We start from the raw sequence: 57,365 nt of genomic DNA, 5'->3' as shown, positions 1-57,365 counted from the left end.
CACGGGGACGGCGTGCGCGACGGCGAGGCGGACGAGGTCGCCCCCGTGGCGGCGGTGCGCGTCGGCGAGGACCGCCTCCGACTCCAGCGTCACGGTGTTGGCGACCAGCCGCCCGCCGGCCGCGAGTGCCTCCCAGCAGCCGTCCAGCAGACCGGGCGCGGTGAGCCCGCCGCCGACGAACACGGCGTCGGGAGCGGGAAGTCGCCCGAGTACCTCGGGCGCTTCACCGGTGACGACCTGGAGCCCCGGCACCCCCAGCCGCTCGGCGTTGCGGGCGATCCGCTCGGCCCGCGCGGGGTCCCGTTCGACGGTGACGGCACGGCAGGAGGGGTGGACCCGCATCCACTCGACGGCGACGGACCCGGAGCCGCCGCCGATGTCCCACAGCAGTTCGCCGGGGGCGGGGGCGAGGACGCCGAGGGTGGCGGCGCGGACGTGCCGCTTGGTGAGCTGCCCGTCGTGCTCGTAGGCGTCGTCCGGCAGGCCCGGTACGGCGCCGAGGTGCGGAGCGTCAGCGGCCCGGCGGCACTCGACGGCGACGAGGTTGAGGGGGTCGCCGGGCGGTCGCGTCCAGTCGTCGGCGGTGGCCGCGTCACCGGTGTGCTCCTCGGCGGCGCCGAGGCGCTCCAGGACCCGCATCCGGCTCGGCCCGAAGCCACGGTCGCGCAGCAGGGCGGCGACGGTGGCCGGGGTGGCGGCGTCGGCACTGAGCACCAGGAGCCGCCGGCCGTGATGCAGCGCGGCGGCCAGTCGGGGGGCGGGACGGCCGACGAGGGTGACCACCTCGACGTCCTCCAGCGGCCAGCCGAGCCGGGCGGCGGCGTAGGAGACGGAGGACGGGTGCGGCAGGACGTGCACGGCACCGGCGTCCAGTACTTCGGTCAGCGCCCGGCCGATGCCGTAGAACATGGGGTCGCCGCTGGCCAGGACGGCGATCCGGCGCCCTTCGTGCGCGGCGAGCAGGCCGGGGACGGCGGGGCGCAGCGGGGACGGCCAGGCGACCCGCTCTCCCGCGCACTCGGGCGGCAGCAGGTCGAGCTGGCGCGGGCCGCCGAGGACGACGTGGGCGGCGCGCAGGACGGTCCGGGAGGCGTCCGGGATGCCGGTCCAGCCGTCGGCCCCGATGCCGACGACGGTCACGGGCGGGGAGGGGACGCGGTTCACGGCTCGGTTCCTTGGGTCTGGCGGTGCGGGGCGAGGACCTCGCACTTTACGGGGCGGCGAACGGCCACGGCGCACTCGGGCGGGGTGGAGGTCGGTCACCTCGGCCCGGCCGCCGCCCGAGCATCGCCCGCGTTCTCGGCTGTCACCGGGTGCGGCCGGGGTCAGATCCAGTCGTCGGGGCCGGCGTAGCCGAGGCGGTCGGCCACCTGGAGGGTGGGGGCGTCCAGGATCCGTTCGATCATGGCCGCCCGGTCCTGCCAGCGGCCGGCCCGGGGCCGCGCCGTGGCGACCACGGGGGCGATGCCGTGGTGGACGGCGTGCCGGAACGCGCCCTCCACCGGGATGCCGAGCCAGTCGCTCAGCCGCTCGAAAGCGGCGATACGACGGTCCGCTCCGCCGATGAGGTCCTCGAACCGCAGGGTGATGCTGTCGGTCCTGGTGCGGTCGAGGTCGTCCAGCACCGCTTGGTGGCTGCTGCGCCACTGGTAGGCACACACTTCGGGCAGCGGCGCGGCCGTGTACCGCTGCCAGCCAGGGGGCAGGTCGAACTTCCACCACCACCGGTTGTCCGGACATCGCTCGACGTAGTCGCTGATGGTCAGGGGCGTGGCCATCCGGTGGGCGTGGAAACCGTTGTGCAGCCAGCCGTCGTACAGGCCGTTCACCGCGGCGGCCGGATTGCGGGTCAGATGCAGGACGCGCAGGCGGGCGTGCGGGAACAGCGCGCGCAGGAAGTCCAGCCGGTAGGCGTTGCTCGGGGTCTTGATGACCAGGGTCCGGTCGCGCAGGTCGGCCGGGCCCGCCCGGCGCCAGGGCCTGGCCACCACGAAGGGGGGTTCCTCGACGAGGAACCCCCCGGGCGCCCGCGCTGAGGGGGCGCCGAACACCTTGGGGTGCAGGAGCCCCTTCGGCAGGTCGTAGTACCACGGACTGATCCGCACACCCTGCCGGCGCAGTTCGCGCAGCACGGTCACGGTGACCGCCGCGGGGTCCCACGCCCGCGCGCCGCCCAGGGCGTGGCGCACCTGGCCGGCCACGGCGAGCGGGTCGAGCGACAGTTCCGGCCACTGCACGGCGAGCCGCCATGCCACATCGAGCGAGAACTGCTCCGGGTCGGGGATGTCGGCGACCGTGCCGGCGTCCCGGGCCAGTTCCTCGTCGAGCAGTTCCCTAGCGGCCGGGTCCAGCGTCACCGCGTGGGACGCGTCGAGCCGGTCCGAGTCGGTGCCGCTGTCGGGGAAGCCCAGCCCGGCCAGCCGCAGGAACGGGTTGATCTCCGCCTGGAGGTGCAGCAGCGCCCGCGAGGTGCGCAGCATCTCGGTGACCATGCTGGAGCCGCCCCGCGAGCTGGAGGCGACCACCAGGACGGAGCGGACCCGCGTGGAGAAGTGCCTGACGTCGCTGTGGCGCAGGGGACGCAGTTCCGCGAGCCGGTTGTGCAGTCGGTGGAACGCGTCGGAGACACCGGACGCGTGCACAGGCAGGGTCATACGGTCCTCACCGCGGCTTCCTGAGCGAGTACACGCACCATCGCCACTGGTCCCGGATGGAGCCGTCGGACTGGATCTCGAACGGGTGCACCTCTCTGACCTCGCGTGGCGCCTCGTAGTACAGCCGCTGGATCTCCCGGCGGTGCGCGGGGGTCGTCTCGTGCGTGTCGATCCACTGGTCGATGGACTCCCACAGCAGGTACTCCGTCATCCGCACGTCGACGAAACCGGCGTCGACCAGCAGGGAACGGAACTCCGGCTCGCGGAACATCTGGTACAGCAGCGGCTGCTTCTTCTTGAAGACGCGGTACATCCAGAAGGCGTCCTCGTCGGCGAACGGCACTATCTGACCGACGATGAACTGACCGCCCGGCCGCAGCACGCGGAAGATCTCCGACACCGGCCGCTCGGGCTGGGGCAGCAGGTGCAGCACCTCGCGGGTGACCACCAGGTCGAAGGAGGCGTCGGGATAGGGCAGGTCGTACACGGTGCCCTGGTCGACGCGGTCCAGCCGGGTCGAGGCCAGCGCCACCATCTCCGGCGTGAGGTCCAGGCCGATCATCTCGCCGACCCGGCCCTTGAACGAACCGCCGACCACGCCGCTGCCGCAGCAGACGTCGAGCATCCGGGCGTCGGGCGGCACGTCGCACAGCTCCGCGTGCCTGGCGAGCAGTTCCTCGTCGGTCAGCCATGCGCACGAGTCGTGCCAGTCCTTCGAGCGGATGCCGAACTGGCGCTGGTAGACGCCGTAGTCGATGTCCAGCTCACGGCGCTGGTGGCGGGCGGTCCGGCTGGCCAGCCGGGCGGCGAGCCGGGCCCGCGTGGCGTCCAGGGCGCGCGCCACCACGCGGTGGCCCAGGCGCTCGTCGGCGTCCATGCACCGGGTGAACCCGGTGTCCACGACGCTCTGCAGGAGGTGGCCGACCTCGGGGTTCCGCAGCCGTTTCTTGGTCTGTCCGTCGAACTTGGGCCCCACCATCCGCAGCGAGACCACCGCGGTGAGCCCTTCGAGGATGTCGACCGTGGTGATCCGCTCGCCGGTGCGGGCGTCCAGCAGGCCGTGGGCGGCGGCGTACCGGTTGATCACCGCGGCGAGGGCGGCCCGGATGCCGTCCACGTGGGCGCCGCCCTGGTCGGTGCGGACACCGTTGACGAAGCTGCGCAGGCTCTCGGTGTAGCCCTCGGTCCACTGGAAGGCGAGGTCGAAGGAGAGCGTGTCGTCGGCGTGCGAGACCACCACCGGCTCGGGGTGGACGAGGGCCGCGTCGGCGTTGAGGTGGTCGAGGAAGGCCCGCACCCCGCCGTCGAAGCGGTACTCGGTCACCGTCCCGCTGCGCTCGTCCACGAGCCTGATGGTGAGTCCGCTGTGCAGGAAGGCGATCTCCTGGAGCCGCTCGCCGATGATCCGCGCGGAGAACTCGCAGGTGTCGAAGATCTCCGGATCCGGCCGGAAGGTGACGGTGGTGCCCCGCCGGTCCGTGGCGCCCGCGTCGGCCAGATCCGCGCTCGGTTCGCCCCGGACGTACTCCTGCACGTGGTGGACGCCGTCGCGCCGGATGTCCACCCGCAGTGACTGCGCCAGCGCGTTGACGCAGGACAGCCCCACGCCGTGCAGACCGGCGGACCGGACGTAGGAGCCGCCGCCGAACTTGCCGCCGGCGTGCAGCGTGGTGAGCACCACCTCGCAGGCGGGCCGGCCGGTGCCGGGATGGGGATCGACCGGGATGCCCCGGCCGTCGTCCTCGACCGCGCACGAGCCGTCGGCACCCAGCGTCACCGACAGGGTGCGGCAGTAGCCGGCTTCGTACTCGTCCACGGCGTTGTCGAGCAGTTCGTGGACGAGGTGGTGCAGGCCGTCCGAGTCGGTGGACCCGATGTACATCGAGGGGTTGCGGCGTACGGCCTGGAGCCCGGAGAACACCACGATCGCGGACGCGTCGTACCGTGTGTGCGCGGCCTGTGCGACGGGGGTGAGCAGGTCGTCAGTCATCGGTCGCTCCGTGGGACGTGGGGAGGGCGTCCGCGTCCGGGGCGCCCGTCAGGCTCACGAGCGCCGCGTCGAACCGGACGGTGTGCCGTTTCTTCAGCGCGGCCAGGGTGGTGAGCCAGCTCGCGATGTCGGCGTGGCCCTCCTCGTGGGCGGTCGCGGTCAGCCGGGGATAGAGCTCGCTCGCGTCCTGGAGCGCGCCCGCCACGGACGAGGCCACGTTCAGCCGTGTCTCGCCGATGTCGTTCCGCTGCTCGGGACCGGTGGCGTCGCGGAGCACGTCCAGGTGGCCGTGGACGGCGCAGCCGGTGCTCTCGGCCAGTTCCGTGAAGAGCCGGGCGATCTCGGTGTGGCCCTCGATCTCGGCGATCTGGGCGAAGTAGGTGTAGCGCAGCATGGCCGTCGCCTCCGACGCGAGGGCCGAGCGCAGGCCGGCGGCGAGGACGTCACTCAGAAGCGCCATGGGTCTCCGTACCTTGTCGGGCGGCCCGTGGGGCCGAATGCGGTTCGCTGTGTTGTCTCTTCGCCGTCCCCGCGCGGACGGCGGCCGGGCCCCCCGGTTCGCCCTACTGGGGGCCGGAGGCCGGGGTGGACGGTTTGGTCCCGGACGCCAGGACGAACAGCATGTGGTCGACGAAGCGCCCGTCGGACTCGAGTACGGAGTGCAGGGCGAGGAACTCGGCGGAGGCGTCGCGGTAGACCGCGCGGATGGCCTCCCGGCGCTCCTCCTCGATGGCGCCGTTGTCCGACCAGACGTCGACGTCCTCCACGGACACGTACCGCCGGGGCTCTTCCGGGTCGCAGCCCGCCGTGCGGAGGAGTTCCGTCAGGTCCGCGGGGAGGAAGAAGTGCCGGCGCACCGGGTTGCGCAGCCGCAGGATCTCGAAGTACTCGTCGCGGTCCTGCTCGCCGTAGGCGCACAGGTTGATGATCACGACGCGGCCGCCGGGCCGCACGACCCGGACCATCTCCGCGACCGCCGCGGGCAGGTCCATGAACTGCACGCCCTGGCGGCACACCACCAGGTCGAACTCGTCGTCCTCGAAGGGCAGGTTCTCGGCCGGCGCCACCACCAGCCGGCTGAGGTGCGGCCGGGCCTGCTCGGCCATCTCCTCGGTGACGTCGACCCCCACCACCTCGGCGACCCGCCCGGTGAACAGGCGGGACACCAGTCCGGTGCCGCAGGCCACGTCGAGTACCCGGTCACTCGGCCCGGGTGCGGTCATGTCCAGCAGGACGCTGCCGAGTTCGCTGTCGGTGCACCAGGAACTCGACCGGTCGTAGGTGGCGGCCCGCAGGGCGAAGTGCCGGCTGACATCGTGGCGGCTGATCGTCAAAGCGACTCCTGGCGGTCGGCTGGTCGGCCCCCGGTGCGGTGCCCGGGCGAGGCGGGAGGTACGGGGCTGGGGGAAGGGCGGGCGCGGTCGGGGCTCAGGACGGTCCGTGCCGCGCCGCGGGCCCCTGCCTTCAGCCGCAGCCACCGGACGTAGGCGTCCCGGCGGAGCCGGGCGCGGTGGTTGCCGTCCTCGCGCATCGAGCGGTACTCGATCCGGGTGCGCAGCCACACCGACCGCAGCGCCACCGCCGGCGGCCACGGGTCGGGGACGGCCGCGGCCCGGGGATCGACCGGATAGCCGAGCGACTGCTTCACCGGCCCGGTCACCTTGTCCACCCACAGGCGCTCGCGGGTACTGAGCCCCCGGCGGCCGGTGCCGATCCGGTCGGTGCTGACCGGCTGTCCCGCCCGGCGCCAGGCGTCGGCGAGCGCGGCCGTCTGCCGGGCGGCGGCGGACGTGTGGTGGTGCAGCATGGCCGGCTCGGGCTTCTCCCCGAGGAAGTCGCAGAGCCTGCCGATCTCCTCCTCCGGACGGGACACCAGGTCCTCGTACCGCAGCAGGTGCACCACGTCGGGGCCCCAGGTGTCGAGTGCGGCCCGGGCGCTGTCCTGCTGGGCCCGCCACAGCCTGGCCATCCGGTGGGGATGGCTGGGGCCGAAGACCGCGCGCTTCGACGAGGCCGCGACGTCGCACGGGTCCCGGACCAGCCAGACGAACCGGGCGGCGGGGAAGACCTGGAGGACCTCCGCGACATGGTCGACCATGAAGGTGCTCTTGCACCCCCAGCGTGCCTTGCCCGTGGCCACCCGGTGCTGCTCGTAGACCGCCGCGACGATCCCGAACAGTCCCGGGCCGGACGGCTCGGCGACGAGCGCGCCGGGCCGGACCGGATGGGGCCACGGATGGATGTGCCGGCGCAGCAGGCCGACGGCGTCGCCGACGGCCCGTGCGCGGTTCCGCCGGTCCGCCAGGTCCCCGTAGGACCCGGCGAGCGGAGCGAGGTACCGCAAGAAGTGCGGCGGGTGCGGAATGGTGATCCGCGAGTGCGACTCCAGGATGAGCCGCAGCAGGTTCGAACCGGACCGTTCGGTGCCGATGATCAGGACAGGGCTCTCGGCTCCTGGTGCCGTCATGCCTGGGTGGTGGTGGTCAGCGATCCCATCTTCTTGGCGCCGCACTCCATCAGGCTGCTGCCCGCCGCCGCGACCTCCGGGGAGGCGCACGCGTCGAGCGTGAACCGGTCCGAACCGGGTGCCAGCGGGCCGGCCGCCGAGCTGAACTCGGCGCGCCACTTGGTGCCCGCGTAGGAGGTGGAGCGCTCCTGGCCGTCGTCGGGCTGCGGGTGGAAGTACTGGAAGTTCTCCGGGTAGTGGCGGAACTCCATGACCGGGCCGGGCTGGTAGGAGTCGTAGATGCGCTTGTAGGCGTCCCGGCAGACCGCCTCCGGCAGGCCGCTGACGTTGAGGAACTCGTCCTCGTGCAGGGCCTGTTCGACGGACAGCCAGTTGAGGTGGTCGATCTCGGAGCGGATCAGGCCCGAGCCGATCGCCTGCTTGTAGACCGTGGTGCCGGGCATCGCCGACAGGTACTTCACACGTGTCACATGGTTGTAGGTCTCGGCGAACTCGACCATGTGGTTGAGCGACTCCTCGCTCTCGTTGGGCAGCCCCACGATGAGCAGGGAGCCGAACCGCACCCCGGCGTCGAAGGTGGTGCGCATCGCCCGCACGGTGAGGTTCTCGCTGCTGCCCTTGCGGGCCTCGCGCAGCACGTCACTGCCGAGCGACTCCACGCCGTAGAGGATGATGTCGCAGCCGGAGTCCCGCATCGCGTTGATCCTGGGGACGTCCATGTCGGCACAGCGGGTCAGACAGGTCCAGCCGATGTCGTAGTCCTTGATGACATCGCACATCTCGATGGTCTGTTTGCGGTGGGAGCTGAACGTCAGGTCGACGAAGAAGCAGAAGTCGATCCCGTACTGGCTCTTGAGCCAGTCCATGTCCTTGTCCATCTTCTCCTGCGACTTCGCCCTGACCTGGGGAGTCGTGCGGTAGCAGAAGGAGCAGTCCATCTTGCAGCCGCGGCTGTAGGAGGAGATGATCTGGGGCTGCATGCCCATCGGGCTGTGGTACTGCGGCCACAGGTCGAGCCGCGGCCTCGGCAGCGCGTCGAGGTCCATCATCTGGCCCCGCGGACGGGTGCGCTTCGGCCCGCCCTCGGCGCGGTAACAGATGCCGCGGATGTTGGGCAGGTCGCGGGACCACTTGCCGGCGGTGTAGCTCTCCATCAGCTCCAGGATGGTGAGTTCGCCCTCGCTGATGACAGCGATGTCCGCGGCCGTCTTCTGCATGAAGATGTGCGGGACGGAGGTGGCCAGCGAGCCGCCGACGATGATGGGCATGTCCGGAGCGGACTCCCGTACCTTCGCCATCAGTTCGCGGCAGAAGGGGAAGTTGTCCTCGAAGGTGCACACGCCCAGTACGTCGGTGTCGCCGATGATCTGGTCGTACGCCGTCCGCAGCGGGTCGAGGTCGTACCGGACGTCGATGATCTTCACCGGGTAGCCGGCGTTGTGCAGCACGGTGGAGATGTAGCTCGCGCCCTCGTAGGGCGAGGTGAGGAAGAACTCCCAGCCACGCGGCATGGTGAACGGGGAGGGGCCGACGACCAGCGTGAAACGGGGCTTCGACGGATCGGTCGGAACCGGCGACGCGTCCTGTTCCCGCATCTGGTTGATGAAGTGATGGTCGACCAGTTCATCGGCATTGGCGTACAGCTCAATGGCGAGCGATTTCGGTGCCATGGGACACTCCTTCTTCGGCCGGCTTTCCGTGCGTAGTCAGCTGCTTTTCTGCCGGTCGCCGTCCTGCGCGACGGTGTGCGACTGGGTGGCGAACTCGTGCCAGAACTTGACATATTCACCCGCGAGATCAGCGATGATCTCGGAACAGTGCTGAGGGATGCCGTCGACGAGTCGATCCCACTTTTGCACGACTTGGGTCTGCGCGTCGAACAACCTCAACAAGGTACGACCTGTCTCCGTCGAACGAAGAGAGGGATCCTTGAGCAAGCGCTGCACGAGGACCGCCGGGGTCCGGGCCCGGTCCCGCAGCGCGCCGGGACCGGCGGGCCGTGACGGCAGGTGCCGCACGCCCTCGTCGGGGCGCCCCTGGGACGGGGCACCGGAGTTGCGCCGCTCACGCTCGGGGACCGGGTCGCGTCCCGAGGACACTCTCTCCCGCACGTCGTGAGCGGTTGCGACGGAGATCCTGGCCTCCTTGGCGACGGCCCGCAGCGGCATCTCGGGATGGGCGGCGATCAGCCGGCCGGCCCGTTCCCGGCCGGCCGCGGCGCTGATCGGGCGGACCCGGCCGTCCCGGCCGACGCGGGTGTTCGAGGGGGGAGTGTCCGCAGTCGAACGCCGGCGGATGGCGGCGATGGTCTTCGGGGACAGTCCGCTGACCCGTGCGATGGCGCGGTTGGACCACTGGGGGTGGGACGTGATGATGCGGGTGGCCGCCACGGTCCGGTCCGCCAGGGTCAGCGGCAGTCCGTGGCCGGTGTTGTTGCGCACCGCGAGGACGAAGGCGTCGGCCTGCGACCCGTCGAAGAAGCGGACGGCTATCTCGGTCCGGCCGCGCAGCCGGGCGACCCGCAGCCGGTGAATACCGTCGATCACCCGCATGGTGGGCCGGTGGACCAGGATGGGGGGCATTTCACTTTCGGACGCCAGGAGGAGCTGGGTATGTTCTAGGTCCTCCCCTTCGAGGCGGGGGTAATCCGCAACGGACAGCCAGTCGACCGGAATCAAGTGGGTCGGCTCATCGGGCGCGGCCAGTCCAATTTCTGCCTCAGGTGACAACGGACCTCCACTCGCTGGGCACAGTGGAACATTCAGCTGGCGGGCGTAGCGGAACGCCCTCTTCAACAGGCAGGGTACGAGCCGCCGATCAATATCCGATCAATGGCCGATCAGCGACTGACGGAAGGGAAATAGTGCAGAACATCCTCGTTGTATCCCTGGATACCGTTCGGGCCGATGTCGCCTATTCGGGCAAGATGACGGGGATCGAGGCCCTGCGACGCGGCGGCGTGACGTTCCGTCAGGCCGTGTCGTCGGCCCCGTTCACGCCCGTCAGCCACGCGACCGTCTTCACCGGTCTGCAGCCCGCCCGGCACGGCATCCGCCACCTGCTGCGCGAGCGGCTCGACCCGGACGTCACCACGCTGGCCGAGCGGCTCAAGGACGCCGGCTACGCCACCGGGGCGGTGGTCTCCTGCCCGGGTCTGAACAGGTGGTACGGCATGGACCGGGGGTTCGACCACTACGACGACGAGATACCGCGGCTGCCCGATGGCAGTGACCCGCTGACGACCCCGGACGTCAAACAGCGCGGACTGGCCCTGAAGCGCGCCCCCTTGGTGGTGGAACGCGCCCTGGAATGGCTGAAGCACCAGGACGGGCCGTTCTTCCTCTTCGCCCACTTCTTCGACGCCCACTGGCCGTACGAGCCGCCCGAGGACTTCTGCCCCGAGGCCGCCAACCCCTACGAGGGGGAGGTGGCCTACAGCGACCACTACCTGCAGCAACTGCTCCGGGGCATGGCGGAGCTCGGGCACGCGCCGGAGGACACCCTGATCGTGTGTTTCTCCGACCACGGCGAGGACTTGGCGGGGTGGTACCCCAACGACCACGCGGGCTCCCGCGGGCACCCCTACGAGGACGGCCACGGCTGCCTGCTGTTCGACGCCACCCAGCACGTGCCGCTCGTCATCGGCGGGCCGGGACTGCCGTCCGGCGTCGAGGTCGACGCGCAGGTGCGCCTGGTGGACATCGCGCCGACCGTGCTGGACCTGCTGAGCATGGACAAGGAGGACCTCGACGGCGTCTCACTCGCCGAGTTCTTCGGCCCGGACGGGGCGGGGACCTCGCGGCCCGCGTACAGCGAGACGTATTACCCGGAGGAGCGCCGGGCCGACGGGCAGTACCCCGATCTGGTCCCGCTGGCCGCGGTACGGCTCCAGGACGACGAGCACGGTGGCCGCCGGAAGGTGATCTGGGAGATCGGCACGGACACGGTGGAGCTGTACGACCTGCGGTCCGACCCGGACGAGCAGCGGGGACACACGATGTCGTCCGCCCCGGCGGTCCCGCGGAACTGACCCGGCACCCGGCAGGCCGTCCAGCTGCCCCCGCCGAGGCCGGCGACCTGGCGCGCCGTGCCGTGTTCAAGTGGGGAATCTACCAGTCCGAACACGGCGCACAGAGTACCAGTGCACCCTCCTGACCAGGCATTTTACCCGTCCGACGGAGCCGCGCGCCCGCCGGTCGGCCGGGTTGCCATAACGCGCCGGCACAGACGATGGTGGCACCGGCATCCCGTTCCGCGATCTCCCAGGCGCCCTTCAGCAGACCAGTGTGGAGGTGGTTGTCCTCATGACCGGCACCGACTCGGTGGCTCCGGCCCTCCCTTTCCATCGGGACGCGTCCCCGCTCGACCCGCCCACCATGTACGCCGGCTGGCGCACCGAGGGGCCCATCCGTCGCATCACCCAGGCCAACGGCGAGCCCGCGTGGCTGGTGACCCGCTACGACGAGATGCGCGAAGTCCTCGGCGACCCCCGGATGAGCTCCGACGTCACCAGGAAGGGCTTCCCCTCGCCCCGCCCGGAGGAGCCCCAGCAGGCCGTCGGCAACTTCACGCAGATGGACCAGCCCGAGTACGGCAAGGTCCGCAGAACGCTGACCAGGACGTTCATGGTCAAGAACATCGACCGGATGCGTCCTCGGATCACCGAGCTGACGCACCAACTGCTCGACGACATGGAGCAGCGGCCCCGCCCGGTCGACCTGTACGAGCACTTCGCCCGTCCGCTGCCCTCCCACCTGATCTGCGAACTGCTGGGCATCCCGCACGCCGACCGCGGTCTGTTCCTGACCAACTCCTCGACCGTCGGAGACATGCGGCTCGACGAGGGGACGGCGTTCTCCGCGCGCACCGGCATCGCCGAGTACATGATGCAGTTCGTCGAGGAGAAGGAGCACAACCCCGGCGACGACCTGCTCAGTGATCTCGTCGTCAACCGCCTGCGGACCGGTGAGCTGACCCGGCGTGAGATCGCCGGCATGGCCGGGCTGCTGGTCATCACCGGGCACGAGAGCAGCGCCAGCATGATCGGCCTCGGCGCGGTCACCCTGCTGCGCCACCCCGACCAGCTCCAGCGGTTCATCACCCGGCCCGAGGTCGTCCCGGCCGCCATCGACGAACTGCTGCGGTTCCTGTCGATCGTGCACGTCGGGCTGCGCCGGGTGGCCACCGAGGACGTGGAGATCGGCGGCGTCACCGTCCGCGCGGGCGAGGGCCTGGTCCTGCCGATCCATGTGGCCAACCGTGACCCCGCCGCCTTCGACGCCCCCGACGAGCTGGACATCGACCGCGAGTCGCGGCACCACCTGGCCTTCGGTCACGGGCTGCACAAGTGCATCGCCCAGTACCTGGCCCGGGTGGAACTGCAGATCGCGCTGCCCGCGCTCTTCCAACGCTTTCCCGGGCTGCGCCTGGCCGTTCCCTTTGAGGAGGTCTCCTTCCGTGAGGAGAACGTCGTGTACTCGGTGAACGCGCTGCCGGTCACATGGTGACGGCGGGAGCGCCCGCGGGGGCGGTCGGAAGCGGCGCACGGTGGACGGTGGACGGAACGGGGTGAAGGAGACGCGATGAGGATCGAACTCGACGAGGAGAAGTGCTGTGGGGGCGGCCAGTGTGTGGAAGCCGCCCCGGAGGTGTTCGACCAGCGGGAGGAGGACGGCCTGGTGCTGCTGCTGGACGCCGTGCCGCCACCCTCGCAGCACGTCGTGGTGCGGACGGCCGCGCACCTCTGTCCCACCTCGGTGATCCACGTGGTGGAGGACGACTGAGCCGTGAATGAGAGGAACAGACCTCCTGGAGGCCGGCGTTGACGGCTGCCGAGAGTCTTGAGGCCCCGGTCGGCGGGCCCGCCGCCACGGACCGTGCGATCTCCCGCCGCGTCCTGGTGGGCAGCACGATCGGCAGTGCCATCGAGTGGTACGACTTCTACCTCTACTCCACCGCTTCGGCCCTGGTGCTCGGGCCGTTGTTCTTCCCCGGCCAGTCGCCGACGGCGGGCATGCTCGCCTCGTTCGCCACGTATGCCGCCGGATTCGTCGCCCGCCCCCTCGGCGGCGTCCTCTTCGGGCACTTCGGGGACCGGATCGGCCGCAAGTCGATGCTGGTGCTCACCCTGCTCATCATGGGCACCGCCACCTTCCTGGTGGGTGTGCTGCCGACGTACGAGCAGGCCGGGATCCTGGCCCCGGTACTCCTGGTGCTCCTGAGAGTGGTGCAGGGCATCGGCATCGGCGGTGAATGGGGCGGCGGTGTGCTCATGAGCGGTGAGCACGCGCCCCTGAACCGTCGCGGCCTGTACGCCAGCTTCCCCGGGGCGGGCTTCCCGCTCGGGCTGTTCGGGAGCACCGTGGTCTTCCGGCTGGTCTCCCAGCTGCCCGAGGAGCAGCTGATGACCTGGGGCTGGCGGCTGCCCTTCCTCGCTTCCATCGTCCTGGTCGTCGTGGGCGTGTTCGTCCGGCGCGGGGTGACGGAGTCCCCGGAGTTCGTACGCGTCCAGGAGACGGGCGAGCGCAGGAAGGTGCCGCTGGCCGGGGTGGTGCGGCAGGGGTGGACGCCCATCGCCCGCGGTGCCTTCGCCTCACTGGGCCTGGCCATGATCGTCAGTGTCTACTCGGTCTACCTGCTGTCCTACGCCTCGTCGGGCCCGGGGACCGGGCACGGTACGAAGGTGCTGAACGGGCTGCTGGTCGGCGCGCTGGTGGAGGCGCTGATGCTGCCGCTCACCGGTCTGCTCTCCGACCTCCTGGGGCGCCGCCCCGTGCTGCTCTTCGGCTACGCGATGTGCGCGCTGGTGAGTCTGGTGGCGCCCCGGTGGCTCGCCTCGGGCGACCAGATGCTGATCGTCCTGACCTTCGTCCTGGCCATGGGGATCGGGCACGCCGCGGTCTACGGGGCGATCTCGGCCTTCCTGATCGACCTGTTCCCGCCGGAACACAGGTACTCGGCCCTCGCGGTGACCTACCAACTGGGCGCGACGATAGCCAGCTTCGGACCCTTGGTGGCCGTCGCCCTCGCGGGATCGGCGCGCACCGCGACACCGGGGATCCAGTTGCTGTGGGGCTGCCTCGCGGTGGCCGCCGCCGCGGTGATCGCCGGCCGGATCCCCCGGCCCGGTGAGGCGTCCGCCCGGCCCGAGCCGCCGCTGACTGATCCCGCCAGGTAGGAAGGGCGCGAGACGGACCGCTGCCTCCCAGGAGGTGGCGGTCGCGGTCTCACGGCTGCCGTGGTGCCCACTTCGGCAACAGGGCGATCAGGGCGGTGCCGACGAGCAGGAAGACCGCGCCGATCCGGAAGGCCACCGCGTACCCCGAGACGAGCGCCTCCCCGGCGTCGCCGACCCCTCCGTGGAAGGCGGAGATCCGGTTGGCCGCCGCCGTGGCGAGGATCGTCAGGCCCAGTGCGCCGCTCAACTGGCTCGCGGTGTTGAGCAGTCCGGAGACCACCCCTTGCTCGGACATCGGCACCCCGGCGGTGGCCGCCGTCGTGACCGGTGTCATCAGCAGTCCGACGCCGGTCAGCGTCAGGACGCCCGGTCCGAGGATCGAGCCGGCGAACGTGCCGTGCGCGCTGAGCGTGCTCTGCCAGAGCATGCCGCCGACCGCGAGCAGTCCGCCGGTCGCGCCGATCAGCCGCCCGTCCACGTGGTTCATCAGCCGGGGCGCCAGTTTGGAGCCCACGATGACCGAGACGGTGTGCGGCAGGAAGCAGAGCCCGGTGCGCACCGGACTGTAGTGAAGCACGTTCTGCATGTACAGCGAGAGGAAGTACCAGATGGCGAAGGTTGCCGCGCCGACGGCGAACAGGACCGTGTTCGCGACGGACACCGACCGCAGCCGGAACAGGCCCAGCGGGACGAGAGGTTCGGCGGTCCGCGACTCGACCCGGATGAAGAGCACGAGTGCGATCAGGCCGAGGGCGACCGGCAGCAGCGCCTGACCGGACGTCCAGCCGTGCGGCTCGCTCGTCGTGATGCCGTACGCGAGCGCGGCGACGCCCGCTGTCACCAGCACGGTGCCGGACATGTCGAGCCGCCGGGCGAGACCGCCGCGCCGCACGGGAAGGCAGAGCGCCGCGCCCACCAGCAGCAACGCGCCGATCGGTACGTTGACCAGCAGGACCCAGCGCCAGGAGAGGTAGTCGGTGAGCAGACCGCCGATCAGGCCGCCCGCGGTGCCGCCGCCGGCACCGACGGCGGTCCAGGTGCCGATGGCCCGGGCGCGCTGGGCCCCTTCGGGGAAGGAGGTGGTGAGGATCGACAGTGTGGTCGGGGCGAGCGCCGCGCCGCCTATGCCCTGCAACGTGCGGGCGGCGACCAGCATCCACGGCCCCTGGGCGAGGCCGCCGACGAGGCTGGCCACTGTGAACAGGCCCAGCCCGACCAGGAAGGTGCGTTCGCGGCCGAAGAGGTCGGCGATCCTGCCGCCCAGCAGCAGCAGACAGGCGTAGGTGAGCACGTAGGCGCTGACGACCCACTGCAGTCCGGTCTCGCCGAGTCCCAGGTCGGCGCGTATCGACGGCAGTGCCACATTGACCACGGAGACGTCGAGCACGACGAGGAACTGGCCGCCGCACACCACCGCGAGTACCGCCCAGACCGGGGCCACGCGCTTGGCCGCCTCCCGGTCCGGCCGGTTTCGCTCCGCCGCTAAATGGCTCATGCCGTTCACTCTTCCCCTCGGGTCGGCCGCGGGACCGTGCGTGCTTCCAGCCGACGGCTCCGGCGCCAATGCTGTCCCGGGGAGACGGCGCGGCTCGCCACGGAAGGTGGCCTGCTGCCATGAGCGGCCTGTCATTGGTCCACGACGACCCTAGCCGAGGTGCCACATGTTCAGATCACCTTCGATACCCCTTTCGGGGGTTCACCGGCACGTCGGCCCGCGGCAGGTCCGTGGCACCGCGCGGTGATCGAACATCGTGGTCACGGACTGAATCCCTGTACTAATCTCCGTCGGCGACGGGCCGCCTGACCGCGTCGGGCGGCACCCCGACAGCCATCCGATCTGGGAGTGATGCGATGGGTGAGTCCGCCCCTGCCTCGATACCACCAGCCGTCCCCGGCACCGGAGGGGACGGACCTGCGGCTGTCGGCGAGCAGCGAGAGCCCACCGCCCTGCTCGACGGCGCGGAGCGCTCCGGACCGGCGGCACTGGAGCTGCGCGGAGTCACCAAGCACTTTCCACTGAAACGCCGCCGTACCACCGTGGCACTCGAAAATGTCGATCTCACCGTAGGCAAGGGTGAGTTCGTGAGTCTGCTCGGGCCGTCCGGCTGCGGGAAGTCCACGGTGCTGCGGTTGCTCGCGGGCCTGGAGGAACCCACCTCGGGTCAGGTCAGCGCGCACGGGCGCAGGCCGGCCGCGCTGGTCGGGGAGCACCGGCTCGGCGTGGCCTTCCAACAGCACGCACTGCTCCCGTGGGCGAGCGTCACCGACAACGTCGCGCTGCCCTTCAGGGCCGCGGGCCGTCCGGTCGACCACGCCCGGATCGCCGAGCTGCTCCGGCTGACCGGGCTGGCCGACTTCGCCGACGCCCGCCCGCGCCAGCTGTCGGGCGGCATGTGCCAGCGGGCCGCCATCGCCCGGGCGCTCGTACTCGACCCCGACGTACTCCTGCTGGACGAGCCGTTCGGCGCGCTGGACGCGGTGACCCGGCGCCGGCTGAACTTCGAACTGGCCCGTATCTGGTCGGAGCAGCGCATCACCACCCTCCTGGTCACCCACGACGTGGAGGAGGCCGTGCTGCTCGCCGACCGAGTGGTGGTCCTGACCGGCAGGCCGGGCCGGGTGCGGCACGTGGAGCAGATCGAGCTGCGCCGCCCGCGAGGTGGCCGGCTGACCCGGGAGGCCGCGTTCCGGGACGTCGTCGACCGGCTGACGGCACTGCTGGACGGCGACATCGTCGACGGCGGCGCCGGCACCGAGGGGACCGCGCGGCCGAACCGCGGCCTGCTGTCGAAGCGGGCCCGGTGAGGGAGGCGCGGACCGGCCGGGTGCCCGGCGGGCTGCTGGTGACGGCGGGTACGGTGCTGGCGGTCGCCGCGATGGAGGGGATCGGCCGGTCCCAGGTGTTCGGTGACAACTGGCCGCCGCTCAGCGAACTGCTCGACGTCCTGAGCGACCCGGTCACCCGGCCGCTGCTCGGCAGGTCACTGAGGGCCACCGCCGACGCGGCCGGACTCGGGCTGCTCGTGGGCACCCTCGTCGCGCTCGGCGTCGCGGTGCTCGGCGTTCTGCTGCCGGTGCTGCGAGCGGGCCTGGACCGGCTGGCGGCCGTCGTCAACGCCGTGCCGCTGATCGCGCTCGGCCCCCTGCTGATCGCCACCGTGGGGCGCGAGGGCAGCTCGACCGTGATCGCGGCGCTGGCGGTCGGGTTCGTCATGTTCGTCTCCATCACGTCGGGCCTGGACGCGGCGAGCGCGGCACACCGGGACGTGCTGGCCGCACTCGGCGCGTCGCGGACCACCACGCTGTTGCGGCTGCAATTGCCGGCGGCCGTGCCGATGGTGCTGGACGGACTCACCCAGGCGGCCCCGGCGGCCGTCCTCGGCGCCATCGTCGGCGAGTGGTTCGGCGCCCCGCGCGGACTGGGCACTCTGCTGGTCAGCACCATGCAGAACTTCCAGACCCTGCTGCTGTGGGCGGCGGGGCTGACCGCCGCGCTGCTGGCCATGGCGTCCTACGCGGTGATGGGCGCCCTTCGCTCCCTGCTCGCGTGGAGGTTCCAGTGAGTACTCCCCGCACACCGCTTCGGCGCCTCGCGACGGCCCTTGGCATGCTGCTCAACCGGTACTGGACGGTACTGGCCCTGGTGCTCGCCTGGGAGCTGTGGGTCAGGCTGCGCCACCTGAACGAGATCGTGGTGCCCGCGCCGTACGTCGTGGTGAGCGACGTCTTCGGCCACCCTTCCGCCTATACGGGCGCCCTCGCGCACACGGTGCTGAACTCGGTGGTCGGTCTGGTCCTCGGCATGGGGCTCGGGGTGTGCTGTGCCGTCGCCGTCTGGTCCTCCCGGCTGGTTTCGGGCCTGCTGACGCCGCTGATGCTGATCATGCGGTCGGTGCCCGTCGTGGCGATGATCCCGGTGATCGCCTTCGTGGCCGGGTACGGTGCGGCGGCGGTGACCACGGTCACCACCCTGGTCTCCTTCTTCCCCACCTTCGTGATGGTGCTGTCGGGACTGCGTTCGGCGCCGCCCGCCATGACCGACGTCTTCACCGTCCTCGGCGCCTCCCGGCCGATGGTGCTGCGCAGACTGCTGCTGCCGCACGCGGTCCCCCATCTGCTCGTCGCGCTGCGGCTGACCGCCCCCTCGGCGGTACTGGCCGCGATGCTGGCGGAGTACCTGCTGGGCCGGGACGGCCTGGGCACCCTCTTCGCCGACGCGACGATCTTCGTGGCGCCGCAGCGGGCCTGGGGCGGTGCGCTGATCGCCACCGTGGTCTCCGTCGCCTGTTTCGTGACCGCCCGCGGCGCCGAACGCCGCTACTCACCCCTGTTCCGCTGACCCCCTGCGCGGGACGACTCGTCTCCCGTCGCCCCGAGCCGATCACCTCCCGCTCCGCACGAGAAGGCCGTACAACATGCCCATGAACCGCAGCAGTTCCCGGCAGAACGAGACCGCGCAGCCGTGGTCCCGCAGGCACTTACTGAAGTCGGCCGGTGTCACGGGGGCCGCGGCCCTCGGGGGCGGTCTCCTCTCCGCGTGCAGCGACGCCGGCAGTTCCCAGGCGTCGTCCTCGAAGGACAAGGTCCGGGTGGCGCTCGGCTGGCTCAAGGACATCGAGTTCGCCGGGTTCTGGAACGCGGACGCGGCCGGCTACTACGCGGAGGAAGACCTCAGCGTCGAGTTCCAGGGCGGCGGGCCCAACACCCCGGACACCACCTCGCTGCTGGCCAACGGCCAGGCCGACATCGGCGTGCACGCCAACATGCAGATCCTGTTGCAGGCCATCGCCAAGGGCAACGACTTCAAGATGGTGGGGGCGGTGCTGCAGACCAACCCGGGCGGTCTGCTCTCCCTGGCGTCCGATCCGGTGCGCGAGCCGGCGGACCTGGTGGGAGCCACGGTCCTGGGCCAGGTGGGGGCCAAACCGCAGCTGAACGCGATCTTCGAGCTGGCGGGTCTGAAGCGGGACTACGAACTGGTCCTGATCGGCTCCACGGTCGACCCGCTCCTGAAGAAGCGGGGCAAGGTTCTGACCGGCTACATGACGGACCAGCCGGTCACTCTGGAGTTGAAGCACAACATGAAGCCCGACAAGGACTTCGTCGCGGTCACCTACGAGGAACTGGGGCTGCCGGCCTACGCGACGATCGTGTACTGCAAGCAGGCGTTCCTCAAGCAGCGGGGGGACGTCATGCAGCGGTTCATGCGCGCCACCATCCGCGGCTGGCAGGAGAACCTGGCGGACCCCGAGCCCGCGGCCCGCCTGGTCGTCGACAAGTACGGCGCGGACCTCGGCCTGGGCCTCGACCAGCAGATCCGCGGCAACGAGACCCAGAACACCTTCATGGAGAGCGAACTGACGCGTGAGAAGGGGTTGCTCCGCATGGACGTCGAGCGCCTGGGCGGGCCCATGTACGCGGGTCTGCGCGCCGCGGGCGTCAAGGATCTGCCGGACCCGGACGGGGTCGTCGACGCCGGCGTCCTCGACGCCGTCTACCGCGGCCGAGCCCGGCTGTGACGGCGTCCCGGCCCGGCGGGGGCCCGGGGCACTGACGCGTGCCCCGGGCCCCCGCCGAGAGGTCGCCGACGCCGCAGCGGTGGGTCCTGGTGGTCAGTGGCCTTCCAGGGCCGCGCGCAGCTCGTCCTCGACCTGCCCGGCGGACGGCCGGGGATCGCCGAGCGCCCGGTAGAGGACCTGGAGCGTGCGCTCGTAGTAGTGGTGGTCGAGGGGGACACCCGCTTTGAGCCTGGCGTACGCCATCTCGTACATGACCGGCATGAACCGGCGCACCTGCCGGGTGCGCTCGGTGGTGGCGGGGTAGCGCTCGCAGATCAGGTGCCAGCAGTCCTCGTAGACCTTCATGGCCGCGGCGTCGTCGGAGGTCGGCGTCGTCAGGCTCTCGACGCCGGGGATCCGGTGCAGGGCGATGGCGACCTTGGGCTGGTGCACCACCCGGTAGCCGTGCGTGCGGGCCAGCCCGAGGAAGAAGTCCCAGTCCTCCTCGACGGGGATCGCCGTGTCGAAGAAGGCCCCGGCCGCCCGGGGGGAGCGGCACACCACGGCCGACGGCGCGAAGTGATTCGTGATCTCCAGCAGCCCCCGGTCGTAGGGGAAGTTCACCCGGACGAGGACCTCGGCGTCGTCGATCGTCGTGCCGGTGACCCGGGTCCGCGCGATGTTGATGTCGACGTAGACCATGTCGGCCCCGCTCTGCAGCAGGGGCAGGGTGCCGGCCAGGTGCTGCGGGCTGAAGACGTCGTCGTCGTCGAGGAAGGCGACGTACTCGCCCCGGGAGATCTCCAGCGCGGCGTTGCGCGCCGCGGAGGGGCCGCCCTGTACCGGCTGGTTGACGAGCCGCACGTCCAGGGTCCGGGCGGCTGCCTCGACCACGTGGTCGACCGGAGCGCCGTTGTCGTTGACGACGACGACCTCGAGCTCCCGGTGGTCGAAGTCCAGCGTCTGCACGCTCTGGAGGGCGACGGCCAGCCGTTCCGGACGGTTGTAGGTGGGGATGACGACACTGACCAGCAAGGCTGTCGGTTCCTTTCGGGTGTGGGGCTTCGGGCGGCCAGGAGAGGGAGGGACCGCGCGCGGCGTCCGGCGGGCCGGCTCGGACCGCGTCGCGACGAGTCCCCCGCGAAGGCGTCCCCCGCGCCGGTGCGGACCTGGAGCCGGAAGCTCAACCGGTCACCGCCGAACGGCGCTTGAGCCTATCGGTTCGCAACTCCGGCCGCGATGTCACGAGGCGCGCCCCGCCGGTCGCGGGGCGGCCGACCGGTGCAGGATGCCGGTGAGGCAGCCGAGGGCGCCCGCCGCCCGGACGTACTCGCCGACGTCCACGACCCGGGTGCCGACCCCGGCCGCTTCCAGCCGCCGCCGGGTGCGCGGGCACCCGTCCGGCATGAGGACCCGGCCGGGGGCCAGGGTCACGATGTTGAGGCCGCGTCGGTCCACCACCTCGTCGTCGGGCTCGAACTCGATCAGCTCGTAGTCCCGGGCGCGCAGAGCGGCCCGCAGTTCCGCTCCCGCGGCGGCCGCGTGCAGCACCGCCCGGCGCGGGCCGACCGGGACCATCGAGCCGAGCAGGTGCTGCACTCCGGGGCCGGGCGGCACCGTCAGCACCGTCGCCCCCTGCTCGTCCAGCACCCGCCGCAGCGCGGCGACGCCGGCCTCGTTCGTCCGGAACCCGGCGCTCACCAGCACCGTTTCCTCGTCGATCCACAGGGCGTCGGCGCCCTCGAACGTGGCGGTGCCCCGGACCGAGTGCAGGATCGGGATGCCCGCCGTGGCCAGCGCGATCGCCGCGTGCCGTTCCTCTCCGGCCCGCTGCGCCGAGGCGGTGCGTCCCAGCACCGCTCCCTCGGGGGTGGCCAGGAACAGGTCGCGCAGGAAGATCACGTTGGGCGGGGCGTCCGGCGGCGGGTGCGCCAGGTGGACCGTGACGCCCTCCTCCCGGAACGCCTCGGCCACCGCGTCCGTCTGGGCGCGCAGCCGCCCCAGGTCGACCCGTTCCGTCATCAGCTGCCCGCCGGCGTCCGTCACGGCCCCGACGCTGTCGGGCGGCCGGGCCAGGAGCACGGCCCGCAGCGGATCACTCTCCGCGCGGTAGCCGCAGGTCGCCCAGGCCGAGCCGGCCGCGACCTCCGCGGCGTGGCTGTCGTGCCGGGGCACCCAGCCGGGCCCGCCCAGTGTGCTGGGCCGTTCCGGCCGGTCGGTGCGCACGCCGTCCATGCCGAAGCCGCTCAAACCGAGTAGCCGAGGGAGCGCAGCTGGCCCCGCATCTCGTCGGTCACCGTGGTCTGCTTGGGCTCTCTGAGGGCGGCGCGGTAGTCGTCGAGCATGGCCAGCAGGTCGGCGCCGTCGTCGTCCGGCACCGCCCTGGGCACCCCGTCGGCGTCGAAGCGTTCGACGCGCACACTGTCGTAGGGCCGGGCCCGCTGGAGCGCGTCGGAGTAGTGCCGCGCCATCCGTACCACCCTGCGGTCCCCCAGGTAGGCGGCGTGCCCGACCAGGAAGTGCGGCAGGGGGCCGGGGGGCCGTCCGCTGAGCTGGCGCTCCTGGAAGGCGATGAAGTCGTTCAGCTCGACGTTGTAGGACTCGGCGACGGCGGGCGCGTCCGCGTCGAGGCGGGTCTCACCGCGCGCCACGCGGGCGAGGGAGTGTCCGTCGAAGGACTCCGTGGCCGGGACGGGGACGCCGGCCAGGTCCAGCACCGTGGGCGCGATGTCGACCGTACGGATCCGCTGCTCGTGCGTGCCCGGGCGGATCCCGTCGCCGACGATGATCAGCGGGACCCGCAGCACGCCTTCGGACATGGAGTTGAAGTGGCCGTTGGTCTGCTCGTCGAACTCCTCGCCGTGGTCGGCGAACAGGACCAGCAGTATCCGTTTGCCGGTGGCGGCGACCCGTTCGGTGAGCCGGTCCAGGAAGCCTTCCAGGCGGGTGGCCAGGAAGTGCTCGACGCCGTCGAGGTACAGCTGGAAGAGCTGGTCGTAGGCGCCCTCGCGGTGCAGGTACGTGGTGATGCGTTTGTACCGCATCAGCAGGTCCGCGTCCTCGGGGTCCCGGTAGGTCTCCACCAGCCGGTCGACGAAGGGCAGCTCGTCCGGGAGCCCGGCCTCCAGCTCGGCCACCTTCTCCCGGTAGGCGTCGCCGCCCAGCGTCAGATTGTGGAATCCGTACGGGACGTGCACACCGCCGAAGTGCGCGAGGGCGACGGTGCGATCCGCCGAAGCCACGGCGTCGATGAAGGCGTCGTCCTTCTCTATCAGATAGGTGTCGATGTCCCGGGTGAATCCGAGTTCCTTTCCCAGGATGATGGGGAAGTCGACCTTCATCACCGTACGGCGCCCGTCGTCGCGGCCGTAGGTGAATACCGAAGGTGCCTGCAACGAGCCGTTGTAGAACTCGTGCAGCCCATTGTGCAGCGGATAACGGCCGGTGAATATCGCACCGTGCGAGGCCGCCGTGTAGGGCGCGGCGCTGATCATGTTCGGGAAGTAGGCCCCCCGTGCGGCCAGCGTGTCCAGCACCGTGGTGCGCACCGGGCGGACGTCGCGGTAGGTGTGCGGCCACAGCGGCTTCGGATGCGCGGACATCGCGTCGCTGCGCAGTGTGTCGACGGACACCAGGACGATGTGGTCGTACTGGCTCGGTTCATGCACGGGAATGCGCCTCCGGTGGGCTGTTCGACGGCAGGAGGTGACGTTCGACTGGGGAACGTCTCCGGTTGAACGGCGCTCGGGCGGCACCGCGGGAACGCGGACGGGACGGGGGTTCGTCAGTCCCCGGCCGGTCCCCGCGCATCCCGGTCCTCCGCCTGAGGGGGATAGATCTCCGGGTTGTCCAGCGGCAGCTTCAGCCAGGAGAGCATCTGCCTCAGCTGGTCGTAGGCGGCGAGCCGGGCCTCGTCGGTGCCGGCCTCCTCGGCCCGGGCGACCGGCTGCCAGAGCCGGTGGATCATCACCGGGCCGATCTCCAGCAGACCGCCGCTGCCTCCCGTGGCCCACCGCGCCAGCACGTAACGGGCGATGGCCCCGATGGGAATGTCCAGGTTGTGTGACATGCCGCGCACGGTGTGCAGTGGGTCCAGCAGGCCGTACCCCACGACGTCCGACTTGAAGTTGGCATGCGGGTCGTCGGGCGGCCAGGTGCCACGCCAGCGGCGCAGGCACACCACGTCCTCGCCGTCCTCGCTGACCCACGTGTCCGTCCTGGACGATTCACTCGCCACCCGGGTCTCCCTTCTGGATCCCGACAGTCCGGGACGAGTGTTCCGGCGTGCGCAGGGCCGCGCAACCGCCCTGCTGGGGACGGCCGGGTGTTCGTCGTACCGCGCTGTACAGCCGGAGCCGGGACGGGCTAAGAATTGGACGCAGCCCTTCCCAGCGGCGTCCCGGCGCCGAGCCACGCCATTTCTGAGCCCCTGGACCGATCCTTTCACCGCGAGCTGTCCAGGGTGAGAAGGAGTAGCGGATGCTGTTCATCACCAAGGAGTTCCACTTCTCCGCCAGTCACCAGTTGGCGCACCTGCCGCTGGACCATCCGTGCACCCGGCTGCACGGGCACAATTACATTCTGGTCGTCGAACTCTCCTGCGCGGACGACGAGCTGAACCGCGCGGGATTCGTACGGGACTACCGGGAGCTGGATTCGCTGAAGAAGTGGGTCGACGAGGTCCTGGACCACCGGCACCTCAACGAGGTCCTGCCGCCGGACCTCAACCCCTCCGCGGAGAACCTCGCCCGGTGGGTCCACGGCAAGTGGCGGAGCGAGTTCCCGGACCTGACAGCGGTCCGGGTGTCCGAGACACCGAAGACCTGGGCCACCTACCGGCCGGCCGCGTCGGTGTCGTCGGGCGAGCGGAACGACGTGAGGAGGTGAGGCACATGGACAGGCCGAAGCTCGTCGTCAACGAAATCTTCGGCCCCACCTGATCCATCCAGGGTGAGGGCCCGTCAACAGGCCGTTCGTGCTGCTTCCTGCGTCTCGGCGGCTGCAATCTGACCTGCAGCTGGTGCGACACCCCCTACACCTGGGACTGGACGGGACGCTCGGAGTCGGGCGTCGCGCACCGGCCGGCCGACGAACTGCATCCGATGACCGCCGAGGAGGTGTCCGCACGGCTCGTCGCCTTCGGAACCGGCCTGGTGGTCGTCTCCGGCGGTGAGCCGCTGAACCAGCAGTCGCGGCTGCTGCCCGTCGTCGACGCGGTGCGCGCGGCCGGCGCCGAAGTGGAGATCGAGACCAACGGGACCGTCGCGCCGGCACCGGAGCTGTCCGCCGCCGGCGTGCGCTTCAACGTGTCCCCCAAACTCGCCCACTCCGGCATCGCCGCGGAGCGGAGGCTGGTGCCGGAAACGCTCAAGGCGTTCAATGCGGTCGCGGGTACCTGCTTCAAGTTCGTGTGCTCCCGGACCGACGACCTCGCCGAGGTGGAGCAAGTGGTGCGCGATCACGCGCTCGAGAACATCTGGATCATGCCGCGCGGTCAGTCGCCCGAGGAGATCACCGACGGACTGCGGGCCCTCGCCGATCCGGTCAGCGCCCGCCGATGGAACCTGACCGGGAGGCTGCACGTGACTCTTTGGGGAAACCAGCGGGGAGTATGAATGGGCCATGACGTCGACACCTCGACACCGTTCCTGCCGCCGAAGGCCGCCCAGCGGCAGCCCGATCCCCTGGAGCGCATCGCCAGGGAACTGCTGCTGGAACTCGGTGAGGATCCCGAACGCGAGGGACTGAGCGGAACACCCGCCCGCTGGGCACGCTGGTGGCGGGAGTTCACCACGTACGAACCGGGCAGTTTGGAGACCGTCTTCGAGTCCGCCAGCACCACCGAGACCGTCTGTGTCTCCGGGATCGAGGTCTGGTCCCTGTGCGAACACCATCTGCTGCCGTTCTCCTGCAACGTCACCATCGGGTACCGGCCGCAGGGGCAGGTGCTCGGACTCAGCAAGTTCGCCCGGATCGCCCACCAGCACGCCCACCGCCTGCAGTTGCAGGAACGGCTGACCTCGGACATCGCCGACATGGTGGCCAAACTCACCGCGTCCGCCGACATCGCGGTGCTGTGCCGGGGCGAGCACCTGTGCATGGCCATGCGGGGCATCCGTACCCCGGCCACGATGACCACGGTCACCTGGCGGGGGGCGTTCGCCGATCCCGCCGTGCGTGCGGAGTTCCTCGCGCTCCTGCCGTCGTCCGCCACGGGTACCGGCCCCCACTGACCCGGTACCCGGCCCAGAGAGGAACCGCGACACGAGATGCACATCATCACCGAGCCGCAGACCGGGCTCAGCTTCGACGACGTCCTGCTGGTACCCCAGCGCACCTCCTTGCGCAGCCGTCGGCACGCCGACCTGAGCACGGAGTTCCTGCCCGGCCTGCGGCTGCGCATCCCCGTCGTGTCGGCCAACACGCAGTGGTGCACCGGTGACCGGATGGCGATCGGCATGGCCCTCAACGGCGGACTCGGCGTACTGCACCGGATGCAGACCGCCGGCCAGCAGGCGGACCAGCTCCGCTCGGTCAAGTCGTACGACCCGACCGCCGAGGAACAGAAGGCCGGGGCGACGCTGGACGCGACCGGGCGGCTCGCGGCGGCCGCCGCGGTCGGGGTGACCGGGGACTGGCGGGAGCGGGCCGGCCTGCTGGTCGAGGGCGGGGCCGACCTGCTGGTGGTCGATGTGGCGCACGGGCACAGCGACCAGGTGCTGGAAGCCGTCGCGGCACTGCGCCGCGCCCATCCCGGACTGCCCCTGATGGCGGGGAACGTCGCCACCGAGGCCGGTGTCCGCGATCTCGCCGAAGCCGGCGCCGACCTGGTCAAGGTCGGCATCGGACCGGGCGGCGTGTGCACCACCCGGCTGGTGGCGGGCACGGGCGTGCCCCAGCTGACCGCCATCCTGAACTGTGCCGCCGAGGCCGCCCGGCGGGGGGTGCGGGTGGTGGCCGACGGCGGCATCCGGCAGTCGGGGGACATCGCCAAGGCGCTGGCGGCCGGCGCCTGCGCGGTCATGCTCGGCAGTCTCCTCGCGGGCTCCGAGGAGAGCGAGGCGCTGCCCGCGGAGCGCGACGGCCGCAGATTCAAGACGAGCCGCGGCTTCGTGTCGCTCGGCATGGACCTGACGCTGCGGCGGGCCGCCGGGCAGCGGATCACGGCCGAGGAGGTGGACGACTACGTGCCGGAGGGCGTGGAGGCCACCTTCGCGTACACCGGCCCGCTGAAGCGGACCCTGCGCCAGCTCACCGGGGGCGTGCAGTCGGCACTCAGCTACTCGGGCGCCACCGGGCTCGACGCGTTCCGCGAACGGGCCCAGTTCGTCAGGGTCACCTCGGCGGGCCAGGTCGAGAACACCCCGCACATCCGCGCCCGCACCGAGCACATCGACATCGACCACGTCTCCGAGGCGGTGCGCAGTGAACGGTCGTGAGGCGGTGGACGGGACCACCGTGGCCGGTGAGCAGCCGGGCATGTGGACCCGGCAGGGCCCCTACGAGCTGGGCTGGGACGGTCTCAAGGAGATGCTCGACCGGATCGTCGCGGCGGTGCGCGCCGACGGCTTCGTGCCGGACGCGGTCCTCGGCGTGGCGCGCGGCGGCCTGCTCGCCGCCGGCTACCTCACCTGCGCCCTGGACGTGCCGCGGATGCACACCGTCCGCGTCCGCCGCACCCACGACGACAGCCAGTACGCGGCCAAGCGTCCTCCGCTGCTGGAGCGGGAGGGGCCGGCTCCCGAGGCCGGGAGCACCGTCCTGGTGGTGGACGACATCGTGGGCACCGGCGCCACCTGGGACCTGGTCAGCGCCGACCTGACGGCGGCGGGCGTCGCCGCCGCCGACGTGCGCCTGGCGGCCCTGGTCCGCAACCACCGTTGCGCGGTCGTCCCGGACTACTGTCCCGCGGTCGTCGACGACTGGGTCGTCTTCCCCTGGGAGCAGGGCTGGGGCCGCACCCCGGGCGCCCGGCCGCTGCTCCTGGATCCCGCGTGAGCGGGGGGCCGCCGCCCGATTTCGCCGGCAGCGGCCTGACCCGGGCCGCGCCGTCCGAGTACGGGCTGCCCGCCTGCTACGAGGCGGTGGACGTCTACGTGTGCGACCGGCCCCTCAGCACCGAGGTGGAGGTGGCCCGCACACTGGCCGAGCTGGAACGGCGCCACGGCGCGCGGCCCACCACCGTCTTCACCCGGCTCGCGGACCGCCCCGGGACCCGCGTGCTGGGCCACCCGTACCCGCGCGCGGTCCTGCTCGCGGCGCTCGGCGTGGCCGACGGCCCCCACCTGGCGGAGATGGCCGCCCGGCTGGCCGGGGCCCCGCACCCGGTGCTGCCCGCCCTCGACCGCGCGGACGGCGCCGCGCGGGAGCTGACGGCCCTGAAGAGCCTGGACGACCTCCCGGTGCTTCAGCACCGCCCGGGCGACGGCGGACGTTACGTGACCGCCGGGATCGGGGTGACCACGCGACCGGACGGCTCCGGCGTCAACCTCGGTTTCTACTGTGTGCAGGTGGTCTCCGCGCACCGGGCCCGGATCTTCCTCGACCCGCGTACCGACGCCCACCGCAACCTCCGGGAGTGGGCCGCGGCGGGCCGGCCCATGCCGCTGTCGGTCTTCCTGGGAGCGGATCCGGTGCACGCCGTCGTGGCAGCCTCCCGGCTGCCCGCCGAGGGCGACGACTACCAGATCGCGTCACGGCTGCTGCGCGCGGAGATCACCGTGCACGGCACGCCGCCGGTACCCGCCGACGCCACCCACGTCCTGACCGGTCTGGTGCGCGACGAGCGGGAGACCGAGGGTCCGTTCGGCGAGTTCAAGGGCTACTACGTGGAGCGGCGCGAGGGGTTCGTCCTGGACCTCACCGGCGTGGCCGCCCGCCCCGGTGCCCCGTGGCCGAGCATCGTCGCGGGCGCCGAGTCCGGGCTGACCCTGATGAGCTTCCAGAACGAGTACCTGATGTACGCGCACCTCACCGGGCTCGGCGTGCCGGTGCGTTCGGTGCGCTACTCGGTCGAGGCGCGCGGCGAGTTCGTCGTGTCGATCGAGACCGACGCCCCCGACCTGGAGCTGGTCCGCGCGGCGATGCGGTTCGACGTCCGGTGCAAGCTGGTGCTGTGCGGGCCCGATCTCGGCCATGTCGGCCAGGCGCTGGCCACCTACGGTTTCGTCAGCCACCGCGAACCGTACTATCGCAAGGGCCGGGTCGAGGGCGAGCGGCTGGGCCTCGCCCTGGTCGTGCCTCCGGCCGGACGCCCCGTCGAGTACTGACGAGTTGAGGAACGCGCACCATGACCGATCGCTTCTCCCGCCCCCTGCCCGTCGCGCTGATGGTGCTGCCCGGCCCGGACGGCACCGTCACCTTCGTGCACCAGCTCAAGGGCCCCTACGCCGGGAGCTGGCTGCTGCCGGGGGGCGGCGTCGAGCCGGGCGAGTCCGCCGAAGCGGCCGCGATCCGCGAGGCCCACGAGGAGACCGGCTGCCTGGTGGAGTCCTGCGCGCCGTTCGCCGTCTACGAGTTCATGGGGCGGTGGGCCCAGGGGCGGTACCACCTGCTGATGTTCGCGTTCCTCGCGGACGGGATCCACAAGGTGTCCGACGGCTTCGAAGGACACAACGTGGGTGCCGTGCGCCAGGCGCGTATCGGAGACCTCCCGCTGCACTCGACCGACCTGCAGATCCTCACCGACGCCGGCCTCGCCGCGTTCTCCGCGCCCGACATCGACCGCGCCCTGGCCGGCGACGGCATCACGATGCACGTCATGCGAGTGAGCGGCGTCGCCACGTCGGCGGGTGCCCGCGCCGGGCGGCCGTGAGCCCCGGCCGGACGGACGTACGAGCCGCTCTCCCGTATGTCAAGTACCGTTACCAGCCGCTGACTTGAGGTCAATCTGTTCGGGATGCCGAACCCGCTGGTGAGCCGATGACCGGACGGCCTTCCCTCGTCCATTCATATGATTTTTGCCCTATCCTTCAGGCGGCGGCACGTGAACAGCTGGTCCACCCTGGGTACTTGGGGGTCACTCCGCCGTACTGGTCCTGGTAGGGCGGTGGGGACAAGGAAGGCCTGCGTATGGCGCAACGGGGTCGCTTTTTCCTGCTCGGAGAGGTTCGTGCCTACCGGGACGACAGCGAGATCGCCGTAGGTCCACCACAGCAGCAGGCCGTGCTCACCACCCTGCTCCTGCGCCACGGACAGGCGGTCTCCATGGCCACGCTCATCGAGGCGCTGTGGGGGGAGAACCAGCCGACCCGGGCCGTGACGACCGTGCGGACCTATGCCTGGCAGTTGCGCAAGCTGCTGGAACCCGATCCCACGATGCCGCGGCTCCTCGTGTCCGTGGGGGACGGCTACCAGATGCGGGTACCGCCGGAGGCGCTGGACGCGTGGAACGCGGAGTCCCTGCTGCACGCGGCGACGCAGGCCCGCGCCGCCGGACAGAACGAGAAGGCGATCGCGCTGCTGGAGGAGGCATTGCGGCTGTGGCGCGGCGACCCCCTGGTCGGCGTGCCCGGCCCCTTCGCCCAACGGCACCGGGCGCGCCTGGAGGAATTACGCGTCACCATCCAGGAGGAGTGCATCGACCTCGCCCTCGCCGACGGGCAGCACAACATGGTCATCCCCTTCCTGAAGGAGCTGACCGCCTCCCGCCCCTTGCACGAGGGCCCGCACGGACTGCTGATGCGGGCCCTTTACGCGGCCGGGAGGAAGGCGGACGCGCTGTCCGTGTTCAGCGAGTTCAGGAACCGGCTGGTGACGGAGCAGGGCATCGACCCGGGAACCGACCTCCTGGCCCTGCAACGCAGAATCCTCGAGAGCGACCCGTCCCTGCTGAGCGGGAACGCGTCGGCGTCGAGCGGCAACGCGTCGGCCGCCCCGCAGGCCGTACTCCCGTCCGGCACGACACCCTCGGCCGCCGCGGGCGGCGCACCGGCTGCCGCGCCCCGGCCCCGGGCGGAGGGCGGTCCCGCGGTACCGGTTCCCGAGCAGTTGCCGGCCGACCTGCCGGACTTCACCGGCCGGACGTCGGACGTCGCCCAACTTCACGACCTGCTCACCGCGCCCCGGGGCGGAACAGCGGTCTCGGTCGCCATCCACGGCATGGGCGGCATCGGCAAGACGGCCCTCGCCCTGCATGTCGCGCACCTGGTACGGCCCGCCTACCCCGACGGTCAGCTGGTCGCGGACCTGCACGGCAACGACGACATGCCCGCCGGCCCCGCCGAGGTGCTGGCCGGCTTCCTCGTCGCCCTCGGTGTCCCCGCCGAGGACGTGCCCGACCCGCTCGACGAGCGCGGCGCGCTGTTCCGGTCCCTGCTCTACGGCCGGCAGGTGCTCCTGGTGCTGGACAACGTGCGCGACGTGGCCCAGATCCGGCGCCTGCTGCCCGGCCCCGGCGAGTGCGGGGTCGTCGTGACCAGCCGGCGGCCCCTGCTCGAAGCGCCGCTGACCTACCAGTTCGGCCTGAAGGCCTTCTCCTCCGACGAGGCGCTCGACCTGCTCGGCTCGGTGATCGGGCAGCAGCGCCTGGCCGCGGAGTGGACCCAGGCCGAAAAGCTCGTCGAAGCCTGTGCCCACCTGCCGCTGGCCATCCGGATCGTCGCCGCCCGGCTGGCCGTCCGCCCGCTGTGGTCCCTGGCCGCGCTGTCCGCCCTCCTCGACGACGAGACGTCACGGATCGGGGAACTGCATCTGGGCGACATTGATGTCAGCGCGGTGTTCGACATGAGCTACCGGCAGCTCACGGCCGAGCAGGCACGAGCCTTCGTGCTGCTGGCGACGGTCCGATTACCCGAGATCGGGGTGCCGGCCGCCGCCGCGGCGCTGGCGCTGCCGGAGCACACCACGATGGAGCTGCTGGAGTCACTGGTCGACGCCGCCATGGTGGAATCGCCCCGGCCCGGCCGCTACCGCTATCACGACCTGCTCGGCATCTACGCCCGGCAGCGGCACCAGGAGGGCGACGAGGCGCTGCAACGGCTGCTGGCCCATCTGTCGGCCACCGCCTGGCACGCCTTCGCCCACCTGGTGCCGGGCGATCCAGTGATCCAGGTCCACGGCCCGGGGACCGCGCCGGGCCTGCGCTTCGCGGACATCCACGCGGCACAGGCCTGGAGCGCCGAGGAGATGGGCAACATCGCGGCGCTGACCATCGGAGTGGCCGACCGGCACCCGATGCCGCGCACCGACCTGCTGCGCGCCGCCGTCGACCTGCTCATCGCCGTCAGCCCCCTCTCCCACCGGGACGCGCGCCGCGGGCAGCTCGCGACGGCCGTGAGCGCCCTGCTGCGCCGGGCCGAGGAGATCGGCGACCTGCGTACCGTCGGCCGGGCGCATCAGCTGCAGAGCACGCTGGCCCTGCAGACCGACTCCCCGGCCAAGGCGGAGAAGCACGCCTCGGCCGCCGTGGCGGCGGCACGGCAGGCGCGGGACACCGTCATCCTGCGCCAGGCACTCAACGACCTCGGCCTCGCCGTGCACTACGCGCACCGCTACGACGAGGCCATCGCCCACTACGACGAAGCCATCGCCCTCGCCCGTGAGCTGCGCCATTGGTCCGCGCAGGCGAGTACGACCGTCAACGCGGCACTGGCTTGGCTGCGCCGCGGGCGCGTGGACCAGGCCGTGGCCGCCTGCGAGACGGCGCTCGTGCTCCTGCGTGACCTGGGGGACCGCGCGGGCGAGGCCTACGCGCTGTACGCGCTGGGCCTGGCCGAGCACGAGCGGCGGAGGTACGACGAGGCGCTGGCGCGGTTCACCGAGTGCCTGGAGATCTCCCGCTCCGTCGGCGCACGCGACCGGGAGGCGTACACGCTCTACCAACTGGCCGAGACGCTACGGGTGACCGGCCGCACGCGAGAGGCCCTGGGCCACGCGACGACGGCCGCCGCCCTGTGCGGCGAGTTGGGCTCCGTGCGTGACCACGCGTGCGCCCTGATGGTGCTGGGGCGGGTGCACATGGACCTCGGGCAGGCCGACACGGCCCAGCGCCACCTCAAACGCGCGTGGACGCTGCTCGCCGGTCTCGGACTCCCCGAGGCGGCGGAGGCCAGAAGGCTCTTCGAAGCGCTGCGGCGGAGGTGAGGTCGAGGACGGGCGCCAGGCAGCAGGACTTCCCGCCCGTACCGCGGTGCCGGCGGGGCAACCGGCGCCCCCTTCCGCGGACACGCGCCGCGCCGGCGGGCGGGACACCGGAACCCCGGCCGGGACCTCGCACCGGCCTCCGTACCGCCTCCCCCGCCGACGCGGCGTTCACCGCCTCCCTCAACCGACGGAGCAACCGGTCCCGTTGAGGGCGAACGCCGTGGGAGCGGCGTTGGTGGCGAGCTTCGTGCCCGTGAAGCCCACCGTCACCGACCCGTTCACGGGGATCGCCGACGTGTACGACGCGGCGGCGACCGTCACCGCGGAACCGCTCTGGGCCGGCGTACCGCCCCACATGTTGGTGATGGTCTGGCCCGCCGGGAAGGTGAAGCCCAGCGTCCAGCCGCTCACCGCCGCCGTGCCGGTGTTGCGGACGGTGATCTCGCCCTGGAAGCCGCCGGGCCACTCCCCCACCACCCGGTAGCCGACGGAGCAGGCGGCGCCCGGGGTGCCGGTGTCCTCGTCCGTGGTGACGGTGACCGTGGCCGAGCGGGCGGACCGGTTGCCGGCCGCGTCCTTGGCGTAGACGGCGAAGGTGTACGCCGTGCCGGCGGTCAGGGACGGGACGGTGACCGTCGTGGTCGTGGCGGACGCGGCCACCGTCTGCGTCGAGCCGGTGACGCGGACCACCTCGTAGCCGGTGACGCCGACGTTGTCCGTGGCGGCGGGCCAGCTCAGAGTGACCGACGTGGCCGAGACCGCCGACGCGACCGGCGTGCCGGGGGCGGTCGGCGCCTGGGTGTCCGGCGTGCCGCCGCCGAAGACCGTGGCCTCCTCGGCCGTCGCGGCGATGCCGTTCGCGCCGTGGAAGATGCGCTCGCCCCAGGACGTCATCTGCGCCGGGTCGAAGTTGAGCACGAGGTCGAGGATCGGGTCGGTGTTGCCGCTCCAGGACCAGGCCAGGTAGCCGAGGTCGAGCTGCTCGGCGGTGGCCATCATGGTGTCCTCGTCGGGGTCGCCGTACGCGTCGGCGGGGCCGCCGAACTCGCCGATCACGATGGGCAGTCCGGCGGTGACGAAGGCGTTCAGATAGTCGGTGATCTCGGCGGCCGTGTCGAAGACGCTGTACATGTGGATGGAGAAGAGCAGGTTGCCGGTGGGGTCGGCGTCGTAGACGGCCTGCGCGTTGGCGCGCATGACCTGCTGCCAGTCCTGGCCCCAGTTCGGCGCGTCGACCATGATGGTGTGCTCGAAGCCGGCCGCGCGCAGCTTCTGGATCGCGGCGGTGGTGGGGGCGGTCCAGCCGGCCGGATTGGTGTTGCCCCACGGCTCGTTGCCGATGTTGACGATGACGTAGTCCTCCTGGCCGGCCAGGACGTCCTTGAGGCTGATCCAGTAGTCGGCGGCGTGATCGAGCGTGCCGGCGGCGCTGTCCTCCCCGTAGCCGGTGGTGTCGTGCACTTCGAGCACGCAGATCAGCCGGTTGGCCTTGCAGCTCGCGATGACGGCGGCGACGTCCTCGGGGGTGTTGCGGGACCAGCGGTAGCCGTCGGAGAGGACGACCCGGACGGTGTTGGCGCCGAGCGCCTTGATGTCGGCGAGGGACTGGGTCTGGCCCGGGTACCAGGTGTGGGCGTGGTTGACGCCGCGCATCACGAAGTCGTTCCCGTTGGCTTCGAGGAGGCGGCCGTTGGCTATGTGCAGACCGGTGGCGGCGGCGGTGGGGGGTTCGGCGGCGGCGTGGGCGGGGCCCGGGGAGAGGGCGAGGAGGCCCACGAGGGTGATCAAGGCCGCCCATAAGGCGGTGGCGGCGCGGGTCGTACTTCTTGTTGTTCTCACTGCGGCTCCTGGAGTGAGGCAAGGAAGCGGTTGCCGGACGGAATTATGGGAGCGCTCCCATCAAGCCAGCGAGTCAGGGACACGTCAAGTCCTCGGCAAGCTCTGGAATCCCGCCGGCCGACTTCCGCGAGCAGACCGGCCCGAGCGGTAAACTCGATTTTGAACGAGTGGTAGCACAGGGGGAGTTGCCGGCGTGAGTGAATCGGTACGCGAAGAAGACGCCGCCTCGGGTGTTGCGCAGGTCCCGGAGACCGGGGACGTCCGAGTCAGCACCGAGGGACGGGTCGAGCACTACGACGGCAGCGCATGGCGGCTGTACGAAGAGTTGCCCGATGACTACCACGGTTCCCCGGGACCGCGTTTCCGCGAGGGCAACGGCCCCGGCCCCGGCCCCGCCTCCTCGTGAGCGAACCCCGCGCCGAGCTGACGCAGCAGCGGAATCCTGCGGCGGCCGGGGAACCGACGGCCGTCAGCACGCTCGCGGACGCCACTGTCGCCGACATGCGAGCGGTGGCACGCTGGACGATCGCGGCCACCGCCGCAGTCGGCGGAGTACTGCTCGGGGGCTTCCCGCTGGCCGCCATCGGCAAGATTCACGGGCTCGGTGACGTGGCCCTGGCCGCGGGCGGACTCGTCCTGGCGCTGACGGGGGTGTTCTGGGCGATCTGGTGGACCGGTGAGGTGCTCACCCCTCGGTTCACCACGCTCCGCTCACTCCAGGACGCGTCCCTCGCCGGCCTCCGCGCCGAGATCGAAACCGCCCCCGAGCTGTTCTTCGGCCCGTTCGGCACCACCGCCGACGAACTCGACCGGGCCTGCCGTATGCACACCGTCGTGGCCGTGAAGCTGACGGCGCGGCTGGCGCGGGAACGCGACGAGCACCTGCGCACGGAACTGAACCGCGCGCTCACCGCCGCCTGCGTCAACACCGCACACGCCACCGCCCGTCGCCGCGCCCTGGTCGAACTCGTCCATGCCTGGCAGGTGCGGGGAGCCCTGCGCCGGGCCCGGGTGCAGACCATGCTGGGGTCCCTGCTCGTGGTCGTCGGGGCGGTCCTGTTCCTGCTGGCCACCGATGGCGGCTGACCGGTTCGCACGGAAGGAGGGCAGGAAGCCGTGGGCGAGTGGCGCGACGACAACGTGCCCGGCATGAGTGCCCGGGCGCTGGAGCTGTACGCGAGGTGGGGCGCCGTCGGCGATCCCCAGGCACTGTACGAGGCCGTCGTACTCCTGCGGCGCTGCCTCGACCTCCTGCCCGAAGGAAACCCCGACCGCCCCATGGCACTGTCCAACCTGTGCTGCGCGCTGCGCGACCACTACGCGCTGCACCCGGGCGGGACCGGCCCGGACGGATTGGCGGAGGCCCGGCTGGACGAGGCCGTGGCGGCCGGACGGTACGCGGTCGCCACCGCACACCCCGGTGACCCGCGCCGGTGGATGTACCACGGCAACCTCGCGGGTGCCCTCATCGTGTTGCTCCTCACCCGGCAGCCGGGCGCGGCGGCCCTCGCGGACGAGGCCGTGGGACACGCCCACGAGGCGGTACGGAGGGCACCGCACCCCCACGCCGTGTTCCTCGACCATCTTGGCGTGGCCCTCTCGTCCCGGGCCGCACAGGACCGGACCGACGCGGCCGACGACGTGCGCGGCGCCGTCGACGCCTTCCGCGCGGCCGTACACGCCACAGACCCGCGCGACCGGCAGTTCGCGGTGTACCTGAACCACCTCGGAGGGGCGTTGCGCCGACGCGCCCTGCTCGCGACCGACCGGTGCGAGCGTATCGACGACCTGCGGGAGGCGCTGGAGCACACCCGAGGGGCGGCACAGCGCTGCCCGCCCGACGACCCGAACCACGCCGGGTGTCTGGCCGAACTCGTCGGCGTCGTGGCGGCCCTGGCCGAATACGCGGACACAGCCGAGTACGACGCCCTGGTCGACACGGAGCGCCAAGACCTGGCCGCCGTCCCCGCCGAGTGGCGGGTACAGCGCATGTGGGTGCTCGTGGCGCTGCTGCGGCTGCGGTACGACCGTACGGACGAGCCACGGGATCTCGAAGAGGCCATCGACATCTGCCGGCGGGCGCTGCGGGCCGGGCCGGGTGCGCTGGCCGTGCCGTACCTGTGCGAATTGGGCAGCGCGCACCTCGCGCGGTTCCGGCAGACGCGGGACCCCGTGGAGGTCGAAGCGGCCCTCGACACCGCCCGGCAGGCCGTGGCGGCTGCCATCGGTCCCAACCGGGTACGCGCCCAGGAACTGCTGGCGCATACGATGGCGGCGCGATACCGACTCGCTCCGAGCGGTGCGGCCTCTGCTGAAGAGGGCGGCGCGGAGGGCGACGAGGCCGTCGCCGCTCTGGAAGCCGTCCGTCGTCTGCTGCCCGCCGGCAGTGCGGAACTCGCGCAGTGCCTGGGCGAGTTGGGGCTCACCTGGCTGACCCGGGCCGATCGCCTTCGGCTCGCCGGTGCGAAGGACGCGGCCGGAGCCCTGGACCGCGCCGTCACCGTCCTGCGAGAAGCGGCCGAGGTACGGGGCGCCACGGGGGCGTACACCGTGCTGGTGCTCCTCGCGCTCGGCCGTGCCCTGCGCCAGCTGCACCATCACCGCGGCGACACCGCCCTGCTGGACGAGACCGTCCGGCGTCTGGAGGAAGCCGCGGCGATCGCAGCCGAGGGAAGTACCGCGCAGCTGGCGGAGGTGCTCTCCGCACTCGGTATGGCGCTGCGGGAGCGTGCCGAGAACCGGGACAGCCTCGCTGATCTGCACCGGGCCGTGGAGCTGACCGGACGCGCCGTCACCGTCGCGCCACCCGCTTCCGCGGAGCGAGCAGGGTGGCTCGCGCACTACTGTGCCGCCCTGCTCACCCGGTACCACCGGCTGAGCACGGTGCCGGACCTGGAGGAAGCGGTACGAGCGGGTCGGGAAGCCGTCAGCCTCGCGCCGTCGCACACCCGGGCCGTGTCGCTGACGAACCTGGGCAGCGCGCTGCGCAGGATGTACGAGCGGACGGGGGCGTCCGCCGACCTGGACGAGGCCGCCGAGGCGTTACGGGAGGCGGCGGCGATTCCCGGCGGCGACAACGCGGGCGAGGCGGCATCCGGCCTCGCGACGGTGTTGTCCGAGCGGTACGACCGTACCCAGGACACCGCCGAGTTGGAGGAGGCCATCGACGCCGCACGGCTGGCCGTGGGGACGTATCCGCAGGGACACATGCGGCGGGCCGAAGCGCTGATGAGTCTGACCCTGATCCTCCTGAACCGCTGCCGTCTGCTGGAACGGCAAGGTGACGCGGACGAGGCCGTCCGTTGCGCTCAGGAGGCCGCCGACATCCTCCCGGAGGGACGTCCGGCGCGGGCCAGGGCTTTGCTCGGTCTCTCCCAGGCCCTCCTCGCCCGGCACCAGCTGAGGCCGTCCGTCCCGGATCTGCACGAGGCGACCGCCGTGGCGCGGGCGGCGCTGCGGGCACAGCCCGCCGACGACCCACGCCGCGTCGCCTTCCTCGTCGCCCTGGGACTGGCACTCAGCTTCGACTACCCGCTCCGAAACAGCCGCCGGCGTCTGAGGAAGGCACGTGCCGCGTTCCGGGAAGCGGCAGCCATCGAGGGCGTACCGACCAAGGTGCGGTTCTCCGCCACCGCGCACTGGGCACTGCGGTCCGCCATGCTGGAGGACTGGAAACAGGCTGTCGACGCCTACCAGTCGGCGGTCGCCCGCCTTCCTTTGATGGCCTGGCACGGCCTGCAACTGGAGGACCGGGTCAGCGGGCTCGCCGCCTCGGACAGCATCACCGGCGACGCGGCCGCCGCCGCCCTCTGCGCGGGCCGGCCCGAGACGGCACTGCACCTGCTCGAACAGGGCCGCGGAATACTCCTGGCGCAGGAGGTCGACCCGCGCTTCGAGCTTGAGACACTGGAGGAGCAGGAACCTCGGCTGGCCCGGCGCATCGCCGAGATCCGCTCGGTCCTGCACTCGGCGGACTCCGCTCTCACCGACCCGTCCGCCTCGGCCCACAAGCAGCGGGCCGAAGCCCACCGGCACCGTGAGCTGGCCGCCGAACTGGACCAGCTGACCCGCGACGCCTACCGCCTGCTCGGACTGGACGACCTGCTCCGCCCGCCCTCCACGGAGGAGCTGCGCGAGGCAGCCGGCGACGGGGCGGTGGTCGTCGTCAACACGAGCTTCCTGCGCTGCGACGCGTTCGTCATCACCCGGGACACACTGCGGACCGTGTCGCTGCCGGACCTGAGCCTGGAGGAACCCGGCGGTCTCAGGGACCGGTCCGAGGCGCTGCTCACCGCACTCGCCGCGGCGAGCCGGTCCCCCGACGAGGCCGGCCGCGTGCTCCGGGACACCCTGGCATGGCTCGGGGAGACGGTCGTGGCACCGGTCCTTCCCGCGCTGCCTCCCGCAGGCCGGCTGTGGTGGTGCCCCACCGGCCTGCTCGCCCTCCTCCCCCTGCACGCCGTCGACGGGATCGCGGAGCGGTACGTCTGCTCGTACGCTGCCACGCTGCGGTCCCTGGCCCGGGCGCGGCGACGGCAGGGCAACGGCCGGCGTACCGGCGACGGCCTGCTGATCGTCGACCAGGCCGACGTTCCGGGACTGCCGCCGCTGCCGTACGCCCGCAAGGAGGCCATACGGCTGCTCACGCAGGTCAGCGACCGGAAGTTGCTGACCGGTCGTACGGCCGACCGCCGTACCGTCCGGCGTGCCCTGTCTGCCCACGCCTGTCTGCATTTCGCGGGTCACGCCCGCCACGATCCGGCCGACCCGGCCAGGAGCGGGCTGCTCTGTCACGGCGGCCGGCGGCCCGGTCTGCTCACCGTCGAGGACATCGCCCGTCTCCGGCTCGACACCGCCCGGCTCGCGTTTCTGTCGGCCTGCGAGACCGCCCGTGGTACGGCTCGGCTGCCCGACGAGCCGCTGCACCTCGCGGGCGCGCTGCAACTGGCCGGCTTCACGCACGTGGTGGCCGCCCAGTGGGTGGCGGAGGACGCGACGACCCAGGAACTGACCGCACATTTCTACGCCAGCCTGAGCCGGCCCGAGGACCACCGGCGTCTCGACCCTGCCCGCGCCCCGTTCGCCTTGCACACAGCGGTCCAGCACGTCCGGCGGCGAAACGCCGATCCCTTGTTCTGGGCGGCCTACGTGCATACCGGTCCCTAGAGCCGACGCAGTTGTGAAGGGAAAACCACGATGGACGTCGTACTGACCTTCCTGGTCCCGCTCGCCACCGGCCTGACCTGGGCCGGGACCGCCGCCTACCAACTGATGAACCACAACGAGCTGCGGCGACACGGGACTCGCGTCGAGGCCCAGGTGATCGGCCCGGTCCCCGGTGTCCAGCACTCCCGCAGCAGAGGACCCTGGGTGATCAACCCGCTGCTCAGCTTCACCGCGCCGGACGGCCGGACCGTCCGGCAGGGCGTGGGAAGCAAGCGGCGGCCGATCCGCGTGCGCGAAGAGGCCCACGTCGTTCTCTTCCATGCTCCGGACGATCCTCGGCAACTGGCCGTCGAGGGCCACGGAGTGCGGGGCCGCGCCTGCTTCGAGATCGTCCTGGGCCTGCTCCTGACGGTCGCCGCCGTCCTGCTGCTGGTCGACACCTTCTCGTACTGAGCTCGGGCTGGCCGCCCGAGCCGCCGCCCGGCGTCACACCGTGAGCCGGACCGCCTCGATCCACAACTCGTTGTCATGGGTGCCGGCGTAGGTGAAGTCGTAGTAGTCCTCACCGGGCTTGGTGCAGGCCATGCCCATCCAGGCGTCGTCGTGGATGTAGGTGGTCTGGCAGACGGTGCCGTCGCCGCTGTCGACGTTGATGGCGAAGCCCAGCATGTGCGGGGCGTCCTTCTCGGTGCTGCCGACGTAGTTGTCGACGCCGTCGGCGGCCGCGGACCACGGGACGGGGTAGTGGCCCTCGCCGTTGGTCGACTCGGGGTTGTACACGAAGGCGTCGCCGGAGGTGCCGTTGGTTCCGGAGACGGCGATGTTGGCGGCGGTGAGCGGGATTCCCGAAGCCTCCGTGCCGGCCGTCTCGCCGTCGCACACGGGCTCGGTCCAGCCCTGGCCCCGGGCGTAGACCCGGTAGCAGATGTGCCGTCCGTCCGGCTCCTTCGCGGCCAGTTGCTGGACGGCGGTGGCCGCGGTCCGCTCCGGTGCCTCGGTCTCCTTCTCCTCCGAGCCACCGCCGGCGCCCGCCCCACCGCCCGATCCGGTCTCGGGTTCCTGCTGCTGGGTCTGAGTCGCGGCAGGGGGCGCCACGGCTTCGGCGGACGGGGCCTTCAGCGCCTCGGGGGAGGCCGACGCGGAGGGTGCCAGCGTGCTGAGGCCGGCCTCCTGGGTCATCTCGGTGGCGGCGGTGCTGACCCGGGGCTTGTAGGCGATCCACAGCATCACGAACGTGATCGCCAGCGCCACGAAGATGCTGAGGAAGGCCGCCAGCCAGCGCGGCAGGAAGCTGCGCTGCACATAGGTGCCGGCCACGTCCAGCGGCGGTACACCCGAGCGCTGCACCGCCAGGGTGTAGGGCCGGTCCTCCTTCGACCCGAACCAGATGATCTGCTTCGGCTTCAGCCTCGTCCTCACGAACGCCGCACGGCCGGGCTCGATCTGCACATTGGCCGGGTGGATGTCGTACGACAGCTGGTCGCCGTTGTCGCTGCCGCTCAGCGACGCCGTCAGCTTGGTGTTGCCCAGGTTGTCCACGGCGAGCCTGGGACGGCCGCGGAAACGACCCTTCACCGTCGGCGGCAGCAACTCCGCCCGTACCTCCGAGAACGCGGTGATGGTGAGGTTGCCCTCCGGGACCGTCGTCGCCTCGGGATGCTCGGTCGGCGTGATCCGCACCCCGTACGGGTTGGGTCCCGCCGTCGCGTCCGGCGTGCGCGGCGGGGAGAAGGTCAGCTCCGCCGTGCCCGTCGTGCCCGGGTACAGCCGCAGCGTCTGCGGCTCCACCGCGGTCCAGGGGGCGAGAGCGCCCACCGCCTCGAAGCGGTACTCGTCCACCACGTCACCGGTGTTGCGCAGCCGCAGCCGCACCGTCGTACTGCCACCCGGGTCCACTGTCGCGGAGGCGGGTTCGAGGGAAGTCCAGAGGCTCACCCCCAGAGTTAAACGCGGCAACGGTGCCGAAGCAGGAAGCCGTGGGGCACACCGGGTGCCCGAAGAGGCGGGAGCCGCTGCCCACGACGAACCGGCGTGTCCCCCACGTGGGGGACACGGACCGGGACCGGATCCGTCAGTCCGCGCCGACCAGCAGTTTCCGGGCGGATTCGCGGAAGTGGGCGACCAGCGGGTTGTGGTCGCCGTCGCGGGTGGCGACCACCACCTCGCAGGGGTCGATGCCCGTCACGGGGACGGTCGCCAGGTCGTCGCGGAGCGCCCAGCGGCGGTCGCCGGCCGGGACCAGGGCGACGGCGCGGCCGTCGGCCACGGCTTCGAGCTTGTCCTCGAAGGTGTCGACGAGCAGCGGGCCGAGGGGGGCCGGGGCGCCGTCCGGGCGGGGTTCCAGGCGCCAGAAGCCGGTCCATACGGCGGCCATGCCGGCGCACGCCACCAGGGGTTCGCCGGCGAAGTCGGCCGGGGTGGCGGACTCCTTGCCGGCCAGCCGGTGCGTGGCGGGGACCAGGAGGGCGCGGGGCTCCTCGTGGAGGACGGTGAGCTCCAGGCCGTCGGCCGGGATCGGCAGCGGGGTGCGGACGACGACCGCGTCGACCCGGCCCTCGGGCAGCGCGCCGACTTCGTCCCAGTCCAGGTGCAGGGTGCGCACGTGGGCGTCGGGGCGGCGGCGCCGCAGGTCGCGTACGGCGGGGGTGATGACCAGGTCCTCGACGTAGCCGACGGTGATGGTGCGGGCCGGGGCGGCGGCGCGGGCGGCCAGCGTGGCCTGCTCGGCGGCGTACAGCAGTTCCTGGGCCCGGGGCAGGAAGGCGGCGCCGGCCGCGGTGAGGGTGCTGCCCTGGGCGGTGCGTTCCAGCAGGCGCACCCCGAGGGTCTTCTCCAGCCGCTGGATCTGGCGGCTGAGGGAGGGCTGGGCGACCCGCAGGGCGTCGGCGGCGCGGGCGTAGTTCAAATGCTCGGCGACGACGGTGAAGTACCGGACCAGCCGCAGGTCCAGGTCCGGTGGCGGGGCGTGGTCGGGCATCTCACCAGCTTACGTCCGTGCGTCATACCGCTGCCGCATGACGGGGTGCGGAACAGGTCTTGGACGGCCGGGACGGGGCGGGCGTTGACTCGGCGGTGTTCGCACAAGAGGTCCGAGAAGGGTGTGTCCGACCATGGGCAAGTACGAGGGCAGGAAGATCGTGATCACCGGGGGCAGCACCGGGCTGGGGCTGGCCACCGCGCGGCTGCTGGTCGGCGAAGGGGCCCGGGTGCTGGTCACCGGGCGCGACCAGGACGCCCTGGACGCCGCCGCCGGGCAGCTCGGCGACCGCGCGGTGACGGTCCGCAGCGATGCGGGGGACCTGGCCGAGGTGGCCGCGCTGGCCGACCGGGTGAAGGCGGAGTTCGGCACGGTGGACGCGCTGTTCGCCAACGCCGGGGTCAACGGCTTCGCGCCGTTCGAGTCGACGGGCGAGGAGCTCTTCGACCAGTTGATGGCCGTGAACGCCAAGGGGCCGTACTTCACGGTGCAGAAGCTGGTCCCGCTGCTGGTCGCGGGCAGCGGTGTGGTGCTGACCACGTCCGTCGCCAACGTGCTGGGCATTCCCGCGCTCAGCGCCTACGCGGCCGGCAAGGCGGCCGTCCGGTCGATGACCCGCAGCCTGGCCCGGGAGCTGCTGCCGCGCGGGATCCGGGTCAACGCGGTCAGCCCCGGGCCGATCGACTCCGGGATCCTGCTGAAGACCATGCCGGCGGAAGCCGCCGAGCGGACGAAGGCGCAGATGGCCGCGGAGAACCCGATGGGGCGGGTGGGGACGCCCGAGGAGTTCGCCAGGGCGGCGGTGTTCCTGGCCTTCGAGGCGACCTTCACCACCGGTGCCGAACTCGCCGTGGACGGCGGCGGTTCGCAGATCTGAGGGAGCGGGGAGGGGGCGGGCCGGGACGGGACGGGCCGGGGGTCGCCGCAAGTTCCCTGGTCCTGCGCTTGTGGGCCCCCTGTCCTTTGATGTAAGTCCCCTGTCCTTCCTGTGAAGATTCGCCGCAGGCACGCGGGACGCGGCACCCAAGGGGCTGTTTCCGGCCAGCGGATGGCCACCAGTTGGCCGGAACGCTTCTTAACATTCCTGCGTGACCGACGCGTTGCCGCCCTTTCTGGGCACAGAGGGGCACCCCTTCGCAAGGTGGCGCGCGGTGATAGCCTTCCCGCGTTCACGACCTTGATCCACTCGGCTTGGTGCTGATCCGAGGTCGGCCTGCGCATCGCGCGACAGCGGTGATGCAGCTCCCTGCGGATGTCACGCGGATCCCCCGAGGCCTGTCCGCGGATGCCTGCATGCCACGCGCCGGGAAGGTTTCTATGAATCGAGACGTGCTCATATGGTGCCTGGCTGCGGTCGCGGCGACAGCCGTCGTCGCAGCCGCGATCCTGATCATCCGCAGCAGAGCCCTGCAAGCGAGAAAGCGGCGGCTGGAAGCCGAACTGGCCCAGTCCAAGCGACAGCTGGGTGACCTCCAGGGCAGCCTCGCCCGCAGCGAGACCGAGCTGCGCCAGGTGCTGCACCAGCAGGACGCCGCCATCCGCGAGGCCGAGCGGACGGCCGAGGAGAACACCAAGGTGGTGCTGAAGGGCGCCGCCCGCCTGCTCCAGAGCCTCACCGCCGAGGCCACCATGATCCTGGAGGGCATCCAGCAGAAGTACGGCGGCCACCCGGTCCTCGCCGACCTGCTGGACGTCCACCACGCCAACGCCCAGATGGCCCGCAAGTCGCAGGGCATCGCGGTCATGTGCGGCGCGCCGCTGGGCCGCCGTACCCAGCCGGCCAGTGTCTACGACGTCGTGCGCAGCGCACAGGGCCAGATCCGCAACTACTCGCGGGTCACGGTCATGCAGCACAACGGGATGGCGCTGAAGGCGTCCGCCGTCGCGCCGGTCGCTCTCGCGGTCGCCGAACTGCTCGACAACGCCGCCAGCTTCTCCCAGACGGACGCGCCGATCGAGGTGACCTTCCAGCAGGTCCAGAAGAACCTGTGCATCATCATCGACGACGCCGGCGTCAGCATGAGCGACGAGGAGCGCCAGAAGGCGACCGCCCTGCTGTCCGGTGGCACTCCCCCTCAGCTGTCCCAGCTCGGGACCCAGCCCAAGTTCGGCTTCCCCGTGGTCGGTCTGATCGCCCGCCACTACGGATTCAAGGTGGATGTCACCGGCGTCTCCCGCTACGGCGGTGTCCGGGCCGTCGTCCTGCTGCCCGAGGAGCTGTGGACCATGGAGGACATCACCCCGCCGCCCACCGAGGAAGCCCCGGTCCGCAGAATCCGGCGGGTCGAGGACACCGAGGAGCCGGCCTCCCGCACCGCGCACGGGCTGCCCAAGCGGGGCGCGCGGCAGGCACCGGTCGAGAGTGTCCAGGGCAACGAGGGCAGCGGGCCGATCACTCCCATCCGGGCGCCCCGCCGCGGTCTGGGCGGGCTCCAGCGCGGCACGCTTCGCGGCCGGGACCTCGCAGCACCGACGCCTGAAGGGTCTGAAGAGGCGTGAACCAAGACATGTCGTGGATGGTCCGGGACATCGTGGACAACGTGCCGGGAGCACGGCACGCCGTGGTGCTGTCCGCCGACGGACTGCCCCGCGGTGCCACCGAGGACCTGGCCGAGAAGGACGTGCGGACCATCTCCGCCGCCATGTCCGGCATGCAGGCGCTGTCCAAGGCCACCGCCCACTTCGCCGGGCCGGCCGCCGAACGGCGGTGGAACCAGACCGTCGTCGAGTTCACCGAGGGCTGGGCGTTCCTGATCGGCGCGGGGCAGGGCGCGTACCTGGCCGCCGCCGCCGACCCGGACGTCGACCTCCAGCAGATCTCCTTCCGCATGCACCGGCTGGTGGCCCGGCTCGGCGAGAACCTCACGGCGCCGCCGCGGGTGACCGGCGAGGGCGCCGCCGAGCGGGCCCAGGACGCCGCGGGCCTGTCGGCGGGTACCACGCCGCCGGGCTTCGTGATCCCGGAACTGGACCAGGTGATCGCCGAGGTGCCGGGCGCCCGGCACGCCGTACTGCTGGGCTCGCACGGGCTGCCGCGCGGCGCCACCTCTGGCATGGGGCAGGACCTCGCCGACACCATCTCGGCGGCCATGACCGGCATCCAGGCCTACAGCCGGGCCACCGCGCAGTTCGTGGGCGACCCGGACTTCCAGTGGCGGCAGACCGTCATCGAGTTCGAGCACGGCTGGATCTTCCTGATCGCGGCCGGTGACGGTGCCTTCCTGGCCGCCTCCGCCGCGCCCGACTGCGACATCGACCGGTTCACCGCGCGGCTGGCCGACGCGGTGCCGTCGCTGGCCGCGAGCGGCGCGACCGGCGCGGGGAGGTCCGGCGATGCATGACGGACCCGGCGGCCCCGACGAGGGACCGGAACTCACGTCGTCATTAGTACCGCTGTTCGTGATCACCGAGGGGCGGGCGCTGCCCCCGGACCACGAGTACGAGCACACCACGCTGGTGACCGCCCAGAACGCGCCGGTCGCCGCGACCCGCGCGCTGTCCCCGGAGGCGCGCAGGGTCACGGACCTGGTCGCCGACGGTTTCCTGTCGCTGGCCGAGGTGTCCGCCCACACCCGGCTGCCGCTGGGCATCGTGCGCATCCTGGTGGCGCAGCTGGACAACGACGGTCTCCTCCTTGTGCGAAAGCCCATCCCACGCGCCGAACGGGTCGACCGCGAACTGCTCAGCGCTGTGCTCGACGGCCTGAGAAACCAATTCGGAGCGTGACCCGTGAATCTGACCACAGACGTCGCCCACTCGCCTGAACACTCACCCGAGTATCTGAACCCGGACGTCTCCCACTCGGTGAAGGTCCTCGTGGTGGGTCACTTCGGGGTGGGCAAGACCACCTACATCGGCAGCATCTCCGAGATCGAGCCGCTGAAGACCGAGGAGACCATCACCGAGGCCAGCGCGGGCTTCGACGACCTGTCGGGCGTCCCCGACAAGACCACCACCACGGTGGCGATGGACTTCGGCCGCCGCACGCTCAGCAACACACTGGTCCTCTATCTCTTCGGAACGCCCGGCCAGGAGCGTTTCAAGGAGATGTGGGAGGCGCTGTCCCGGGGCGCGCTGGGCGCGCTGGTCATCGTCGACCCCTCGCGGCTGGACCAGAGCTTCGCCGTCCTCGACCTGGTCGAGCGGTTCGGCCTGACGTACGCCATCGGCGTCAACCGCTTCGACAACACCGCCGCCTATCCGCTCGACGAGGTGCGCGAGGCGCTGAACCTGCCCGCGGACACCCCGGTGGTGGAGTGCGACGTCCGCGACAGCCAGTCGTCGGCGAAGGCGCTGATCGCCCTCGTGGAACACCTGATGACCCATTTCGGCTAGGAGCCACGGCATGCAGCAGTCCAACACCCCCGAGATACCGCCCGGCTGCCCCGCACACGGCAATGTCCAGTTGTTCGGGGGCGACTTCGGCTCCGATCCCGAACGCCACTACGACCTGCTGCGCTCGATGGGCCCGAGCGCGCCGGTCGACATCGCGCCGGGCGTCGAGGTCGAGCTGGTCACCGGCTACGACGAGGCCCTGTACTTCCTCCAGAACCCGGCCTGGTTCGTCCGGGACGCGCGCCGCTGGAACGCGCTGAACGAGGGGCGGGTGCCCGAGGACAGCCCGGCGCTGCCCATGATGGGCTACCGGCCCAACGCGCTGTTCAGCGACGGCGCGGCGCACGCCCGGCTGCGGCGGGCGGTCACCGACAGTCTGGCCACCATCGACGAGCTCCGGTTCGTCCGCCAGACCCAGCAGTCCGCGGACTACCTGATCAGCCAGTTCGGTTCCACGGCGCGCGGCCAGGCCGACCTGATGGCCGACTACGCCCAGCCGCTGCCGCTGCTGGTCTTCAGCGAACTGTTCGGCTGCCCGCCGGAGATCGGCGACCGGGTCGTCGTCGGCATCAGCGGGATCTTCGACGGCACGCCCGGCGCGGACGAGGTGCTGGGCGGCGCGCTGGCCGAGCTGATCGCGCTCAAGCGCCGCAAACCCGGCGAGGACCTGACCACCCGGCTGATGCAGCACTCCGCGCAGCTGACCGACGAGGAGGTGCTGCACCAGCTGGTCACGCTGCTGTCCGGCGGCACCGCGCCGCTGGCCGCCGCCATCGGCACCAGCGCGGCGCTCTACCTCAGCGAGGAGTGGCGCTCCGGCCTGCCGGTCGAGGACGCGGTCGTGCAGACCCTGTGGGACTACGCGCCGATCGCCAACTACGCGGGGCACTACCCGACCCACGACGTCGAGCTGGCCGGCCGGACACTGCGGGCCGGCGATCCGATCCTGATCTCGTTCGCCGCGGCCAACACCGACCCGAAGCTGAAGCGGCACCGCGAGCAGCTCAGCAAGGCGCACCTGGCGTTCGGCGCCGGGCCGCACGCCTGCCCCGCCAAGGACCCGGCGTTCCAGATGACGGTCACCGCCGTCGAGGCCGTGCTCAACCGGCTGCCCGACGTCGAACTGCGGGTCCCGTTCGCGGATCTGCCGTGGGTCCCGGCGCCGTGGAGCCGGTGCCTGGTGACCCTGCCGGTGCGGTTCACGCCGCGCTCGGCGCCCGCCGCCGGGCCGGCCGCGGGCCGGCCGGCGCCCGCCTCGGCCCAGCCGCAGCACACCGTCTCCGCCGCCCGGCCCGCGGCCCCCGCCGCGCCGCAGCGCAAGGGGGGCCTCTTCAGCAACTTCGTCGCGTGGATCAAGGGTGAGTGACGTGACGCAAGTAACCCTGTGAGAACAGACGGTTATTGGATGTAGTGATCATCTTTCGGGTACGTATGGCGGCTGCTGCTGAGATAAGGAGCCGCCATCATGGGGAGCAGAACCACCCCGACCGCCGATCGGCGCACCGCCGTCGCGCTCTTCTCTCGCCTGCGCACCCCGCAGGGCCAGGCCGACCCGTTCCCGCTCTACGAGCAGCTCCGCTCCAGGGGCGCGGTCAGCCCGGCCCCGTGGGGCGGTCACCTCGTCACCGGCTACGACCTGTGTGCCGCGGTGCTGCGCGACAACGGCTGGCTGGAGCCGGACAAGGGCTGGCGGGCCCGGCAGGGACCGCGCACCCGCTGGAGCGCGCCGTCGTCGCGGGAGATCAGCAACACGCTGCCCGCGCTCAACCCGCCGGAGCACACCCGGGTGCGCCGCGCGGCCGGTTCGTTCGACCGCGGCACCATCCAGGAACTGGGCCGGACCGTCGACGGCATCGTCGACGGTCTGCTCGACTCCTTCTCCGCGCGACTGCGCGAGCAGGGCGAGGCCGACTTCGCGGCCCTGGTGAGCGAGCGGCTGCCGATCGCCACCGTCGGCAACTGGCTGGGCCTGCCGGCCGCGGACTGGGACCGGCTGCGCGACCTGACCCACGAGCAGGTCTTCACCCAGGAACTGCTGCCGTCCGCCAGCCAGCTCACCCGGTCCGACGTGGCGCTGGCCGAACTGCGCACGTACTTCCTGGACCTGATCCGGCATCGGCGCACCCATCTCGGCGAGGACCCCGTCTCCCGCTGGATACGCGTCTGGGACGCGCTGGAGCCGGACCGGGACCAGGCCGACGAAGGGGTCTACTTCCTGGCCCTGTTCGTGCTCCTCGCGGCCCTGGAGACCACGTCCACGCTGCTGTCGACGATGGTCCTGTTCCTGACCGAGAGACCCGGTCGCCGCGATCTGCTGACCGGCTCCCCCGACCTGGTCCCCGCCTTCGTCGAGGAGACCCTGCGCTACGACCCGCCCACCCACGTCATCAGCCGGGTGGCCGGCACCGACCGCACCGTGGGCGGCGTCGAGGTCCGCGCGGACGAGATGGTCCACCTCATGGTCGGCGCCGCCCACCACGACCCGGCCAGGTACCCCGACCCCGGCCGGTTCGACCTCTCCCGCAACTTCGCCCAGCACCTCGGCTTCAGCGGCGGCATCCACTACTGCCTCGGTGCCCCGCTGGCCCGCCTCGAAGCCCAGACCCTGCTCCGCCGCCTCGTCACCCGTCTGCCCCGCCTCACCCTCGTACGGCGCCCGCCCCGGGCCCCGCGCGTGGTCTTCCGGCGCCTACTGAGCCTGGATGTCGCCCTCGCATGAACCACATACCCGCTCTCGCCCCCGTCACCGGCTTCAAGGCCGTCGAGGTCACCCAGGACGGCCCCGTCCTGCGCGTCCTGCTGGATCCCCACGGCACCGACCCCACCCTGAGCACCGCCGTCGTCGACGACCTGCTCGCCCTGCTCGACTCCCTCCACGACCGGCCCGACCTGCGGGTCCTGGTGCTGTCCTCGGCCGGCGCCGACTTCTGCTCCGGAGCCGACCGCACGGAGTACGAGGCCGCCCTCGCCGACACGAGCCTGCGCCGCCTGCTCGACCGGGCCCAGCGGCTGTGCCGGGCGCTGGAGGAGTGCCACGCCGTCACCATCGCCCGGCTGCACGGCAAGGTGATCGGCGCCGGCCTGGCCCTCGCCGCCTACTGCGATCTGCGGGCCGGCGCCGACGACTGCCGCTTCCGGATGCCGGAGGTGGGGCTCGGCCTGCCGCCGGCCTGGGGCGGCGCGATGGGCCGGCTGGTCGCCGAGGCGGGCGCCGCCCGTATCCGCGAACTCATGCTGACCTGCGACGTGTTCGACGCGGAGACCGCCCACCGGCTCGGTCTGCTGCACCGGACCGTCCCGCCGGACCAGCTCGACCACGCCGTGGACAACTGGACGAGATCCCTCGTCCGGCGCTCCCCCGAGGCGCTGGTGCTGACCAAACGCATGCTCACCGGCTACGCGCGGGCCCACCGCACGGCGGACATCGCGCTGCTCGACTCGCACCTGCTCAGCTCCCACCTCGGCCAGGTCGCCGCCCGGCGGCCGGCGGGCTGACGCCGCGGCGCGGGCCCCTCCGCACGCCGAGGGGCTCGCGGCAGGGCTGTCGGACGGCGGCGACCGGTCACCGGGTCCGCACCGCTCTCAGACGCGACTCGCGGCGTGCCGGTCGCTCTTCCAGAAGCCGGAGAACGTGATGCGGTCCTTGGGCAGACCGGACCGGTGCAGGTGGCGGCGGCCCTCGGCGGCCAGTTGCTGTTCGCCGACCACGAAGGCGTAGCCGGCCGGGTCCACGTCGGTGTGGTCGCGCAGCGCGGCCAGCGCCGCCGTGCCGGGCACCGCGTGCGGGTCGGCGCGCGGTATCCAGTCGATGTGCGTGCCGGGCGGGCAGGTCAGGTCGGCGCGGCGGTCGGCGTCCGCCGGCACCTCCTGAAGCACCCGGACCGCGGGCGGCTCCGGGACCTCGGCGAGCGACCGCAGGATGCCCGCGACGGCCGGCAGTCCGCTCTCGTCGGCGACCAGCAGCACACTGCCGGCGTCGGCGGGCGCGTCCCACATCAGGCCCTGGTCCAGCAGGGCCATCTCCTCGCCGGGTTCCACCGCGCACGCCCACACCGCGACGCCGCCCTCGATCCCGCCGTCCGCGCCGCGGTGCACGACGACGTCGATGTCGAGTTCGCCGGCCTCGGCGCGGAAGCCGGCCACCGTGTAGTTGGCGCAGTAGGGGCGGGTCTCGTCGGGCATCGCGAGGAACGGCTTCCACCAGGTCTCGGCCTCGACCTCGGGGGCGTGGAAGCGCTCCTGGTGCGGATAGCGGAAGAACAGCCGGAACCAGTGGTCGTAGCCGCCCCACGGGAACGCGCGGAGCGCCTCGCCGCGCACCGTCACCCGGTGCATGTTGGGCGTGAGTCGGGCGCTGTGCACGACCGTTGCGGGGAAGAGTCTCGGATCGCGGCGGCTCGGGCGCTTGCTGGAGGTCATGAAGGTTAGGCTAAGCTAAGTTCGTGATCATCGCCACGACGCCGACCGAGGCCGCCCGCCGGCCACGCCGGCCTCGGCCCACCCGCGCGTCCCGCGCCGGTGTCCTCCTCGCCCTGTTCGCGGTGCTCGCCCTCGGCTGCCTGGCCAGCATTCTGCTGGGCAGCAACCGGCTGGCGCCCGCGGCGGTCCTGCACGGCCTGCTGCACCCAGGATCGGGCACCGACGCCTCCGTCGTCTACGGCTCCCGGGTGCCGCGTACCGTCATCGGCCTGCTGGTCGGGGTGTGCCTGGGAGTCGGCGGGGCCGTCATGCAGGGCCACACCCGCAACCCCCTCGCGGACCCGGGGCTGTTCGGCGTCTCGGCGGGCGCCGGTCTCGCCGTCGTCCTCGGCATCGTGGCGTTCGGCGTGTCGGGCGGCGCCGCCTCGGTCGGCTTCGCGCTGGCCGGCGCGCTGCTGGCGAGCCTGGCCGCGTTCGCCGTCACGGTGGCCGGCAGCGGCACCGCCAGCCCGGTGCCGCTGGCGCTCGCGGGTACGGCGGTCTCCGCGCTGCTGGCCGCGTTCACCTCGTTCCTGACCCTGGCCGACCGGGAGAGCCTGCGCAGCTACCAGCTGTGGGTGGTCGGCTCGCTCTCCGGACGGCAACTCGACGACATCTGGGCGGCCGTGCCGTTCGCGGTGGCCGGACTCGTCCTCGCCGCACTCAACGTACGCGCCCTGGACAACCTGGCCCTCGGCGAGGAACTCGCCCGCGGCCTGGGCGAGAACCTGCTGGTGGCCCGGGCGGTCGGGCTCACCTCCATCACCCTGCTCACGGCCGCCGCGACGGCGGCGGCCGGGCCGATCGCCTTCGTCGGCCTGGTCGTGCCGCACCTGGCGCGGGCGCTGGTCGGGGCCGGCCACCGGTGGCTGCTGCCCGCCGCCGCGCTGACCGGCGCCCTGCTGGTGCTGGGCGCGGACATCGTGGGCCGGCTGATCGGCGGCTTCTCGGAGATCCAGGTGGGCATCGTGCTGGCCGTCATCGGCGGACCGTTCTTCGTGGCGGTGGCCCGGCGCAGGTCACTGGTGAGCCTGTGAGTACCGCGTCCACCGCCCGTGCGGCCCGGCGCGGGCTGCTCGTCGGCCCGCTCGGCTTCGCCTGGCGCCCCCGCGTCCTGGCCGTCACCTGCGCCGCGCTACTGCTCACCGTCGCCCTGGTGGTCACCGCGATCGCGGTCGGCGGCTCGGAGGTCGGAGTGGCCGGCATCCTGCGCGCGCTGGTCGGCCGGGGCGACCCGCTGGAACGGCTCATCGTCGTCGACCTGCGGCTGCCGCGGGTGCTCACCGGCGCGCTGGTCGGCCTCGCGCTCGGCGTCGCCGGGGCCCTGATGCAGACCGTCACCCGCAACGCGCTCGCCGCCCCCGACGTCGTCGGCATCACCTCCGGCGCGTCGTTCGGCGCGGTCGCCGCGATCGTCATCGGCGGCGGCGGGGAGAGCGTCGGCGGCGCGCTGCTGGGCGCGGGCGTGCCCGGCGTCGCGGCGCTCGGCGCGATCGTGGCCGGCGCGCTGGTGTACGGGCTCGGCTGGCGCGGCGGGGTGCACAGCTACCGGCTGGTGCTGGTCGGCATCGGCGTCGGGGCGGTGCTCGACGCGGGCACCAGCTATCTGCTCGTGCAGGCCCGGATCACGCAGGTGACGGCCGCCTCGCAGTGGCTGGTGGGATCGGTCTCCGGCTCCTCCTGGGACGGGGTGTGGCCGCTGCTCGGCGTCGTCGCCGTCCTGGTCCCGCTGGCGCTGGCCGGCAGCGCGGCGCTGACCGTGTCGCACCTCGGCGACGAGATCGCGCGCGGCGTCGGACTGCCGGTCCAGCTGCACCGGCTGGCGGTGCTGCTGCTGACGGTGCTGCTGACGGCGGCCTCGGTGGCGGCGGCCGGACCGGTCGGCTTCATCGCGTTCGTGGCCCCGCAGATCGCCGTCCGCGCGGCCGGCGCCACCCGTCCCCCGCTGCTGCTGTCCGGACTGACCGGCGGCTGCCTGGTGCTGGCCGCCGACACGCTGGCCCGCACCGTCTTCCCGTGGGACGTGCCGGTCGGGATCGTGACCACCGCGCTCGGCGCGCCCTGTCTGATCTGGCTGCTGCTGAGGAACCGCAAGGAGATGACGACGTGACCGCTCCCCCGCCGGACCTGACCACTCCCGCGCCGGACGTGCCCACGCCGGTCCTCCAGGCCCGGGACGTGACCCTCGGCTACGACGGCCGCACCGTGCTGCGCGGACTGGACCTCACCATCGAGGCGGGCACCGTGACGACGCTGCTCGGCGCCAACGGATGCGGCAAGTCGACCCTGTTGAAGGCGTTCGGGCGGCTGCTGGCCCCGAGCGCGGGCACGGTCCTGCTGGAGGGCGAGCCGCTCAAGCGGCAGCGGTCCCGGGCGGTGGCGCGCCGGCTGGCGATCCTGCCGCAGAACCCGGTCGCCCCGCCCGGCACCAGCGTGCGCGACCTGGTGATGCGCGGCCGCAACCCGCACCAGAGCTGGGCCCGGCCCTGGACCCCCGCCGACGACGCGGTGGTGGACCGCGTCCTGGCCGACACCGGCCTGCTGGCGGCCGCCGACCGTCCGGTGACCGAACTCTCCGGCGGCCAGCGGCAGCGCGCGTGGATCGCGCTGGTCCTCGCCCAGCAGGCGCCGACCCTGCTCCTGGACGAGCCGACCACCTTCCTCGACCTCGCCCACCAGCTCGACGTACTGCGGCTGGTGCGCCGGGTGAACCGCGAGTCGGGGACCACCGTCGTGATGGTCCTGCACGACCTCGGCCTCGCCGCCCGCTACTCCGACCGTCTGGTGGTCATCGGCGACGGCGGCGTGCTCGCCGACGGCGTCCCGCACGACGTACTCGAACCGGACCTGCTGGCCCGCGCGTTCGGACTGCGCGCCCGGGTGATCCCGGACCCGGTCACCGGCACCCCGCTCGTGCTGCCGGAGGAGGACGACGCCCCGGTCGCCCTCCCCGCCCCAAGTGAGACTAGGAGCAACGCCACACCATGAGAGCTGTCCCCCGCCTCCTCCCGATAGCGGCCGCCGTCGCCGCCCTCGCCGTCCTGACCGCCTGCTCCTCCGAGTCGTCCGGCTCGGACACCGCGAAGTCCGCCGCCTCCGGGGGCTCCTGGTCCTTCACCGACGACCTCGGCAAGACCGTCACCCTCGACCAGGCCCCGACCCGGGTGGCCGGCATCAACGACCAGGTGGTCCCGCTGCTGCACTACGGCCTGGAGCCGGTCGCGTCCTGGGGCTACTCGTCCATCAAGGACGACGCCCGCTTCGACGACCTGAACACCTCCGGCATCACGCAGATCGGCACCGCCTACGGCGAGATCGACCTGGAGAAGCTGGCGGCGGCCCGGCCCGACGTCATCGTCTCCGAGGTCTACCCGACGGACGCCAAGGGCACCATCGACAAGACCCAGCCCGACTACGGCTTCAAGGACCTCGCCCAGCAGAAGCAGGTCGAGGCGATCGCGCCGGTCATCACGGTCCTGCTCGGCGGCGACGGCGGCGACGTCGTCGACAGCACCACCAAGCTCGCCGAGGCGCTCGGCGCCGACTCCGCGACCGTCGACAAGGCGAAGCAGCGGTACGACACCGCCGCGGCCGGTCTGAAGAAGGCGGTGGCCGCGGGCCCGGTGACCGTGACCGCGCTGTACGCCGACAGCGACGGCGTCAGCGTCGCCAAGGCGCACGAGGACCCGGCCCTCGACCTGCTCGCCGACCTCGGCGTGACGTTCTTCGAGCCGAAGCCCAAGGGCTACTACTGGGGCAACTACAGCTGGGAGAACGCCGGTCAGATCGGCGGCGACCTGTGGCTGCTCCAGCAGGCCGGCTACGACACCGCGCAGCTGAAGAAGCAGCCCACCGTCGCGGACGCCCCGGCGCTCACCTCCGGCCAGGTGCAGCCGTGGGTCTCCGCGGCGCTGGACTACGTGTCGCAGGCGGACTACATCGAGCAGCTCACCGGCTGGATCACGGACGCGAAGCCGGTCACCGGCTGATCTCGGGCCCGGCCCCGGTCAGTCACCGAGGCCGGGATGGTCCCGGAGCTGCCGGCGCGAGGTGACGCCGAGCTTGCGGAAGATGTTGCGCAGGTGCGCGTCGATGGTGCGCGGGCTGAGGAACAGCCGGGCGGCGACCTCCTTGGAGGTCGCGCCGGTGGCGACCAGCCGGGCGATGTACGCCTCCTGCGCGGTCAGCCGGCCCTGGGCGGGCCGTCCGGACCGGGCGGGGGCCACCTCCCCGGTGGCCCGCAGTTCGTCGGCGGCCCGCCGGGCGAACGCCTCGACGCCCGCCTCCGCCAGCAGTTCGTGCGCGGTGCGCAGATGCGGCCGGCAGTCGCGCCGGCGGCCCTGGCGGCGCAGCCACTCCCCGTACAGCAGATGGGCCCTGGCCAGGTACGGCACCAGCGGGCTCTGGTCCAGGTGCTCGACGGCCTCCCGGTAGTGGTCCTCGACGCCGGTGACCAGGCCGCGCGCGTACGCCGCGATGCCCAGGCCGGTGGCGGTGCCGCCGGCCGCGGTGCGTTCGGTCAGCGACTCCAGGGCGGCGCCGGCCGCCTCGCGCTCACCGCACCGCACCGCCGCCTCGATCAGCTCGGGCAGCGAGAACCCGGCGAGGAACAGGTCGCCGGGTGCGGCGGCCCGCCGGGCCGCGTCCAGCGCGGCCGGGTAGTCGCCCAGGCCGTTGTGGAGCACGGCCGCCGCCCAGTGGGTGTTGGCGACCAGTTGCCCCGAACCGTGCGCCGTGGCCGCCGCGCTGACCGTGTCGAACAGCTCCAGCGCCGCCGCCCGGCGGCCCCGCAGCGCGGCCAGTTGCAGCCGGTGGTACGTCACCGGCGGCCCGCCGGTCGCGTCGGCGAGCGCCGCCTCCTCCACCACGGCGGCCTCCGCCTGCCCGAGGTCGCCGCAGAGCGCGGCGCCGGACACCGTCTGGGCCAGGCCGAGGCGCAGCAGCAGCGGTGCGCCGGACGCGCGGCCGGTCTTCATCAGCCAGTCGGTGATCGCCGCGTGGGTGTGCGGGTCCCACAGTTCGCTGGCGAGGATGACGGCGAGGGCGGGCCGGCTGGTCCACAGCGGGGCCCCGTCGCCGTCCAGGGCCGCGCGCAGCAGCGGGACCGCCGCCCGGTGTCCGTCCCGTTCCAGCCGGATCAGGGCGTCCAGGACGTCGGGGGCACGGGGTACCGGCGGCGCGGACCGGGCGGCGGCCAGCACCGTGTCCATCACCCCGGCGGCCCGGCCGACGACCAGGCTCATCTCCAGGGCGTCCAGGAAGCACTCGCGGGACCGTTCCGGGTCGGAGCCGGCCAGCCGCTGGGCGGCGCGCAGCATGAACAGCGGGCCGTTGCCGTCGTTGTGCCGGGAGAAGGCGAGCCGGCCGCGCAGCAGGTCGACCCGGGCGTGCTGGTCGGTGTCCAGGGCGGTGTTCTCGACCGTGGTGAGCAGTTCGGCGGCGGCGTCGGTGAGTCCGGCTTCCAGTCCGGCCCGGACCGCCGTGAGGGTGCGTTCGGTGCGCTTGGCGGTGTCCAGGGACAGGGCCGCCGCGCGTTCCAGGAAGGCGGCGGCGGCCACCACTCCGCCACGGGCCCGGGCACGGTCGGCGGAGCGTTCCAGTTCGGCGGCGATGTCCTCGTCGGGGCCGGTGCCGGCCTGGGCGCGGTGCCAGGCCCGCCGGTCGGGGTCGTGGACCGGGTCGGTGACCTCGGCCAGCACCCGGTGGGCGGTGTGCCGCAGG

The 57,365-nt window shown here is 72.2% G+C and carries 50 protein-coding genes (2 of these 50 cut by a window edge); 32 read left to right on the top strand and 18 right to left on the bottom strand.

The window, feature by feature from the left end:
* The 8 genes from cbiE to AB0G32_RS21140 all read right to left on the bottom strand — a co-directional run.
* Positions 1–1,140: the 5' portion of a precorrin-6y C5,15-methyltransferase (decarboxylating) subunit CbiE gene (cbiE, locus tag AB0G32_RS21175; RefSeq protein ID WP_361165210.1), read on the bottom strand. Its footprint begins 75 nt before the window's first position; the window shows 1,140 of its 1,215 coding nt (coding positions 1–1,140); it begins with the start codon at positions 1,138–1,140; the stop codon falls past the left edge of the window.
* 185 nt (positions 1,141–1,325) lie between these two features.
* On the bottom strand, positions 1,326–2,654 hold the full coding sequence (locus AB0G32_RS21170) for a sulfotransferase (protein WP_361165154.1): 1,329 nt from the start codon (positions 2,652–2,654) through the stop codon (positions 1,326–1,328).
* Positions 2,655–2,661: 7 nt separating this feature from the next.
* Positions 2,662–4,644: a methyltransferase domain-containing protein gene (locus AB0G32_RS21165; RefSeq protein ID WP_361165151.1), complete on the bottom strand. Its 1,983-nt coding sequence runs from the start codon at positions 4,642–4,644 to the stop codon at positions 2,662–2,664.
* On the bottom strand, positions 4,637–5,104 hold the full coding sequence (locus AB0G32_RS21160; protein ID WP_361165148.1) for a rubrerythrin family protein: 468 nt from the start codon (positions 5,102–5,104) through the stop codon (positions 4,637–4,639). Before AB0G32_RS21160 ends, AB0G32_RS21165 begins: the two co-directional genes overlap by 8 nt.
* 103 nt (positions 5,105–5,207) lie before the next feature.
* Positions 5,208–5,978, bottom strand: a complete 771-nt coding sequence (locus AB0G32_RS21155) for a methyltransferase domain-containing protein (protein ID WP_361165146.1) — start codon at positions 5,976–5,978, stop codon at positions 5,208–5,210.
* On the bottom strand, positions 5,975–7,111 hold the full coding sequence (locus AB0G32_RS21150) for a sulfotransferase (RefSeq protein ID WP_361165143.1): 1,137 nt from the start codon (positions 7,109–7,111) through the stop codon (positions 5,975–5,977). The genes AB0G32_RS21155 and AB0G32_RS21150 overlap by 4 nt, the downstream gene beginning before the upstream one ends.
* The gene (locus AB0G32_RS21145; RefSeq protein ID WP_361165140.1) at positions 7,108–8,781 is read right to left on the bottom strand and encodes a radical SAM protein; all 1,674 of its coding nucleotides are present in this window, start codon (positions 8,779–8,781) and stop codon (positions 7,108–7,110) included. Before AB0G32_RS21145 ends, AB0G32_RS21150 begins: the two co-directional genes overlap by 4 nt.
* A 36-nt stretch (positions 8,782–8,817) precedes the next feature.
* A complete protein-coding gene (locus tag AB0G32_RS21140) occupies positions 8,818–9,693 on the bottom strand; it encodes a streptomycin biosynthesis protein (protein ID WP_361165137.1) in 876 nt (291 codons plus the stop codon).
* Between the two features lie 281 nt (positions 9,694–9,974).
* Between AB0G32_RS21140 and AB0G32_RS21135 the strand changes: the two genes are divergently transcribed.
* From AB0G32_RS21135 to AB0G32_RS21120, 4 genes are all read left to right on the top strand, one after another.
* Positions 9,975–11,141: a sulfatase gene (locus AB0G32_RS21135; RefSeq protein WP_361165134.1), complete on the top strand. Its 1,167-nt coding sequence runs from the start codon at positions 9,975–9,977 to the stop codon at positions 11,139–11,141.
* A gap of 274 nt (positions 11,142–11,415) precedes the next feature.
* Positions 11,416–12,618, top strand: coding sequence for a cytochrome P450 (locus AB0G32_RS21130; protein WP_361165131.1), 1,203 nt, complete (start codon positions 11,416–11,418; stop codon positions 12,616–12,618).
* Positions 12,619–12,693: 75 nt separating this feature from the next.
* Positions 12,694–12,894, top strand: a complete 201-nt coding sequence (locus AB0G32_RS21125; RefSeq protein ID WP_361165129.1) for a ferredoxin — start codon at positions 12,694–12,696, stop codon at positions 12,892–12,894.
* A 38-nt stretch (positions 12,895–12,932) separates the two neighbouring features.
* A complete protein-coding gene (locus AB0G32_RS21120) occupies positions 12,933–14,288 on the top strand; it encodes an MFS transporter (protein ID WP_361165126.1) in 1,356 nt (451 codons plus the stop codon).
* Between the two features lie 49 nt (positions 14,289–14,337).
* Here the strand turns inward: AB0G32_RS21120 and AB0G32_RS21115 are convergent, their stop codons facing one another.
* The gene (locus AB0G32_RS21115) at positions 14,338–15,783 is read right to left on the bottom strand and encodes an MFS transporter (protein ID WP_361165123.1); all 1,446 of its coding nucleotides are present in this window, start codon (positions 15,781–15,783) and stop codon (positions 14,338–14,340) included.
* Between the two features lie 356 nt (positions 15,784–16,139).
* Between AB0G32_RS21115 and AB0G32_RS21110 the strand changes: the two genes are divergently transcribed.
* The 4 genes from AB0G32_RS21110 (at position 16,140) to AB0G32_RS21095 (ending at position 19,807) form a co-directional block, all read left to right on the top strand.
* Entirely contained in the window at positions 16,140–17,093 is a 954-nt protein-coding gene (locus AB0G32_RS21110) for an ABC transporter ATP-binding protein (protein WP_361165120.1), read from the top strand.
* Complete coding sequence (locus AB0G32_RS21105) at positions 17,090–17,851, top strand: ABC transporter permease subunit (protein ID WP_361165117.1); 762 nt, start codon at positions 17,090–17,092, stop codon at positions 17,849–17,851. The genes AB0G32_RS21110 and AB0G32_RS21105 overlap by 4 nt, the downstream gene beginning before the upstream one ends.
* 44 nt (positions 17,852–17,895) lie before the next feature.
* On the top strand, positions 17,896–18,627 hold the full coding sequence (locus tag AB0G32_RS21100; RefSeq protein ID WP_361165114.1) for an ABC transporter permease subunit: 732 nt from the start codon (positions 17,896–17,898) through the stop codon (positions 18,625–18,627).
* A gap of 82 nt (positions 18,628–18,709) precedes the next feature.
* Positions 18,710–19,807 carry an ABC transporter substrate-binding protein gene (locus AB0G32_RS21095; protein ID WP_361165111.1) on the top strand — a complete coding sequence of 366 codons (1,098 nt, stop codon included), beginning with the start codon at positions 18,710–18,712 and terminating at the stop codon, positions 19,805–19,807.
* A gap of 93 nt (positions 19,808–19,900) precedes the next feature.
* Here AB0G32_RS21095 and AB0G32_RS21090 read toward each other — a convergent pair whose 3' ends face one another.
* The 4 genes from AB0G32_RS21090 to AB0G32_RS21075 all read right to left on the bottom strand — a co-directional run bounded on the left by AB0G32_RS21090 (position 19,901) and on the right by AB0G32_RS21075 (position 24,023).
* Positions 19,901–20,821, bottom strand: a complete 921-nt coding sequence (locus AB0G32_RS21090; protein ID WP_361165108.1) for a glycosyltransferase family 2 protein — start codon at positions 20,819–20,821, stop codon at positions 19,901–19,903.
* A 207-nt stretch (positions 20,822–21,028) separates the two neighbouring features.
* The gene (locus tag AB0G32_RS21085) at positions 21,029–22,036 is read right to left on the bottom strand and encodes an arginine deiminase family protein (protein ID WP_361165105.1); all 1,008 of its coding nucleotides are present in this window, start codon (positions 22,034–22,036) and stop codon (positions 21,029–21,031) included.
* Positions 22,033–23,454 carry a sulfatase-like hydrolase/transferase gene (locus AB0G32_RS21080; RefSeq protein WP_361165102.1) on the bottom strand — a complete coding sequence of 474 codons (1,422 nt, stop codon included), beginning with the start codon at positions 23,452–23,454 and terminating at the stop codon, positions 22,033–22,035. Before AB0G32_RS21080 ends, AB0G32_RS21085 begins: the two co-directional genes overlap by 4 nt.
* A gap of 116 nt (positions 23,455–23,570) precedes the next feature.
* Positions 23,571–24,023: a DUF6027 family protein gene (locus AB0G32_RS21075; RefSeq protein WP_361165099.1), complete on the bottom strand. Its 453-nt coding sequence runs from the start codon at positions 24,021–24,023 to the stop codon at positions 23,571–23,573.
* Between the two features lie 242 nt (positions 24,024–24,265).
* Here AB0G32_RS21075 and AB0G32_RS21070 point away from each other — a divergent pair, with 242 nt between their 5' ends.
* From AB0G32_RS21070 to AB0G32_RS21035, 8 genes are all read left to right on the top strand, one after another.
* Positions 24,266–24,673, top strand: coding sequence for a 6-carboxytetrahydropterin synthase (locus AB0G32_RS21070; protein ID WP_361165096.1), 408 nt, complete (start codon positions 24,266–24,268; stop codon positions 24,671–24,673).
* A 56-nt stretch (positions 24,674–24,729) separates the two neighbouring features.
* A complete protein-coding gene (locus AB0G32_RS21065) occupies positions 24,730–25,401 on the top strand; it encodes a 7-carboxy-7-deazaguanine synthase QueE (protein WP_361165207.1) in 672 nt (223 codons plus the stop codon).
* The gene (gene folE / locus AB0G32_RS21060; protein WP_361165093.1) at positions 25,402–26,019 is read left to right on the top strand and encodes a GTP cyclohydrolase I; all 618 of its coding nucleotides are present in this window, start codon (positions 25,402–25,404) and stop codon (positions 26,017–26,019) included.
* A 36-nt stretch (positions 26,020–26,055) separates the two neighbouring features.
* The gene (locus AB0G32_RS21055) at positions 26,056–27,225 is read left to right on the top strand and encodes an IMP dehydrogenase (RefSeq protein ID WP_361165090.1); all 1,170 of its coding nucleotides are present in this window, start codon (positions 26,056–26,058) and stop codon (positions 27,223–27,225) included.
* The gene (locus AB0G32_RS21050) at positions 27,212–27,784 is read left to right on the top strand and encodes a phosphoribosyltransferase family protein (RefSeq protein ID WP_361165087.1); all 573 of its coding nucleotides are present in this window, start codon (positions 27,212–27,214) and stop codon (positions 27,782–27,784) included. Before AB0G32_RS21055 ends, AB0G32_RS21050 begins: the two co-directional genes overlap by 14 nt.
* Positions 27,781–29,055 (top strand): UbiD family decarboxylase, encoded by a 1,275-nt coding sequence (locus AB0G32_RS21045; protein ID WP_361165084.1) that lies wholly within the window; start codon positions 27,781–27,783, stop codon positions 29,053–29,055. The genes AB0G32_RS21050 and AB0G32_RS21045 overlap by 4 nt, the downstream gene beginning before the upstream one ends.
* Before the next feature lie 20 nt (positions 29,056–29,075).
* On the top strand, positions 29,076–29,600 hold the full coding sequence (locus tag AB0G32_RS21040; protein WP_361165081.1) for an NUDIX domain-containing protein: 525 nt from the start codon (positions 29,076–29,078) through the stop codon (positions 29,598–29,600).
* A gap of 257 nt (positions 29,601–29,857) precedes the next feature.
* Complete coding sequence (locus tag AB0G32_RS21035; RefSeq protein ID WP_361165078.1) at positions 29,858–32,869, top strand: BTAD domain-containing putative transcriptional regulator; 3,012 nt, start codon at positions 29,858–29,860, stop codon at positions 32,867–32,869.
* Positions 32,870–33,049: 180 nt separating this feature from the next.
* Here the strand turns inward: AB0G32_RS21035 and AB0G32_RS21030 are convergent, their stop codons facing one another.
* Positions 33,050–34,708, bottom strand: coding sequence for a cellulase family glycosylhydrolase (locus AB0G32_RS21030; protein WP_361165075.1), 1,659 nt, complete (start codon positions 34,706–34,708; stop codon positions 33,050–33,052).
* Positions 34,709–34,901: 193 nt separating this feature from the next.
* Here AB0G32_RS21030 and AB0G32_RS21025 point away from each other — a divergent pair, with 193 nt between their 5' ends.
* From AB0G32_RS21025 to AB0G32_RS21010, 4 genes are read left to right on the top strand one after another with little or no spacing between them, the layout of a single operon-like run.
* Complete coding sequence (locus tag AB0G32_RS21025; protein WP_361165072.1) at positions 34,902–35,114, top strand: hypothetical protein; 213 nt, start codon at positions 34,902–34,904, stop codon at positions 35,112–35,114.
* Positions 35,111–35,794: a hypothetical protein gene (locus tag AB0G32_RS21020; protein ID WP_361165069.1), complete on the top strand. Its 684-nt coding sequence runs from the start codon at positions 35,111–35,113 to the stop codon at positions 35,792–35,794. The genes AB0G32_RS21025 and AB0G32_RS21020 overlap by 4 nt, the downstream gene beginning before the upstream one ends.
* 30 nt (positions 35,795–35,824) lie before the next feature.
* Positions 35,825–39,874, top strand: coding sequence for a CHAT domain-containing protein (locus tag AB0G32_RS21015; RefSeq protein ID WP_361165066.1), 4,050 nt, complete (start codon positions 35,825–35,827; stop codon positions 39,872–39,874).
* A 30-nt stretch (positions 39,875–39,904) separates the two neighbouring features.
* Positions 39,905–40,327: a DUF3592 domain-containing protein gene (locus AB0G32_RS21010; RefSeq protein WP_361165063.1), complete on the top strand. Its 423-nt coding sequence runs from the start codon at positions 39,905–39,907 to the stop codon at positions 40,325–40,327.
* Positions 40,328–40,360: 33 nt separating this feature from the next.
* On the opposite strand, the gene AB0G32_RS21005 is transcribed toward AB0G32_RS21010, so the two are convergent.
* Both AB0G32_RS21005 and AB0G32_RS21000 read right to left on the bottom strand, forming a co-directional pair.
* Positions 40,361–41,809 (bottom strand): hydrolase, encoded by a 1,449-nt coding sequence (locus AB0G32_RS21005; RefSeq protein WP_361165060.1) that lies wholly within the window; start codon positions 41,807–41,809, stop codon positions 40,361–40,363.
* Between the two features lie 136 nt (positions 41,810–41,945).
* Positions 41,946–42,851, bottom strand: coding sequence for a LysR family transcriptional regulator (locus tag AB0G32_RS21000; protein ID WP_361165057.1), 906 nt, complete (start codon positions 42,849–42,851; stop codon positions 41,946–41,948).
* Positions 42,852–42,984: 133 nt separating this feature from the next.
* On the opposite strand from AB0G32_RS21000, the gene AB0G32_RS20995 reads away from it, so the two are divergent.
* The 8 genes from AB0G32_RS20995 (at position 42,985) to AB0G32_RS20960 (ending at position 50,681) form a co-directional block, all read left to right on the top strand.
* Positions 42,985–43,728, top strand: a complete 744-nt coding sequence (locus AB0G32_RS20995) for an SDR family oxidoreductase (protein ID WP_361165054.1) — start codon at positions 42,985–42,987, stop codon at positions 43,726–43,728.
* Positions 43,729–44,186: 458 nt separating this feature from the next.
* Positions 44,187–45,350, top strand: coding sequence for an ATP-binding protein (locus AB0G32_RS20990; RefSeq protein ID WP_361165204.1), 1,164 nt, complete (start codon positions 44,187–44,189; stop codon positions 45,348–45,350).
* 17 nt (positions 45,351–45,367) lie between these two features.
* Entirely contained in the window at positions 45,368–46,192 is an 825-nt protein-coding gene (locus AB0G32_RS20985; protein ID WP_361165201.1) for a roadblock/LC7 domain-containing protein, read from the top strand.
* Entirely contained in the window at positions 46,185–46,577 is a 393-nt protein-coding gene (locus tag AB0G32_RS20980; RefSeq protein ID WP_361165052.1) for a DUF742 domain-containing protein, read from the top strand. Before AB0G32_RS20985 ends, AB0G32_RS20980 begins: the two co-directional genes overlap by 8 nt.
* Positions 46,578–46,586: 9 nt before the next feature.
* Positions 46,587–47,186 (top strand): ATP/GTP-binding protein, encoded by a 600-nt coding sequence (locus AB0G32_RS20975; protein WP_361165198.1) that lies wholly within the window; start codon positions 46,587–46,589, stop codon positions 47,184–47,186.
* A gap of 10 nt (positions 47,187–47,196) precedes the next feature.
* Positions 47,197–48,552, top strand: a complete 1,356-nt coding sequence (locus tag AB0G32_RS20970; RefSeq protein ID WP_361165049.1) for a cytochrome P450 — start codon at positions 47,197–47,199, stop codon at positions 48,550–48,552.
* A gap of 99 nt (positions 48,553–48,651) precedes the next feature.
* On the top strand, positions 48,652–49,905 hold the full coding sequence (locus AB0G32_RS20965; protein ID WP_361165046.1) for a cytochrome P450: 1,254 nt from the start codon (positions 48,652–48,654) through the stop codon (positions 49,903–49,905).
* Positions 49,902–50,681, top strand: a complete 780-nt coding sequence (locus tag AB0G32_RS20960) for an enoyl-CoA hydratase/isomerase family protein (protein ID WP_361165043.1) — start codon at positions 49,902–49,904, stop codon at positions 50,679–50,681. Before AB0G32_RS20965 ends, AB0G32_RS20960 begins: the two co-directional genes overlap by 4 nt.
* Positions 50,682–50,768: 87 nt before the next feature.
* Here AB0G32_RS20960 and AB0G32_RS20955 read toward each other — a convergent pair whose 3' ends face one another.
* Positions 50,769–51,605: a siderophore-interacting protein gene (locus AB0G32_RS20955; RefSeq protein WP_361165040.1), complete on the bottom strand. Its 837-nt coding sequence runs from the start codon at positions 51,603–51,605 to the stop codon at positions 50,769–50,771.
* 23 nt (positions 51,606–51,628) lie between these two features.
* Between AB0G32_RS20955 and AB0G32_RS20950 the strand changes: the two genes are divergently transcribed.
* From AB0G32_RS20950 to AB0G32_RS20935, 4 genes are read left to right on the top strand one after another with little or no spacing between them, the layout of a single operon-like run.
* Entirely contained in the window at positions 51,629–52,681 is a 1,053-nt protein-coding gene (locus AB0G32_RS20950; protein WP_361165038.1) for an iron ABC transporter permease, read from the top strand.
* Positions 52,678–53,754, top strand: coding sequence for an iron ABC transporter permease (locus tag AB0G32_RS20945; protein WP_361165035.1), 1,077 nt, complete (start codon positions 52,678–52,680; stop codon positions 53,752–53,754). Before AB0G32_RS20950 ends, AB0G32_RS20945 begins: the two co-directional genes overlap by 4 nt.
* Positions 53,751–54,632 (top strand): ABC transporter ATP-binding protein, encoded by an 882-nt coding sequence (locus AB0G32_RS20940; protein WP_361165032.1) that lies wholly within the window; start codon positions 53,751–53,753, stop codon positions 54,630–54,632. The genes AB0G32_RS20945 and AB0G32_RS20940 overlap by 4 nt, the downstream gene beginning before the upstream one ends.
* Positions 54,629–55,633: an ABC transporter substrate-binding protein gene (locus AB0G32_RS20935; protein WP_361165029.1), complete on the top strand. Its 1,005-nt coding sequence runs from the start codon at positions 54,629–54,631 to the stop codon at positions 55,631–55,633. Before AB0G32_RS20940 ends, AB0G32_RS20935 begins: the two co-directional genes overlap by 4 nt.
* Positions 55,634–55,651: 18 nt before the next feature.
* On the opposite strand, the gene AB0G32_RS20930 is transcribed toward AB0G32_RS20935, so the two are convergent.
* Positions 55,652–57,365 carry the 3' portion of a LuxR family transcriptional regulator gene (locus AB0G32_RS20930; RefSeq protein ID WP_361165026.1) on the bottom strand. The gene runs 1,214 nt beyond the window's last position, so only the last 1,714 of its 2,928 coding nucleotides appear in the window; its start codon lies off the right edge, out of view — the gene reads right to left on this strand; the stop codon is at positions 55,652–55,654.

Source organism: Streptomyces sp. NPDC023723 (assembly GCF_040639815.1).
Taxonomy (GTDB): domain Bacteria; phylum Actinomycetota; class Actinomycetes; order Streptomycetales; family Streptomycetaceae; genus Streptomyces.
The sequence above is the reverse complement of the archived record's forward strand: the minus strand, read 5'-3'. Positions and strand labels throughout refer to the sequence as shown.

Coding starts and splice junctions, on each gene's coding strand:
- AB0G32_RS21170 (WP_361165154.1), bottom strand. CDS start 2,654: ATGACCCTGCCTGTGCACGCGTCCGGTGTCTCCGACGCGTTCCACCGA.
- AB0G32_RS21165 (WP_361165151.1), bottom strand. CDS start 4,644: ATGACTGACGACCTGCTCACCCCCGTCGCACAGGCCGCGCACACACGG.
- AB0G32_RS21160 (WP_361165148.1), bottom strand. CDS start 5,104: ATGGCGCTTCTGAGTGACGTCCTCGCCGCCGGCCTGCGCTCGGCCCTC.
- AB0G32_RS21150 (WP_361165143.1), bottom strand. CDS start 7,111: ATGACGGCACCAGGAGCCGAGAGCCCTGTCCTGATCATCGGCACCGAA.
- AB0G32_RS21145 (WP_361165140.1), bottom strand. CDS start 8,781: ATGGCACCGAAATCGCTCGCCATTGAGCTGTACGCCAATGCCGATGAA.
- AB0G32_RS21140 (WP_361165137.1), bottom strand. CDS start 9,693: ATGCCCCCCATCCTGGTCCACCGGCCCACCATGCGGGTGATCGACGGT.
- AB0G32_RS21130 (WP_361165131.1), top strand. CDS start 11,416: ATGACCGGCACCGACTCGGTGGCTCCGGCCCTCCCTTTCCATCGGGAC.
- AB0G32_RS21125 (WP_361165129.1), top strand. CDS start 12,694: ATGAGGATCGAACTCGACGAGGAGAAGTGCTGTGGGGGCGGCCAGTGT.
- AB0G32_RS21115 (WP_361165123.1), bottom strand. CDS start 15,783: ATGAGCCATTTAGCGGCGGAGCGAAACCGGCCGGACCGGGAGGCGGCC.
- AB0G32_RS21110 (WP_361165120.1), top strand. CDS start 16,140: ATGGGTGAGTCCGCCCCTGCCTCGATACCACCAGCCGTCCCCGGCACC.
- AB0G32_RS21100 (WP_361165114.1), top strand. CDS start 17,896: ATGCTGCTCAACCGGTACTGGACGGTACTGGCCCTGGTGCTCGCCTGG.
- AB0G32_RS21095 (WP_361165111.1), top strand. CDS start 18,710: ATGAACCGCAGCAGTTCCCGGCAGAACGAGACCGCGCAGCCGTGGTCC.
- AB0G32_RS21070 (WP_361165096.1), top strand. CDS start 24,266: ATGCTGTTCATCACCAAGGAGTTCCACTTCTCCGCCAGTCACCAGTTG.
- folE (WP_361165093.1), top strand. CDS start 25,402: ATGGGCCATGACGTCGACACCTCGACACCGTTCCTGCCGCCGAAGGCC.
- AB0G32_RS21055 (WP_361165090.1), top strand. CDS start 26,056: ATGCACATCATCACCGAGCCGCAGACCGGGCTCAGCTTCGACGACGTC.
- AB0G32_RS21040 (WP_361165081.1), top strand. CDS start 29,076: ATGACCGATCGCTTCTCCCGCCCCCTGCCCGTCGCGCTGATGGTGCTG.
- AB0G32_RS21035 (WP_361165078.1), top strand. CDS start 29,858: ATGGCGCAACGGGGTCGCTTTTTCCTGCTCGGAGAGGTTCGTGCCTAC.
- AB0G32_RS21010 (WP_361165063.1), top strand. CDS start 39,905: ATGGACGTCGTACTGACCTTCCTGGTCCCGCTCGCCACCGGCCTGACC.
- AB0G32_RS21000 (WP_361165057.1), bottom strand. CDS start 42,851: ATGCCCGACCACGCCCCGCCACCGGACCTGGACCTGCGGCTGGTCCGG.
- AB0G32_RS20995 (WP_361165054.1), top strand. CDS start 42,985: ATGGGCAAGTACGAGGGCAGGAAGATCGTGATCACCGGGGGCAGCACC.
- AB0G32_RS20985 (WP_361165201.1), top strand. CDS start 45,368: ATGGTCCGGGACATCGTGGACAACGTGCCGGGAGCACGGCACGCCGTG.
- AB0G32_RS20980 (WP_361165052.1), top strand. CDS start 46,185: ATGCATGACGGACCCGGCGGCCCCGACGAGGGACCGGAACTCACGTCG.
- AB0G32_RS20970 (WP_361165049.1), top strand. CDS start 47,197: ATGCAGCAGTCCAACACCCCCGAGATACCGCCCGGCTGCCCCGCACAC.
- AB0G32_RS20965 (WP_361165046.1), top strand. CDS start 48,652: ATGGGGAGCAGAACCACCCCGACCGCCGATCGGCGCACCGCCGTCGCG.
- AB0G32_RS20960 (WP_361165043.1), top strand. CDS start 49,902: ATGAACCACATACCCGCTCTCGCCCCCGTCACCGGCTTCAAGGCCGTC.
- AB0G32_RS20955 (WP_361165040.1), bottom strand. CDS start 51,605: ATGACCTCCAGCAAGCGCCCGAGCCGCCGCGATCCGAGACTCTTCCCC.
- AB0G32_RS20935 (WP_361165029.1), top strand. CDS start 54,629: ATGAGAGCTGTCCCCCGCCTCCTCCCGATAGCGGCCGCCGTCGCCGCC.